Source organism: Enterococcus sp. LJL99 (assembly GCF_054871725.1).
The window spans coordinates 57672-115342 of the sequence record NZ_JBTXLT010000012.1; the positions used below are offsets into that span (position 1 = coordinate 57672).

Below are 57671 nucleotides of genomic sequence, written 5' to 3' on the forward strand. Positions count from 1 at the left end.
CTCAGGAGCTATCAGGAATATTCGAGTATCTCAATCAACCGTTTATTGTAATTTGAAGGATTAAGTTGTACGATTATAGATCAAGTAAGCTTTATTTGCTTATTTGATTTTTTTTTCTTTTAAAAAAATAATCAAAGCCAAACTAAATGATAAAATAAAGTAAAGAAAAATTAATCCTTCAATCAAGACAATAATTAGTTCAATCATTTTTATATTCAACCACTTAATAGGGATAACGTATTTTAGTAAAATATCGATTATTATAAGCAAAACAGAAAACAGTAAAAGATTTTTGTGACGAAGACTCATAAATTAGTAACAACCTTACTTAGAATTTTTAATATTCTTTGATAGAGAAATTCTTTAAACGAAAGTGCTTGGTATTTTGAGAACAAATCATTTTTTTGATAGGTGTATATATTATATATAGTCAGAAACGTTTCTTTGAATCTGAAAAAGAGAACAGTAGATAGTGAAAAAATAAGTAACTTAAATAAAAAATAGGGAAATAAATAACCATTATTTTGCATTTCGTTTCCTTTTTTTATTAAATATATCCTTAAATGGAAGCTTTGTCAATGGTTTGTGATTTTTTTGTTTTTCGTTAAAATAACTAAATTAAATAAATATTATATTCGATTTAAGTTGTAAAAAAAACTTATGATAAAAAAATAAATGAAAAAAACTGTAATACAACAATTGATTTATTGTATTACAGTTAAAATATAAAAATGATTTGAAGTAACTACTTGCCTCGGTAATTGAAGATTTTATATAAGCATCATTCAAAGAAGTAAAATAGATAGAGCAAATAAAAATATGGTATAATCAGTTGTATTGTTAGTTGTATTGTTGACTAGACCAGAAGGGTAAATATATAAATAGTATAAAAACGCGTCCTGAGGGAATCGAACCCCCGTCTCAAGAACCGGAATCTTACGTGATATCCACTACACTAAGGACGCAAGCACGTTTAATAGTTTAGCTGATATTCAAAGAAATTACAAGAGGGAGGATGAAATTTTTAATGAAATTTGGGCAACATTTATCCCAACAACAAAAGCAAGTGCAAAAACTTGCCATGACACAACAATTGCAACAATCTATTCAAATCTTACAATATAATTCTGAAGAGTTATATTCCTATATTGAATCTAAAGTATTAGAGAATCCTTTGATTGATAATCAAACAGAAACTTCGTACAGTGATCTTTCTTTTTCTGGCAGTAAAGGTATTTCTGGGGATGAAGAGCTTAACTATATTAATCAAATACCAGATACACAAGTTTCTTTATTTGAATATTTAATCGATCAAATACATTTGAACTATCGGGCGACCTATCTTCGAAGTCTGGTCTTATTTTTAGTTGAATCGATTGATGTAAATGGTTATTTGACGATAAGCTTAGAAGAGGCAGAAAATCAAACTGGGGCAACGGCTATTCAAATGTTAGATGCTTTGACCTTAATTCAACAGTTAGACCCTGCTGGTGTTGGAGCAAGAGATTTGCGTGAGTGCTTGCTATTGCAAGTAGAACGTGATGAACAGGCACCAGATTTGGCCTATATTGTATTAGAAGAAGAATTTGACCATTTTGTTGATCGAAAGTGGTCATTGATTGCCAAAAAGTTTAAGGTAGAACTTTCAGAGATCCAAGCTATTTTTGATTATGTACAAGTTTTGACGCCGACACCGGGCAATGTCTTTGATCGAACAACGGATCTTTACATTCGACCAGATTTACTTGTAACTATCAAAGACGAACAAATTTATCTAGAATCCAATAAAAAAGGACGGCCGAATATTCAATTTCAGCAAGCTTATTTTGATAAAATGCAAGCAACTGAAGATCAAGAGGTGCAAGCCTACATTAAAGAGAAGAAAAATGAATTTGAATGGTTACAAAAAACGATTCAACAAAGAGGCGACACTATTTTGAAGATTGGGCTAGAAATTGTGAAAAGACAACAAGAGTTCTTTTTAGATGTTGAGCGGACCTTAAAACCAATGACTTTAAAAGAGGTTGCTGAAGTGATTGATGTCCACGAATCGACTGTGAGCCGAGCAGTAAATGGAAAATATCTACAGACAGAATTTGGCGTGTTTGAATTACGTTCGTTCTTTTCACATGGATTATCGACAGGAGAAAATTCAGTAGAAATCTCTACCAGTGGTGTAAAAAAACAATTGCAGGCATTAATTGATCTTGAAGATAAAGCTAAGCCATTATCAGATCAAAAACTAGTTGATTTACTTCAGAAAAAAGGGATTAAAATCTCAAGGCGCACGGTTACTAAATACAGAGAAGCGCTTGGTATTGCTAGTTCAGCTAAACGAAAAAGATATGATAAGTAAAAAGAAGAGCAGGGCTAAGAATCAAGTAGGTATGACACCTTCTCGTAGCCCTGCTCTTCTTTTTCGACGTTGTTGCAATAAGTGACAAATAATTAAAAAATGACAAAAAATACGAAAGGTTTCTATTCGATGTTGAATGATTTCTATTAGGTATTTGTCCATTTCTTGTTCTTTTTCGCTTATTTTCGTAGGAGTGACTCATCGTTAACCTAGGTCATAAAAAATCATTTAGAATCGAGCGATTAGAGGAGGTTGGAACAAAAGTGTTTTCTACTCTACTATCTCCGCCACATTTAATTGATTCTAATCGTTTTATGGTGTTTGTTTGATTTTAGAAGATAAAACAAAAGTGATTATTATTTTATCTTCTCCTTTTTTAGCAAGTCCTTATATTCTAGCTGTTTATCTGATTGAAAAAATGATTTTTGGTTCGGGAATTATTTTGCTCGCCAATAAAGATGTTCTGATGGTAGGCCTTCTTCAATTCCTTTCCAGACAGAAGTAAACCCATTTTTTAGTAATATTTTTTTGGAAGCTAAATTATTTGGATCAATAATTGCTAAAACTGGTACTTTCTCAAGTTGGGGAGAAGTTTGAATTTTGTGCAGCTGATCTCTAACAAATTTTGATGCGTATCCGTTTCCCCAATAGTTTGGCAGAATCATATAACCGATTTCGATTTCTTTTTTATCCGTCCATGAAAGTTTGCCAAAACCGATATAAGTTTCGCCAGCCATGATTTTGTAATAACCAGTTACGTCATGATTGATTTGATTGTAGTGGATAATTTTTTCAAAGTTATCTTTTGCTTCACTAGGTGTTTCAGCTCGCTCAGTGATGTAACGCATCACATTGATGTCAAATACCAGTTCATTGTAAAGTGATTGATCTTCGGTGCAATAAGGGATAAAACTAATTTTTTTATTTTGGTTTAACAAAGAAAGACCTCCTTGGTTATTAAGTTGATTTAGTGTTTAAATGAATTATTTCGATACTTTATTTTTGAAAAAACTAAAATGAATAATGAAAAGCTAGAAATAAAAAAAGCTATTTTTGATAATAAAGTATACGAATAGGAAACTTCAATCTCATTATTTCCATTATCAGATTCTAAAGTAATTAAAATATCTTTAGAATTGTTTCTGTCTACTTTTTTTCCATTTAGTTTAACCTTAAGTCCTTTATAACTGTATATTGGTAAAGTGATTTCTTGATTTTGCTCAGTAGTAATTTCAACAAAGTATTTATCAGAAGTTATTTTTTTGTTGTAATTGACGATTTGATTGTTTACTCTTACTTCATGATTTTTAACTTGATCTAAGTAATTTTCGAATTCTTTAGGCCTGTAGTCAAGGGATTCAGAATTTGTAGCTAAAGAAATGATTTGATTATTGTTTATAAAAGGGTCATTTTTTGAAAAAAGTCCTTCATAATTTAACATACTGTGTATTGATTGAGAATTGAGTAAAATCGATAAAATAGTAATAGTTATAAAAATAGCTGTCTTATGTGATGTTTTGAAAGAAAGTATAGAAATATATTTGCAGGCAAGAAAACACAAAATTAATGTTGCTATTCCAAGTATTCGCCAAGGAAACTGGATAATATTTATGGGATTTTTTTGAAGTAATTGCCAAGGAAAAAGCTTTGTAGATAGAAAAAGAGAAATAAATCCTACGATAGCCAAGTATTTATCAATTTTATTCATTTTAAAAAAAATGATAAGAATAAATAGTATGAATACAATCGGTATTAAACCAATAGAGTATGAATAAAGTTGATGTTTCATACCACCTTCAAAAAGATTATATACATTTAAAGCTCTATCTTTCAAAATGATTTCATGCGGAGGATTTATAGGTTTAAATAGCGATTGTTCTATCATCGGTAATATAAATGCAAGAGAAAGAAATAGAGAACATAAACCAGCTTTTGACATGTTTAGAGTAATAGATTGTTTAAAGCTATTTTTTGATAGCATAGCACTTATGTAGAAAAAAAGTATAAAAATAAAAACAATTAAACTTGAAAGTACATGAGTATAAATCAATAAGCTAAAGCTGATAGATAGCAACAACCAAGAATTCTTATTTTGTACAATAATTTGATAAGTAGCTAAGAATGCTAAAGGTAAGATGGTTAATCCGATGCTCTCACCAAGTGCTCCTCTATAAAAAATACATACAGCTCGATACATCGAAAAAGTATACGAAATCGAAAAGAGAAGGCTAGCGAATTTGTTAGAACAAATCGAATAAAAAGAAGAATGAGATATCAAAAAAGTTGCTAAAGTCAATAAAAATAGGAATAAATTATATGACAAAACAAGGTTTTTGGATAGAAAGTAAAAAAAATAAATAGGATAGATAGTCAACCAGCCGTAAAATAGATTAACTGGTAATCCAACAGAACAGTAAGAAGAAAAACTTATTGGGGAAGTCCAAATAGTTGATAATCCCATGATTCTGTTTAGATGGAATTCTGTATCATAATTTCTTAGAAGAATGTTATTGTTTATTTGATAATATAGATAAAAATAACTTAATAAAGAATATAACAGTAACAAAAAAATAATGGCAGTACTGTTATATGCTCTTTTTTTAGTATAATATTTTTTGTAATGTTTTCTTTTCACAAAAGCACCTCAGTTATTAGGAAATTTAATCAAAAATATATAAATTCTTAATCATTTAGCCTGTATCATATAATAAGATTAAGTATAAAACGGATTGTTTCTCGATTCAAGACTTAAAAAACTCTTATCTCTGTCGTGAGAAATAAGTGTTTCGATTGAGTTTATGTTTTAGGAAACAATATGGTCTTCTGCATAGAAAAAAGCTGAATTCTTTAAAAAAAGAACTCAGCCTTTTTTACTTTAAGCCACTTGACGGGCTTGAACCGTCGACCTCAGCCTTACCATGGCTGCGCTCTACCAACTGAGCTAAAGCGGCAATATGTTTAACACAAATAATAGAATACCCAATAGAAAGGGATTTGTCAATCATTCGTAGTATAATTTCTCGAATTAGATTGTTTTTCTTACGTAATTTTTCGGCGTTTTACTTTTTGCCTGTTTAGTGTCAAAATAAAGAGAAGATAGTGGACTATTTTATAGTCTAATCATCAATTTTAAGCTTAAATAATCTACTTCTAGATTATGATAATTGAAAGAGGAGTTAATAAATGGAAGTTAAGGAACTAGGACCATTTTAAAAACGAATCAAGAAATGATGTGTCTTTTAAAAATCATTCAGGAATTAAATTTAAAAGATTCTTGGTTATGTGCTGGGACGATTAGAAATTTTATTTGGAACTATCTTGAGGGGAAAATGAAACTAGATCGTATGACAGATATTGATATCATTTTTTTCGATCCATTGATTTCTTACTCAAATACACTTGAAATACAAACAAAACTAAGTGAAAAGGATCCTGAATATGATTGGGAAATCAAAAACCAAGTATTTATGCATAATCATAATCCAGATACAGAGCCTTATAAAAATTCTAGAGATGCAATTTCAAAATTTCCCGAAAAATGTACGGCTATTGGTACAAGATTATTGGGGGATGAACTTGAGCTTTTTTGTCCATATGGCATTGAAGAAATTGTTGAGTTCATAGTTAGCCCAACACCTTATTTTCAAAAAAATGAACAACGGATGATGGCTTATAAAGAAAGAGTGAACGGGAAAAATTGGTCTGACAAATGGCCTAATTTAAAAATAGTGGTTGATTGAATTAAAAAGTTAAATAAAAAAAGTAGTTGACAATCGAAAAAAAGTAACGTATTATCTTAATCACAAAGTAAATAGCACATCTGTTGAAGAGAAGAGTAAATGTGGAAGAACTTTTAAGAGAGTCTCGTTTGGTGAAAAGAGACAAGTGAAGAAGCATTGAATATGGCCTCGGAAGATAAGTTGTTGAAAGACAACTTCGGGAAGCACCCGTTATCAATGCAGCAAGTTCATATCGTTGGACTTGGCTTAAGATAAACAAATTGATTGTTATCAATTGTTTAAAAAAAGGTGGTACCGCGAATTTTCGCCCTTTACTAGATTAGTCTAGTAGAGGGCTTTTTTTGTCCAAAAAAATTAAATAATTAAAGCGACGAGATGGAAAGTACAATCGGAAATTTATTTGAAAGAGAGCTTGGGTAGCTGAAAACAAGCAATAAATGATAATTGGAAAATGGCCATTGAGCAGCGCTCCGAATGAATGTTTCATAAGGCAGCGACGGTTGCACCCGTTAATGTGCTAGAGTATCCTAAGCTGAAATTAAGGCTTGGCGTACTTGATAAGGATACCTATAAGAGTAGGTATTAAATAGAGGTGGTAACACGCGAAGTCGTCCTCAAGTGTATAGATACAATACACTTGGGGACTTTTTTTATCTAAAAAAATGGAGGAAAACAAATGAAAAAGAAAATTATTTTGGGAAGTATTTTACTTGGATTGGTTGTGTTTTCGGCTTGTGGGAATAAGAGTAGTGAATCTGAAGATAAAGAAGAACAGAAAAAGGAAATTCGAGTAGGTACTTCTCCAGGACCTTATAGTGAATTATTTACTGATGCGATAAAACCGATTTTAGAAAAAGAAGGATATGAAATAAAGGAAACTGAATTTACAGAATTGATTCAAGCAGATGTCGCATTAAGTGAAGGTAGTATTGATTTAAATGTAGATCAACATACCGCCTATCTAAATAATTTCAACGAAAATAAAGGAACTGATTTAGTCGGTATCACGTCGATTCCAACAGTTCCAGCAGGATTATTTCCAGGACGTAAACAGTCATTGGAAGAGGTGAAAACTGGAGATAAAATTGGGATTCCAGATGATGCTTCTAACACAGCGCGAGCACTTAATTTATTACAAAAGGCTGGTTGGATTGAATTAGATGGTGATACAGAATCAGTAAAAGTAACAACAAGTGACATTAAAAAGAATCTTAAAGGAGTGGAACTAGTTGAAATGAATTCTGCTCAAATCCCAAGAAGTTTGGCAGATTTAGATTATGCGGTAATCCCTGGTAGTATTGTTTACAGTGCAGAACTCAATCCAGAATCTAGTTTGCTCTCAGAAGATGTACTAAAACAATATGAATTGGTTGCTACTGTCGATGGAAAAAATAAAGAGACAGACTGGTCAAAAGCAGTTGTCGATGCCTACCATTCCGATGAGTTCAAAAAATATATCCAAGAACATAATAAAAATAATTATTGGTTTATACCCGAAGAATTGAAGGAGGAAAAATAAATGATTGAGCTAAAAAATATAGATGTTACCTTCTATCAAAAAAAGAAAAAAATCGAGGCAGTAAAACAGGTTTCTTTAACCATTAATCAAGGTGATGTTTATGGAATCGTTGGTTATTCTGGAGCAGGGAAAAGTACTTTAGTTCGGGTAATCAATTTATTGCAACGACCTAATGAAGGAGAAGTAATCATAAAAGGGAAAAACATTCTCCATTTTTCAGCTAAAGAATTACGCGCGCAACGAAAAAAAATCGGAATGATCTTCCAACATTTTAATCTAATGAAAGAACGGACAATCTTTGAAAACATCGATTTTTCTTTAAAGTATTCCGGTTTGAACAAAAAACAACGAACGGAAAAAATTGATCAATTACTTGAATTAGTTGGATTATCAGAAAAAAAAGAAGCCTATCCTAGTCAATTATCGGGAGGACAAAAACAACGAGTTGCCATCGCTAGAGCTTTAGCTAATGATCCAGAAATTCTATTGTGTGATGAAGCGACCAGTGCCCTTGATCCCAAAACGACGATTCAAATTCTAGACTTATTGAAAAGGTTAAATAAAGAACTTGGATTGACCATTGTTTTGATTACTCATGAAATGCAAGTGGTAAAAGAAATTTGTAATAAAGTTGCTGTGATGGAAAATGGGGAAGTGATTGAAAAAAATGATATTGTTTCAATTTTTAGTCAACCAAAACAAGCTTTGACAAAAGACTTTATTCGTACCGCAACTCATATTGATCAAGCATTTGAAACAATTGTTCAGCATCCAAGTTTGACGAAGTTGAAATCAAATGAAGAATTAGTTGAATTTTCTTATGTGGGAGAACAAACTAGTGAGCCATTAATCGCTCATTTATATAGTAAATTCCATGTAGTGACCAATATTTTATATGGAAACGTTGAAATCATCCAACAAGTACCGATTGGTAATCTGATTGTTATTCTATCAGGTGAGGAGAATCAGCGGAAAAAAGCGTTAGCCTATTTAAAAGGAAAAGAAGTTAAAGTGAAAATACTAAAGCTTGGTGAGAGTATCGACAATATCGTTCCTCTCCATGTTGTTTAAAAAAATAAAAAAGGAAGTGAAAAAATGCAAAACTTTATTGAAAAAAATTTCCCTCATGTGCTTGAACTAAAACAAGAATTTATTACTAGTACCATCGAAACTTTATATATGGTCTTTTGGACTGCATTAATAGCGGGAATTTTAGGGACGTTATTAGGGGTTATTCTAGTTGCTACTGGACCGAAAGGCGTATTGGAAAATCGGTTCGTTTACAATATTTTAGAAAAAATTATCAATGTTTGTCGCTCGATTCCGTTTATTATCATGTTGGCATTGATTCAGCCAATCACTCGTTTTTTAACAGGAACAACGATTGGAACAACGGCTGCATTAGTGCCTTTGGTAGTTGGCGTGATTCCCTTTTTTGCTAGGCAAATTGAAAATGCGCTATTAGAAGTCGATCCAGGTGTAGTAGAAGCAGCTGAATCTATGGGAACTAGCCCAGTCGGGATTATTTTTAGAGTATATTTGATCGAAGGTTTGCCAAGTATTATTCGTGTTTCGGCAGTAACAATCATCAATTTGATTGGCTTGACTACAATGGCAGGTGCAATCGGAGCTGGTGGCTTAGGTAATTTAGCGATTACTAGAGGATATAATCGATTTCAATCGGATGTGACAATCGTAGCGACGTTGATTATTTTGGTTTTAGTTTTTGCCAGTCAATTTATTAGTAATGTATTAATTAAAAAAACATCTCATTAGGAAAGAGGAATAAAAATGAAAAAATTAGGGAAATTATTTATCGGAATTATAGCATTAGGAGTCGTTTTAGTAGGATGTTCTACAGGTAACGCTAAGAATAATGAAAAACAAGTGGTAAAACTAGGAGTTGTGGGAGCCAATAATGAAGTTTGGGAATCAGTAAAAGATCGCTTGAAGGATCAAAATATCGATTTAGAATTAGTTGAATTCTCAGACTATACACAACCAAATGCAGCATTAGCTGAAAAAGAAATCGATTTAAATTCATTCCAACACCAAATTTTCCTTGATAACTACAATACTGAACATAAAACAGATTTAGTTTCTATCGGTAACACAGTTAGTGCACCACTTGGTATTTACGCAGATAAAATTAAGGACGTCAAAGAACTGAAAGACGGGGCAGAAATCGCTATCCCGAATGATGCAACCAATGGCGGACGTGCATTATTATTATTACAAAGTGCTGGGTTGATCAAAGTAAATCCAAGTAAAAAACAAACACCAACTGTAAATGATATTACTGAAAATAAATTAAATTTAAAAATTAGTGAACTAGATGCTGCGCAAACAGCCAGAGCCTTGAAAGATGTTGACGCTTCAGTGATCAATAGTGGAATGGCTGTGGATGCAGGCTTTGTTCCTTCAAAAGATGCAATTTTCTTAGAACCGGTCAATGATACATCAAAACCTTATGTGAATATTATTGTTGCTCGTAAAGAAGATGAAAACAATGAAACGTATAAAAAAATCGTTGAAGCTTATCAAAATGATGACACGGTTAAAGTAATCGAAGAAACATCAAAAGGATCAAGTATTCCTGCATGGGAAACATTTGGTAAAAAATAGGAGGAAAGCCGATGACTGTATCAATAAAAACATCGATTAAAGAAGATATTGCTCAAGGGAAAGAAGAAGTCATTCATTTAAGACGTCATTTTCATCAATATCCAGAAGCAAGTTTAAAAGAATACGAAACAATCAAAAAAATCAAACAAGAGTTAGATAAAATAGATATTCCTTATGTTTCAGTAGGAGAAACAGGTGTTTTAGGAACTCTTCAAGGGAAAAAAGGTAGCGGCAAAACGATTGTTTTACGTGCTGATATCGACGCATTAGAGTTAAATGACGAAACGGACAAGCCTTACCAATCTAAAAATCCTGGCTTGAATCATGCGTGTGGACATGATGGGCATGCTGCTGCTTTACTTGGTGCGGCAAAAGTTTTGAAAAATCATGAAGCCGATTTTGCTGGCACGATTCATTTTGCTTTTCAACCAGCGGAAGAAATTGGCGCAGGTGCTAGACAATTTGTTCAAGGAGGCTATCTTGATGAAGTAGATCAAGTTTTCGGGATTCATTTAGACTCTAGCGTTCCAGTTGGAAAATTAGTTGCGACTAAAGGGGCAACCAATGCTTCATGTGATATTTTTAAAATCGAAGTTGAAGGATTCAGTAGCCATGTGGCTCAACCCAATGTCGGTAGAGATGCTGTTTTAGCTGCCGCAAGTATTGTTGTTGAATTACAAAAAATCGTGGCTAGAGAAGTCAGTCCCTTAGATCCAGTTGTTGTCGGTATTGGTGTCTTGGATGCTGGGACACGCTACAACATTGTCGCTAATCATGCAAAAATCGAAGGAACCGTACGTGCCTTTAGTCATGAAACACGCGCATTTGTTTTACAACGAGTAGAAGAAATAGCGAATCAAGTAGCTGAAGCGCATCGAACGAAAATTGCTTCATTTCATGTTCATGATGCAGCAGCTCCACTAATCAACAATAATGAAGCAACAGATTTAGCACAACAAATTGCTTCTGAAATCGTTGGTAGCGAAAATGTAGTGACCGATCATCCTAAAAGTTTAGGGGCAGATGATTTTGCTGACTTTCTAGCTAAAGCGCCTGGTGTATATGGGCGTGTAGGAACAAGAAATTTGGAAAATACAGATACCCATTACGGGCACCACCATGAAAAATTTGACATTGATGAAGCCGGATTAGCATTAGCTACAGAATACCATGTTCGATATGCATTGACTTATTTAGATTCCATATAGTAGGATAGATAGAGCATAAGTGAAGAAGAAGACATTTCTTTCACTTATGCTTTTTTTGTTCATTTTAATTAAGGAGGCAGAAAAATGGATTGTACATTTCAAACGGAAAAAGGGCGGTTCAATTATCGCGTAGGCGCAATTATTACGAGTGAGATAGGACGGTTATTTGTCAAGAATTCTAAAGAGCCTTATTTTTATTCTATTGGGGGTGGGGTAAAATTACAAGAAACAATGGATGAAGCAATCGAAAGAGAAGTTTATGAAGAAACAGGTGTATTAATTAAACACAAAACATTAGGGTTTATCCATGAAAATTTTTTTACTTTAGATTTAACGGGAGAAGATTACCATGAAATTTCTTTCTATTATTATATCGAACTTATGGAAGATACTATTTTAAAGGCTTCAGATGAGTTGGAACATTTGTCATGGATTCCTTTTGAAAAGCTTCCTCAAACAGATATAAGACCCGCATTTCTAAAAAAATTAACAAAAGATCAAAAAATGAACATCCAACATCTGGTAGAGAGAGGGTAGGGAGTTATTGCTTTTCAAAATAAATATGGTAAAATATCTGGTATAAAGAAAGGTGATTAAGAATGTTTTTTCTTTCAGATAAATTTACCAAAAGAATCAGCTCCCAACAAATGAATGTGATGAAGCATTGTTGTGGAGCCTAATAAAATGAATTCTTCATCGTTTAAAAACGAATCCTAAATTTTTTGAGACTAAAAGCTAGTCTTATTTAGTGTTGTTTTTTTACGGTTAAGTTTGATTTTACTAGTGTTGCTAAAAGGACAACGTGTTTCGCGCGTTGTCCTTTGTTTATAGAAAGCAAGGGAGAAAATAGGTTGACCTATTTGATTCCTTGCTTTTTTGCAATTATCTGATTTTTTAAATAATTTAATCATGAAATGAGGAAATAAAATGAATTTATTAACGATAGAAGCATTAACACAAAATTTCGGTGAAAAAATACTCTATGAGAATGCCACACTAAGAGTCAATAAAGGTGAACATTTAGGTGTGACAGGACAAAATGGTGCAGGGAAATCTACTTTGATTAAACTTCTAACAGGCGAAATTTTAGCAGATGAAGGAGCGATTACTTGGCAAAAAAATATCAAGCTAGGTTATCTAAGTCAATATGCAGAAATCAGTGAGAACAGCACCATCAATGAATTTTTACATCAAGCATATCGCTTGCTTTATGAAATGGAAAAGAAAATTAGTGAGCTATACGTTGAATTTGGTGAAACTGGAGACATGAAGTTACTTGAAAAAGCAGGGAATCTGCAAACACAATTAGATGAGAGTGAGTTTTATCAAGTTGATACGATTATCAATGATCTTTCAAATGGACTAGGAATTGAAGGGATTGGATTAAATCGACCATTGAAAGAATTAAGTGGTGGACAGCGTTCAAAAGTTATTTTGGCTAAACTGCTTTTGGAAAAGCCGGATGTGTTACTGTTAGATGAACCAACAAATTATTTAGATGATACACATATTCAATGGTTGATTAATTATTTGAATGAATTTACTGGAACGTTTATTTTAGTTTCGCATGATTTTCATTTTTTGAATGCCGTGACCAACTGTATTTGTGATATTGAATTTGGAAAATTAACGAAATACACAGGGAATGTAACAAAATCGTTTGTGCAAAAAGAAAAAAATAAAGAAAGTTACTTAAAACAATATTATGCTCAACAAGCGAAAATTGAAAGAAATGAAGCCTTTATTCGAAAGTTTAAAGCCGGAACGCGTGCCACGATGGCAAAAAGTCGTCAAAGACAATTAGATCGTATCGAACGACTTACGCCACCCAGTAATTTACGAAAGCCACAAATTCTATTTCCATATCAACCAATTGTTGCAAATCTTGCTTTGTCGACTGATCGATTAGTGATTGGTTACAATGAACCACTTTTAGCTCCCATAGATTTATCCATTCATTGTGGTGAAAAAATTGCCATCAAAGGCTTTAATGGGATTGGAAAATCAACGTTGGTAAAAACATTAACAGGAAAAATCAAACCAATCAATGGGGAGTATCAATATCCTGTAAATACTAAAATTACTTACTTTTCGCAGGATTTGATTTGGGAAAATGACTGGGAAACACCATTAGCTTATTTGAGTAATCAATTTCCTAAAAAGACGGTTAAGGAAATTCGAACGTATTTGGCAAAATGTGGTTTGCCCGATAAATTAGTAAATCAACCAGTCCGCTTATTAAGTGGAGGAGAGAAGACAAAGGTAAAACTTTGCGAATTGACAATGGCTTCAAGCAATTTTATTTTTCTTGATGAACCAACGAATCATATTGATGTTTTAGCAAAAGAAAGCTTACGTCAGGCAATTCAAAAATTTCAAGGAACAATCGTAATCGTCTCACATGAAGAATCATTTTATAAGGATATTACTGATCGAATAATCGATATAGAAAATCTGGTTAAAGAAAAAAATAGATAAAAAAATTTGAACCAAAAAACGGTGCAAGTAACTTATTTAAAAGGAACTTACACCGTTTTACTGTTTTTATTTTGACAATCCTTCATGGATTTTTTCGAGATTCCATTCCATCATTGAATAATAACTATCACCATCTTCGCCTTTTTTAGCGACTGAATCAGTGAAAATGGTACTAGCGATTGGTAAATCAGTTTCCTTAGAGACACGTTCCATGCTACGTTTATCGACACTCGTTTCAACAAACAAACACGGAACTTCAGTAGCTTCAATCTTATCGATTACTTGCTTCATTTGATCAGGTGTTCCTTGACTTTCAGTATTGATTTCCCAAATATAAGCAGCAGTTAGGCCGTAAGCTTTTGAAAAATACTTAAACGCTCCTTCACTTGTCACAAGTAATTTTTTGTTTTCTGGAATATCAGCAAATTTTTCTTTAGCTTCTTTATCCAAAGTATTTAATTTATCTATATACTCAGTAGCATTTTTTTCGTAATCAGATTTATGTTCAGGATCTTTTTCAATCAGGGTTTCTTTGATAACTTCTACGTAAGAAATTCCGTTTTGAATATCTAACCAAGCATGAGGATCTTCTTCGTTTTCACTACCTTTGCTAGTCAGATAGAGCGGTGTAACATTTTGACTGACAGAAAAATAATCCACATTTTCTTTTTTCTTAGCGGTTTCCATTAATTTTTTAAACCAACCATTTCCGCCAGTTTCTAAATTTAAGCCATTAAAAAATAGTACATCGGCTTCTGTTGCTTTGGCGATATCTTCAGGCAATGGTTCATATTCATGTGGATCAGTACCAACAGGAACAATACTATGCATATCGATATGCTCCTTACCGACATTTTCGACCATATCCGCTAAAATCGAATTTGTTGCAACGACATTTACTTTCTTTTCTTTTGAATTATCTGTTTCTTTTGTCTGGCAAGCGGCTAATAAAAAAGTAGCAGCAAGTGCCAATACGATTAAAAGTTTCTTTTTCATTCAGTTTCCCCCTCTGTCTTTTTTTTATTTGCAAATAGAAGCCCTTTTTTCGGTGAAAAGAGAAACGCGATAATGAAAAAAAAGGCTGCGGTCAAAACAATAGTTGCTCCAGAAGCTAAATTATAAGAGTAACTAAAGAATAGACCAATAATTGAACTTAAAACACCAAATGTTGAGGCTAAACAAATCATAGTTGGTAAGTGATTTGTAAGTAAATACGCGGTTGCTGCGGGCGTAATCAACATGGCAATCACTAAAATCGTTCCGACCGTTTGTAAAGAAGAAACGGCAACTAAAGTCAGTAAAAACATCAATGCATAATGGAAAAATTGAACATTCAGTCCGTACGCTTGTGCCATCGTAGGGTCAAATGAAGTGATCTGAAGTTCTTTGTAGAAAATCAAAACGAATAGAATTACTAAGACACCAACGATTGCTGTAATCAAAATATCTGAATCACGAACAGCAAGTACATTTCCGAATAAAATATGGTACAAATCGGTCGAGCTTTTAGCAAAGGAAATCATGATGATTCCTAAAGCAAAAAAGGAGCTAAAGACAACACCAATTGCGGTATCATTTTTCAATTGACTTTTTTGTGTAATAAAGCCAATCAGTAAAGCCGCTAAAACACCAAAAACAGAAGCACCAATAATATAGTTCATGCCAAGCATATAAGAAGCTGCAACGCCAGGTAATACAGCATGAGAAATGGCATCGCCCATCAAGGACATTCCGCGTAATACAATAAATGAACCAATAATGCCAGAAACCAATCCAACAATAATCGATGTGATTAAGGCATTTTGTAAAAACTGATAACGGACTAATCCGTCAATAAAATTTGTAATCATTCGTCAGCCACTCCTTTGATCATAATATCACCCATGGTCTCTCCATAAGCTGCTTGAATATTTTTATTTGTAAAAGTTAATTTTACAGGGCCTGCAGCGACTAAGTGATTTTTTAAAATAATTACTTCATCAAAATACTCTGTTACTTTGTGTAAATCATGGTGAACGATAATAATTGTTTTACCTGCATTCTTTAATTCTTTTAAAATCGTCATAATAACTTTCTCGCTAGTCATATCAATTCCTACAAACGGTTCATCTAAAACAATGATATCGGCATTTTGAGCTAAAACTCGAGCCATAAAAACACGTTGTAATTGTCCGCCAGATAGTTCGCCAATTTGTCTTAGCGCAAAGTTTTCCAATTGAACAGTTTTAAGGGCAGATAAAGCTATTTCACGTTCTGCTTTTTTAGGGCGATGAAAGAGTCCTAGTTTTGGGTAAGTTCCCAATAACACAACATCGAGTACGCTAATTGGAAAACTTAAATCTAAAGCACTTCGTTGTTCCACGTAAGCGATCCGTTTTTTTTGCAGATCGATGGGTTGTTCATCCAGTAAAACATTTCGTTCATCTGTTTTGATAAGACCTAACATTCCTTTTAAAAAGGTTGATTTCCCAGCACCATTAGGTCCGATGATTCCAGTAATTTTTCCTGGATTTATAGTTAGTGAGAGATTATTTAGGACTTTTTTTCCTGAATAACTCACGGTTAATTGATGGATTGTTACTTGATTTTTCAAAAGAAAAACCTCCTTTTTAGGTTAGCCTTAAAATTATTATAGTATAAAACTAAAATAATAGCAATTCTAAGTTAGGCGCACCTAAATTTTACAGATTAAATGAAAACTAAAATAAAAAGAGCAAGAAATGATTAGTCGAAGTTATCATTTCTTGCTCTTTTTATTTTAGTTTAAAATTCTTCAATTATGATTCAGTAATCAATTGAAACAGATTTGTTCCCAAAGTTTGATAAGTAGAATTTTTAGGATACTGATTGGTAAATAAAATTACTGCATTTTGGCAATCTTTTGACATATAGACGACTGTTTCAAATCCGTCTTCAACACCATGTCCTTTAAAAGAGTCAGGAAAATTATAGATGCCACCCATATATGAGCCATCTCCATTAGGAGACCAAACACTATTAAAAGTATCAGATGTGAGTAATTTTCCATTTAACCAAGAAGAATAGTACCAATATAAATCACCAACCGTCATTCCAACACTGCCAGTACCGACTTCTTGTTTAAAAGTCAATGGAGCATCTGGAATTGTCGTCGCGTAATTTACCTTATCATTTGCAGCATAGGTGTATGTTCTGTTTGGAGCAGAAATAAAATCATTATAAAACATCGTGTGACTTAGCGATAGCGGCTTAATATATGTATTATTAAATAAAGTTCTGTATTTTTCTCCAGTAATTTTTTCAAGTATTCCAACTAACAGATAATAATTAATCGCATCGTAATTGTATTTTCCGTATGTTCCCATAGATGAATTAGAAATCGCAAAGGAAAGAAAAGCATCATCAGACATATCGATTGTTGGTTTTTCTCCATGCTTAAGTCCAGAAGTCATTGACAATAGTTGCTGGATTGTAATTTGATTACTTAATGGTACATTTGGATAAAATTTGTCTAAAGTATCTTCTAAAGAAAGTTTGCCTGCTTGAATTTGTTGAGCGATAAGCGTTGCAGTCATTCCTTTTTGAATTGAACCGATTTGGTAAATTGAATGATAAGTATTAAGTGTCTCATTTTGAGCATTACTGTAGCCATAACCTTTTTGTAAAATGATTATTCCTTCATGAACAACCAAAGCAGTTCCGATAAAATTCCCATTTTGAAGATCTTGATCTATTTGAGTAGATAGATCTGAAGTTGGTAATACCTCTTGATTGAAATTATCAATTTGATCAGCACTAGTCGTTAATATTTTTTCTTTTTTAGGCTGTTCAACTATTGTTTTCTCTTTTGTTGTTTCAATGGTTTCTGTTGTTTTTTTAGTAGTAAAATCAAATATCTTCTTTGGGTTATCAATAATAAGATAACATTCTGCAGCTAATAATAAAATCAGAAAAATAATGATTAGGAACGGTAAAAATTTCCTGCTTTTTTTACGATGTTTTCTTCGATGTGGCATAGCGTGACCTCCTAATATCTCTTTCATTTTACGTTTTATCTTTAAAAAAGCAATTACTTATTAAGATATAGGTAGTTAATTCAACGAAGTTTAATCTTTATTTAAACAATAAAAGAAACATTGCAGAAGAAGGTAAAAAGGAAAATTAGATTTTATACCATAGCGATTTTGGCTAAACATTAGCATGAGTTAGTAATTTTGATAAGTCAGTTAGAATGAGAGATAATTTAATGAGCAAAATGTTAGTGGATTTTTTATCGAAAAGAGATGAATCAACAATAAAAGATTCAAGCTTTTTTTATGAAAAAATGCTAAAATAGATGTAATGCTTTTGAAGCTGAAAATTATTTAATTTTGGAGGAAACCATGACCCATACATATCAAGATGAAACATTACGAATATTTAGCCTAAATGCTAATCGTCCTTTAGCAGAAAAAATCGCTAAAGTAATCGGAACTGAATTAGGAAAAAGTACTTCACGACAATTCAGTGATGGAGAAATTCAAGTAAATATTGACGAAAGCATTCGTGGTGACCATGTTTATCTTGTACAATCAACCAACTTACCTGTTAACGACCATTTGATGGAATTATTAATCATGATTGATGCTTTAAAACGTGCGAGTGCGAAAACAATCAATGTTGTTTTACCGTACTATGGCTATGCGCGTCAAGATCGAACAGCAAAACCTAGAGAACCAATTACGGCAAAATTAGTAGCAAATATGTTAGAAGAAGCAGGCGCAACTCGTGTGTTGACTTTGGATTTACATACAGTACAAGTACAAGGCTTTTTCGATATTCCTGTTGACAATTTATTTACAATGCCTTTATTTGCTCATCATTATCGAAAAGCAGAGTTAGTTGGAGAAGATATCGTGGTTGTTTCTCCTAAAAATAGTGGCGTCCAACGAGCGAGAAGTTTATCAGAATATTTGGATGCAACCTTAGCGATTGTCGATCAAGAAGAAGTAGACGGTGTACGTAGCGGCTATGTGATTGGTGATATCGAAGGGAAAACTTGTATTTTAGTGGATGATATTTTGAATACAGCTGAAACAATAGTGACAGCTGCAAAAATCTTGCAAGAAAATGGTGCAAAACGTATTTTCGCATGTGCTTCTCATGGTTTGTTGACAAAAAATGCCAAAGAATTGCTGGATCAGTCTCCTATTGAACAAATTTGTATAACAGATTCAGTATTTTTAGCAGAGGATAATAAACCAAATGCTTTACAGGTTGTTTCATGTGCAGAATTGATGGGAGAAGCGGTTAAACGAATTCATGAAAATACACCAATGAGTCCATTGTTTAGTTTGGAAAAGAAAAAGTAATTTGTATGTTTGCTTCAAATTTATATACTAAGAGTTTAGTCTCATTTCACATTAAATATTCTAATTTATATTTTTAATAGCTTTTAGAACGTAGCCTGGCTTTATTTAAGAGAGTAGTAGACGATATATTAATGTCGTCTGACACTCTTTTTCTTTATAAAACAATGCCATGATTATTCGAAGTGTTTATATTATTTCTGAACAAAAAGTTCAGATGGACGGGGGTTAAGTGTGGAAGGTCAGAAAAAAGGAATTTTGTTAGGCTTTTGTGCGTATATTCTTTGGGGAATTATTCCACTATATTGGAAATTATTACCGGATGTCACAGCCATTGATATTTTATGTTATCGAATCATTTGGTCATTTATATTTATGTTACTCTATCTTCTTTTTACTAAAAAATGGACAAGTTTTTTAGTAGAGGTCAAAGCAGTTTTTAAAGACAAAAAGAAACTATTTGCTATAAGTTGTGCTTCAATTTTGATTTCAATCAACTGGTTTACGTTTATTTATTCTGTTAGTCATGGGCATGTGACACAGGCAAGTTTAGGTTATTACATGAATCCTTTAGTAAATGTACTTTTAGCTACGTTTGTTTTAAAGGAAAGATTAAGTCGTTTTGGCTTAATTGCTTGTTTGCTTGCTTTTACAGGCGTTATTTTACTAGCGATACAAACAGGTGAAATACCTTATGCTTCATTGATTATGGCGTTTTCTTTTAGTATTTATGGTTTAATCAAAAAAAGAGTTGCAATTAGCTCTTATACAGGGTTAACTATTGAAACCTTTATTATTTTACCGATTGCTATGATTTATCTTTTCTTTTTTTCAGATCAAGGATTTATGACGTATTCTGTATCAACTAATTTATTATTAATGGGGGCAGGTGTGGTCACGGCGATTCCATTACTATTGTTTGCGGAAGCAGCGAAAAGAATTTCTTATATTATTTTAGGCTTTATTCAATATGTAAACCCAACAATCATGCTTTTATTTGCGGTCTTTTTATTCCATGAACCGTATTCTCAGGCGCAATTTTTCTCATTTAGCTTTATCTGGGCTGGAATTGCAATTTTCACTTACGGAAATATTTACCTTTATCAAAAAGAACAAAGCTTGAAAAAAATTCAGTAACTGATTTTGAGGAACAAGTAGTTTTATGCTAAAATAATTTCAGTAAAAATGGATCAGAAAGGATGAGCAAATTGGAACGAATTTATTTAGATCATGCAGCTACAACACCGATCCATCCCGATGTTGTTCAAACGATCCTAACCGAAATGAATGAAAATTATGGGAATCCTTCTAGTATTCATTCATTTGGTAGACAAGCACATAAGACATTGGAAGAAGCACGTCAAGTGATTGCTACAAATTTAAACGTAAAACCGCACGAAATTATTTTTAATAGTGGTGGAACGGAAGGGGATAATACAGCAATTATTCAAACGGCTCTTTCTAGAGCAGAGCAAGGGAAACACATTATTACGACTGCAATTGAACATCCAGCGGTACTTCAGTCAATGGGATACTTAAGCCATTTAGGTTATGAAGTGACTTATCTTAGTGTGAATAAGCAAGGTCAAATTTCTTTAGCTGAATTAAAAGAAGTCTTAAGAGAAGATACGACCTTGGTATCTATTATGTATGGGAATAATGAGATTGGAAATATCTTACCGATTCAGGAAATTGGTGCGTTACTAAAAGAACATTCAGCGGTATTTCATACGGATGCTGTTCAAGCTTTTGGTTCTGAGCTAATTAATCCTTATGACTTAGGAATTGATTTATTGAGTATTTCCGCTCATAAAATCAATGGACCTAAAGGAATCGGCTTTCTATATAAAAATGATGCGATTAATTTCCCACCATTTATGCGTGGAGGAGAACAAGAAGAAAAGCGTCGTGCGGGAACAGAAAATGTAGCGGGAATTGCTGGTATGGCAACTGCCGTTAAACTATTGACGGATGAAAAAAAACAGCAACAAAAAGAACGATACAGCTATTTCCAAGAGTTGATTCTTCGTGAATTGAATGAAGCGGAAATTGATTTTGAAGTCAATGGAGATCGTGAACATAATTTAGCTCATATTTTGAACTTGTGGATCAAAGGTTTCCCTAGTGAATTATTGCTAATGCAACTTGATTTACAAGGACTTGCGATTTCAACAGGATCTGCTTGTACAGCAGGTACGATTGAACCTTCTCATGTCTTAGAAGCAATGTATGGCAAAGATCATCCTGCGGTCAAAGAATCGGTTCGCATTAGTTTTGGACTAGGTAATAAGGAAGACGAAATTCTTCGTTTTAGCGAAACATTGATTAAAATAATAAAAAGATAACGTTCTAAAAAAGTAGTAGAAAACAAGATTTTCCCTAGTCAAAGTGATGAAGAAACACTATAATAAAAGTAGATAAGAAAAAAAGAGGTGGAAGAATGGCATTTAAAGAAACAGCAACGGTTGAAGGTGCAGCGGTTGTCTACAAAGTCAATGCGAATGCAAAAAAATATACATTAAAAGATAATGGTTTTTCTGAAACTAATTCGGGGAATTTCCAATTGATTCGTCCATTGGATGCAACACCACAAAGTAAAGAAGGCTTCAAATTAAAAATCACAATTGCTGGTGATTTAAAAACATTGAAAATGTCAATCACAACAGCAAATGGCTTAAAATCAATGAATATTTTTAAAGGAACACAACATGATATGAGCCAAGAAAAATTTTACTTTTTGATGGATGGTATGATCAGTCGTGGCGTTTTAGAAAAAGTTTAGTATTTTTAGAAATGAATAAAGGGCAGTGGTGGATGAAAGTTCATTGCTGTTTTTTTGTTTAAAGATGTTAGTAAATTTTTGAAAATATGAAAGTTCTTTTTTTATGAAAGAAGCAAGAACGGTCTTTTAAAAGGATTTAGTAAATATAAATTTTACAAGTATCCATTTTTTTTAAATCGTAGTATAATAAAATTTACTGAAAAGTTGCGACCTTCAAATCGTAGATGATTTCAGAATCTAAATTGAAATGATGGTGATCAAATGACAGATAACAGCAAAACGCGTGTCGTTGTCGGCATGAGCGGTGGCGTTGATTCTTCTGTTACAGCATTGCTTTTAAAAGAGCAAGGCTACGATGTAGTTGGTATCTTTATGAAAAATTGGGATGATACCGATGAAAATGGTGTGTGTACAGCAACCGAGGATTATAAGGATGTGGCAAAAGTTGCCGATCAAATCGGAATTCCCTATTATTCTGTAAATTTTGAAAAAGAGTATTGGGATCGTGTCTTTGAATATTTTCTTGAAGAATACCGTACGGGTAGAACCCCAAATCCTGACGTTATGTGTAATAAAGAAATTAAATTTAAAGCTTTCTTGGATTATGCGATGCAATTAGGTGCCGATTATGTTGCGACAGGACATTATGCGCAAGTTGAACGCCAAGCAAATGGTGAAGTCAAAATGTTGCGCGGTGTGGATAATAATAAAGATCAAACGTATTTTTTAAGTCAACTATCACAAGAACAATTAGCGAAAACAATGTTTCCTTTAGGTGGGATGGAAAAATCAGAAGTTCGTGCTATTGCTGAACGAGCAAATCTAGCGACCGCGAAGAAAAAAGATTCCACTGGTATTTGTTTTATTGGCGAAAAGAATTTCAAACAATTTTTAAGTAACTATTTGCCTGCTCAAAAAGGGAATATGGTTACTGAAGATGGCGAAATCAAAGGGCAACATGATGGGTTGATGTACTATACAATCGGGCAACGTCAAGGACTAGGGATTGGTGGTAGTAAAGGATCTCAAGAACCTTGGTTTGTAATTGGCAAAGATTTAGCGTCGAATACTTTATATGTGGGGCAAGGATTCCATCATGAAAAATTATATGCAACACACTTAGATGCCAGTCAAATCCATTTTACAGTTGATAAAGAAATGCCACGGGAATTTACTTGTACCGCTAAATTCCGTTATCGTCAACAAGATGTTCCGGTTAAGGTATTTTTGAATGAAGATCAAACAAAAGCAAAGGTCATTTTTTCAGAACCTGTTCGTGCGATTACACCAGGACAAGCGGTTGTTTTCTACGATGGAATGGAATGCTTAGGTGGCGGCTTGATTGATTTCGCGTATCAAGATGAAAAGACGTTACAATATATTTAAACTAAAAAAGTGGTCTGGACAGTTTTTCTTTGTGTCCAACCACTTTTTCAATTAAAGGCATTAACAATTTTTTAAATACTCTCTAGATTTTGGTGAAAGCACTAGATAAATAAAAGCCACTAACTCAACCAAACGAAACGGCTGCATGATGATTTTTGGAAACATGCTGACCATTAATGGTGGGTAAAAATAAAGAAAAACGATAAAAGGAATAAATAAAACGGCTAGGACATATCCAATCTTACCGCCCATAAATAAACCAGCAACTACGAGTAAATAAATAATGAAAACAAGAATCTGGTACCAAACTGCAGATGAAAAAGTTGCTGTTCCTTCGATTAAAGCTTTCATAGACAAAATCAGTGAAATGATCAATAAAATATTATTATATAATAGAAGATAAATTCCGATAGAATTCCAAAAAACTGGTTTATTCATATGTAAAAAAAATCCTTTCCTTGTTTTAGTTAGTGTAGCAAAAGCGGGCGATTTTCGCAATCACAGTGTTGCTTAGGAAAGTCGATTTTTATGTCATAAAAATGATAGAGAATAAAAAACAGCCTTTTTTTATTAAATGAGCTTTTCACAAGCGCGTGAGTTGCATAAAAAGACAGCACTGCTTAAAATAGTGAGTGTAATCAAGAATTGGAGGAGAAACTATGTATCAAGTTATTATCATGTATGGTGATAACGAGCCATGGTGGTTTTTTGAAGAATGGCAAGAAGATATTGTTGAAGAAGAAGAATTTGATTCTTTAGCTCAAGCAGAATGCTATTATGTAAAAAAATGGCAAGAGTTATCCTCATCATATACATATATAAATACCAAAGCAAATTACTTAGCGGCCTTTTGGAATGAAGGGGATGAACGTTGGTGTGATGAATGTGATGAAGATTTACAGCAATATAAAGGATTGGCCTTACTAAAAGACTATCAGGCAGTAACTTTTGAAAGTGGCAATGATTTTACGAAAAGAACAAATGATTGCTGTAAACCCAAAAGTTGTCAACGAGTAAACAACTAACTGGAAAAGCAAAGGTGCGCAGAATCAAAATAAAAAAGCAACGGACAGGGAAATATTCATTTTGGTAAGAGAACCAAAGTGAAATAAATTGCTGAAACGATTGCTTTTTTTGTGCATAAAGTAGTTTTTAATTCAAAATAAAGGTTTAGTTAGAAGATTTAAATTTAAAGGCAGGAATGATATACTAAATAAATCAAAAGAAATGAGGCAAAGTTTGAAACCGATAAAAATTCGAATGTTCAGATTAACCGTAAACAAGGAGTCTAAAGATGGTAAAACAATTAATCATTGCTGAAAAACCAAGCGTAGCAAAAGATTTGAGTAAGGTTTTAGGAGCAAATAAAAAAAATAAAAACTACTATGAAGGATCCAATGTAATTGTAACTTGGGCGCTAGGTCATTTATTAGGACTGAAAATGCCTGAGGATATTAATAAAGAATGGCAATCCTGGCAAATGGAAACTTTGCCAATGATTCCGAAAAATCTTGGAATCAAACCTTTACCAAAAACAGGGCATCAATTAAAAGCCATTAAACAATTGGCCAATCGTAAAGATGTCAGCGAAGCAGTAATTGCGACTGATGCAGGTCGTGAAGGGGAACTGGTTGCTCGCTGGATTTTGGAATACGTTCATTTTTCTAAACCAGTGAAACGTCTTTGGATTTCATCACAAACAGATCGAGCAATCAAAGATGGATTTAAAAAATTGCGACCAGCAAAAGAGTACGATAATTTGTACTATTCTGCAATTGCCAGAGCTAAAGCAGACTGGTTAGTTGGCTTAAATGTGACCCGTGCTTTAACGGTTAAATATCAAGATAGTTTATCAGCAGGACGTGTTCAAACGCCAACGTTAGCATTAGTTCGCCAACAAGAGAAAAAGATCGAAGTCTTTCGTCCACAAACTTATTTTTCTGTAGAATTACAAGTTGAAAAAGAAACAGGAAAATTGGTGCAAAAAAATCCTTATGCTTTTAAAGAGCGCAATCAAGTCGAAGCTTTTGTTAAAAAATTAAGCCAAACCAAAGGAAAAGTTACGGCAATTGATGAAAAAACAAAGACAGAGCAAGCGCCATTACCCTATGATTTAACTGAAATTCAGCGTGAAGCAAACCAACGATATCAATTTTCAGCAAAGAAAACTTTGTCATTGGTTCAAAGTTTGTACGAATTTCATAAAATCGTGACCTATCCAAGAACGGATAGTAAATATTTAACCACCGATATGCGAGTAACAATGAAAGAACGTCTGCAAGCCATTAGTGATTTTGCTCCAGAAGTGAAAAACTATTTAAAAAATGGTGCCCAAGTCAAATTAACTAAGGTTTTTCAAAATGACAAAGTGACAGATCACCATGCGCTGATCCCGACTGAACAAAAACCACGTTATGAAAAATTAAGTAATGATGAGCAAAAAATATATTCAATGATTGTTACTCGTTTTTTGGGTTTATTTGCAGAACCTCATAAAACGAAACAAACAAAAGTAACAGTTGAATTTGACCAAGAAAAATTTACATTCCAGCAGAGCAAAGTGGAACAAATTGGTTGGAAAACAGAAAAAGAAGCGGTACTTTCTTCGGTGGATTGGGTTAAAGGGAAAATAATCCCACCTAATTTTACGATTAAGAAAGAATTGACTTCACCACCAAAACCTTTAACAGAAGGAACTTTGCTTGGTTTGATGGAAAAACATAGTTTGGGAACTCCAGCTACGCGAGCAGAAATCATTGAAAAACTGATTAAATCAGAGTTAATGGAGCGTTCGCCGAAAGGTTTGCTCGTATCACCAAAAGGAAAACAATTATTAGAATTGGTTAATCCATCTTTAGTAACGCCAGAATTGACTGAAAAATGGGAAAAAACCTTAGAAGCCATTGCTAAAGGGCAAAAGAATAGCCAACAATTTCTAAAAGAAATTGAACAAGACACGAAAAAATTGGTCAGTGAAATCAAGCAAAGCGAAAGTAAGTACCAAGACTTTTCATTAACACAAAAGAAATGCCCAGAATGTGGTGCCAATTTACGTGAAAAAAATACGAAAGACGGTAAAATCTATGTTTGTTCGAGCCAAGAGTGTAGTTATCGTCGTAGAAAAGACCCTAAACTTTCTAATCACCGCTGTCCTCAATGCCACAAAAAAATGGAAATCATTGAAGGGAAAAATGGCGCATATTTCAAATGTAAGTTCTGTTCGATTACAGAAAAAATGCACGATAAAAAAGAACGTAGCAAAAAATTATCGAAGCATGAAGAACGCAAGCTTATGAAGAAATACGCACAAAAAGAAGAACCCGCAGAAAGTGCTTTAGCACAAGCTTTAAAAGCAGCAATGGAAAAAGATTGATGAATTACTGAGAGAGAAGTAAGAAAACCACTAAAAATCATTTCTTAGATCCTATATTCTAAGCGATGATTTTAGTGGTTTTTAAAATTTATCAATCGTAATTTTATCAGTTCGATTTATGAATGTTAAGAATAAATATTTTTTGTTAGCTCTTGTTTTAACAAAATTCTATCTTCCAGACCTAATTTCACTTGTTATTTATCAAAACTTACACTTATTAAAAAAAAATACGAATAAATGATTGGAAATTTGTCAATAAAGGAGTATACTCTAATTTGTAATTATTCTAATATTAATAGAAAGTTTTCACAAGCTCTAGTTGGAAAAGTTGATTTGATTTTTGACCTGGTTTTCATCATTTGATGAACTTAAGAGGATTGAAAGTCAAATAGGCTTCTTTCTTTATGTGAAAACAAAAAAGGGAGGATTTATTTTTATGTTAGATATTGTTTCATTAGCAAGATTCCAATTTGCAATGACAACTGTCTTTCACTTTTTCTTTGTTCCGTTTTCGATTGGACTAGCGTTAGTCGTAGCGATTATGGAAACCATGTATGTGGTAAAAAAAGATGAGCGTTATCGTAAAATGGCAAAATTCTGGGGGAATATCTTTTTATTAAGTTTTGCTGTGGGAGTTGTGACAGGAATCATTCAAGAATTTCAATTTGGGATGAATTGGTCAGATTATTCGCGTTTTGTTGGTGATATTTTTGGAGCACCATTAGCCGTTGAAGCATTACTTGCATTCTTTTTAGAATCAACATTCTTAGGCTTATGGATTTTTACTTGGACAAAAGTAAAACCAAAAGTACATGTTACATTTATGTGGTTAGTGGTTTTTGGTTCTTTGATGTCAGCATTATGGATTATCATTGCCAATAGTTTTATGCAACATCCTTCAGGCTATGTGATCAATAATGGGCGTGCTGAAATGGTTGATTTCGCAGCCTTGATTAAAAATCCTCAAGTTTGGTATGAGTTCTCTCATGTTATTGCAGGCGCAGTGACAATGGGTGGAATGATTGTAGCAGGTCTGGCTGCATTCCAAATTTTGAAAAAACGTGATGTTTCATTTCATAAAGTTTCAATGCGTGTTGGATTATGGGTGGCACTAGTTGGTTCTTTAAGTGTTCTTTTCGCGGGAGACCTTCAAATGAAAGCATTGATTGAAGATCAACCAATGAAATTTGCGGCAATGGAAGGTGCTTACGAAGATTCAGGCGATCCAGCTGCATGGACCTTGATTGCTTGGGCGAATGAAAAAGAGCATAAGCAAGTCTTTGGGATTCAAATTCCATATGTATTAAGTATTTTATCTTACGGTAAACCATCTGGCGCTGTTGCTGGAATGGATTCAATCAATAAAGAATTAGTAGAAAAATATGGAGATAAGAACTATTACCCACCAGTTAATACACTATTTTGGAGTTTTAGAGTGATGGCTGGTTTCGGAGTATTAATGTTCTTAGTCTCACTATTCGGTTTAATCTTTACACGAAAGAAAAAAGCTTCTTTATTCGAAAAACGATGGATGCTTTGGATTATGGCGTTATGTACGTTTGTTCCATTTATCGCGAATACAACAGGCTGGTTGATTACTGAATTAGGTCGTTATCCATGGACTGTTTACGGATTATTCACAATCGAAGAAAGTGTTTCACCAAATGTTTCAGTGAATTCTTTATTATTCTCTAATATCGTTTACTTCTTATTATTTGCTGGATTAGGAGCTGTCATGGTTTACTTAATCACTGTTGAATTGAAAAAAGGGCCTGATTACGAAGAAAAACAGTTAGCCAAAAATCAATCAGCAAATACAGATCCATTTGATAAGGAGGTCTTTGAAAAATGAGTTCATTACAATTATTATGGTTTGTTTTGATCGGTGTGTTGTTCTCAGGTTTCTTCTTTTTAGAAGGATTTGACTTTGGCGTTGGAATGTCTGTTGAGACATTAGCTCATAACGAAAAAGAAAAAGATCAAATCGTTGAAACAATTGGACCTGTTTGGGATGGCAATGAAGTTTGGTTATTAACAGCTGGGGGCGCAATGTTTGCTTCTTTTCCTTATTGGTATGCGTCTTTATTTAGTGGCTATTACTTGATTTTATTTATTATCTTAGTTGGTTTAATCATCCGTGGCGTATCGTTTGAATTCCGTCATCGGATGCCTGCTGGTAAAAAGCAACGCTTTTGGAACTGGACCTTAGCGATTGGTAGTTTTATTGTACCGTTTTTCTTTGGTATTTTATTTATCAGCTTGGTTCAAGGAATGCCATTAGATGCAAAAGGAAATATGGTTGCAACGTTTACTGACTATATTAATCCATTCTCTGTAGTTGGTGGAGTGGCATTGACATTATTATGTTATTTACATGGATTAAATTACATTGCATTAAAAACAGATGGTCCAATCAGAGCTCGAGCTAAAAATTATGCAAAATTATTGTACTGGGTTCTTTATGTCGGTTTAGTTGTTTTTGCACTGTTAATGTATTTCGATACAGATTTCTTTGAAAAGAACTTTTTAGTTACATTATTGCTAGTTGTCGCAATCGTTATTTTAACGGTTATCGCAAATGTGAGTGTCTTCAAAGGCAAAGAAATGGCTGCTTTTATTGCAAGTGGTTTAACAATGGTTGTTTTAGTGGCGCTATTATTTAGCGGGCTATTCCCACGTGTTATGATTGGAACAGAAGGATTTGATATCTTGATTAAAGATGCATCAAGTACACCTTATACGTTGAAAATCATGTCATGGGTATCGTTAACGATCTTACCATTTGTTTTAGGTTATACTGCTTGGTCTTACTATATCTTTAGAAAACGAATTACTACAGAAACCGTATCAGAGGGGTATTAAACAAATGATGGATAAGGCGATTTTCAAAATGCCTAAAATCAAAAAAATTCTTGTCTTGCTTGCAGGTTGTTCTTTCCTGCAAGCAGTCTTTATAATTGGGCAAGCAATTTATCTTTCTAAAGCAATTACTGGCTTATGGAATGGTGGGCATTTTACACAACAATGGGGCAATGTATTGTCTTTTTTTATTTTTTTTACAGCGCGCCATTTAATTACTTATTTGCGTGAAAAAATGGTTGATCGCTTTAGTTATGATTCTGCTAAAGAACTTCGAGAAGAATTATTGCAAAAGATTTTCCGTTTAGGTCCGACTGTTGTTCAGAAAAAGGGAACAGGGAATATGGTCACAATGGCATTGGAAGGAATCCAACAAACGGAAACCTATTTAAACTTGATTTTAGTGAAAATGATGAACATGATGATCATTCCTTGGTTGATTTTGATTGTTGTCTTCTTTCTAGATATTCGTTCTGGAATTATTTTGTTAGTCGTTTTTCCCGTGATTATTCTTTTTATGATTGTCTTAGGCTATGCGGCTCAGAGCAAGGCGGATAAGCAATACAAAGCGTTTCAAGTGTTGTCTAATCATTTTATTGATTCATTACGTGGATTGGATACCTTAAAATTGTTTGGTTTAAGTAAAAAATATGCACGCAGTATTTATGCTACTAGTGAGCGCTTTAGAGAAGCGACAATGAGTACGTTGAAAATCGCGATTTTATCCACCTTTGCGTTAGATTTTTTTACCACTTTATCTGTTGCCGTGGTAGCAGTATTTTTAGGGTTAAGTTTATTGAATGGGAACATGCTATTATTTCCAGCGTTAGCGACGTTGATTTTAGCACCAGAATTCTTTTTACCAATTCGTGATTTTGCCGGCGACTATCATGCAACTTTAGATGGTAAAAATGCCTTTCAAGCGATTCAAGCCGTTCTAACTATTCCTGAAATGACGAATACAGACGCTTTAACTTTAAATGAGTGGACGGAGGAAGACACATTATCTGTTAATCATTTATCTATTCAATATGAGGAAGCAACACAGTTGGCATTAAAAGAGGTTGCCTTTTTAGCTAAAGGGTATCAAAAGATAGGAATTATTGGTGCAAGTGGTTCAGGGAAATCGACATTGATTAATGTATTGAGTGGTTTTTTAGAACCGATACAAGAACCAATCGATATCCAAATAGAGCAACAAAAAATCCCTCATTTTCTACAAAAGGATTGGCAAAAGCAAATTATATATATTCCTCAATCACCGTATATTTTTCAAGAAACCTTGGCAAATAATATTCGTTTTTATACACCTCAAGCAACAGATGAGCAAATTATTGAAGCGATTCAGTTAGTTGGTTTAGAGCCGTTACTGCATGAATTAGAAGATGGAATCGAAACCGTCATTGGAGAAAGTGGCCGAATGCTTAGTGGTGGACAGGCGCAAAGAGTTGCTTTAGCACGAGCATTTGTGGATCAAGAACGACGCGTGTTGTTATTTGATGAGCCAACTGCACATTTAGATATTGAAACAGAAGTTGAAATTAAGGCAAGAATGTTACCATTGATGGATAATCACCTCGTTTTCTTTGCTACACATCGTCTACATTGGATGGCAGAAATGGATTTTATTTTGGTGATGGATAAAGGACAAGTGGTTGAAATGGGTACGCTAGAAGAATTACTTGCCAAAGATGGCTATTACGTAAATCTAATGAATAAAATGAGGGGGACGAATTAATGGAAAAAGCCCCAATTAATAGAAAAATGCTTAAAAACGATCAATGGGTTAAACCTTTTTTGAAGAGATATCGAGGGATGCTTTATCTTGCTCTTTTCCTAGGTTTCTTAACTTTTTTTAGTGCAGGAGCCTTGATGTTCAACTCAGGTTATTTGATCAGTCGCGCAGCTTCTATGCCAGAAAATATTCTACTTATCTATATCCCAATTGTTTTGACACGAGCATTCGGGATCAGTCGACCAGTCTTTCGTTATGTGGAGCGATTAGTCAGTCACAATTGGGTATTGAAAATGACTTCAGAATTACGGCTGAAACTTTATTTAGTGTTAGAAAAAGATGCTATTTTTTTAAAATCAAAATACCAAACTGGTGACATTTTAGGTCTTCTATCAGAAGATATCAATCATATCCAAAACTTATACTTACGTACGATTTTTCCAACAGTGATTGCATGGATTCTTTACGTGTTTATTGTAATCGGACTAGGTTTCTTCTCTTGGTGGTTTGCCTTATGCATGTTATTGATGCTCGGCATCGTGATTTTCTTATTACCGTTGATTTCAGTTTTAGTCAATGGCGCACGCCAAGAAAAACAAAAAGTTTCAAAAAATGATTTATATAAAGTACTGACCGATAATATTTTAGGTGTTTCAGATTGGGTATTTAGTCAAAGAGGAACTGAATTTGTTCATTCTTATGAAGCGAAAGAGGCGAAGGTACGAGAAATTGATGATAAAATCAAGCGCTTTGATCGTTTTCGTGATTTAGTCTTACAAATTTTATTTGGCGTGATTACTGTTGCAATTTTGGCTTGGACAAGTGTCAGATTTCAAGGAAATCATGGAGGAGCAGCCAATTGGATTGCCGCTTTCACCTTAACTGTTTTTCCATTGATTGATGCCTTTGCTCCATTACCTGCAGCAGCGCAAGAAACAACGATTTATAATGATTCTATCAAACGTTTAAATGCTTTGCCTGATGAACAGCAGGTAGAAAATGAAAAAAATGTTCAAACAATCTCTAATTTTGATTTGAAGATTGAAAATGTTTCATTTACTTATCAAGGATCTAGCAAGAAAGTACTAGATCAATTGAATTTAACTATTGCTCCGAAAGAAAAATTAGCTATTTTAGGTCGTAGTGGTTCTGGAAAAAGTACACTAGCAACACTGATTCGCGGTGATTTAAAACCAACAAGTGGTATGATTCAATTGGATCATACATTAACGTCTGATCTTGGTGATAAAATCAGTGAGTATATTGGTGTGATTCATCAATCGCCTTACTTATTCCATACAACAATCCTAAATAATGTTCGTTTGGGAAAAGAATCAGCGACAGAGGAAGAAGTTTGGGCTGTGTTGGAGAGTGTTGGACTGAAAGAAATGGTGATGGCCTTGCCAGACACGATTTATACCATGGTGGATGAGGCTGGTTTACGGTTTTCAGGAGGCGAACGTCATCGCTTATCCTTAGCACGAATTTTACTGCAAGACACACCAATCGTTTTATTAGATGAACCAACAACAGGTTTAGACCCAATTACAGAGCAACGATTACTAGAGACGTTCTTTAATACGTTGCAAGATAAAACAATTATTTGGATTACCCATCATCTACAAGGCGTGCAAATGATGGATCGCGTGATTTTTATTGAAGATGGTAAATTGGAAATGAGTGGTTCACCAGAACAGCTATTAAAGGAAAATAGCCATTACCAAGAACTTTATGCAATCGATCGTGGGACCAATTCGATTTAGGATGTTAAAAGGGACTGAATAAAAAACAGCAAAGCATGTTTTTTCCCAGTCCTTTTTTATTTTTGATAGCTAATGAATTAGAAGGTACGCAGTAATAATAGCTCTGTCAATTGTGTTAGCTGTTCTTTTGCAAGACAATCTGGTAACTTATTAATATCGGTTAGTGCTTTTTGAGTGACTCTAGTAGCAAATTTTTTCGCTTCTTCAACACCATCTAAACGATGGACAAGTGAGGCTACTGCTCGAGCTTCATCTGATGTAATTTGAGCTTTTTTATCTAGATACAGTGAAAAAAGATCAGGTGCTTTTTCAATCGCAAACAATAGAGGTAAGGTGTAAACGCCTTGAGATAAATCTTCTAATACTGGTTTTTTTAAGGTATCCACTGTCGCAGAATAATCTAAAATATCATCATAAATTTGAAAAGCGATTCCTATATGACGCCCGATTCGTTTAGCTAAGCGTTGCGTTTCTTTTGAGGAATGACCAAAATGGGCTCCCTCTAAGCAACTTAGCGAAAAGAGTTCAGCAGTTTTTCCAACGACACTTCTTAAATAATCAGAGAGTCTCATTTTTTGATTATAGCGAGTGTGCATTTGATCCAATTCGCCTAGTAATAAACGTTTCATTGCTTTAGCATTGATTTGCAAAAAGCTTGAACCATTCATTGCCTCAGCTAGTAATTCAAAAAATTCAGTAAATAGTAGATCACCAGTATAGACAGCAATATCTTTTCCATACTGTGACTGTACCGTAATCGTGCCACGGCGCAAAGGTGAGTCGTCAATGATATCATCATGAATCAAGGTAGCCATATGCAAAATTTCTAGTGAGGCAGCAATTTTGATTAGCTGTTCTTTATCTTGTTTCGCTTCGTTTCCTAATTGTGAAAATAAAAAGAAGAAGGCGGGACGAAGTAATTTTCCACCAGAATATGTAAGTTTAATCAGCGCACCTTCGATTTCTTTATTTCTAACTTTCATTTTCTTTTCAATTAATAAACAGGTTTCAGTCAGCGGCTGCTGAATATTTGGAAAGTCATTCCAGTAGTCATTCATAAAACATTTGTCCTTTCGATTCGTCAATACTATATGATTGTATACGAAGTTCCGCTAGAAATACAGTAAATCATTCTGAAAGCATAAAATGACCTAAAAAAAGCAAGGAGGAGTATAATTTGAATAGAGAAATATTTTTTGAATTAGTAGAGTTAAAAGCGAAAACGGCCAGCGTATTTCCCTTTCTTTTAGGGATTTGTTATAGCTGGTATAATTACCACTCGCTGAATATCCTTTACGTATTCATTTATTTTGTTGCGATGTTTATCTTTAATATGGCAGTTGATATTTTAGATAACTATAACGACTACCACCATGCCAAAGAAGGACATGATTATAAGGAAAAAACCAATATTATTGGACGGGAGAATCTATCCTTAAAAATGATTCGAAAAATGATTTTTTGGATGGTCTTGCTTTCTGCTTTAATTGGGATTGGCCTTTCCTTTGTTGTCGGGTGGCCATTATTGTGGATGGGTTTGTATTGTTATTTGATCGGTATTTTTTATTCTTCAGGACCTAAGCCATTATCTAGCTTACCATTGGGGGAGTTTTTTTCAGGCTTTACAATGGGATTTATGATCACATTAATTTGTGTTTACATCAATACTTTCCAAACGTTTGAATGGACACCTATTGCTATTCTACAAGTATTTATCATTTCACTACCGAATACTTGTTTGATTGCTAATTTAATGTTAGCGAATAATATTTGTGATTTAGAGGAAGATGAAATGAATCATCGATATACACTCGTTCATTATCTTAAAAAGCCAGCAGCGATGGTTTTATATGTTGCGTTAATCATCATTGCTTTTTTGGCAATTGCTTTAAGTGTATTACTGAAATTAGCGCCGATTACGTTATTAGGTACTTTTTTAATCCTTCCGTTTGTCTGGAAACAGACAAAGCTATTTTTTAAAGAGCAAATCAAAACGAAAACGTTTATTTGTTCGGTTAAAACATTGGCGGTCGCAGCCATCGCACAAGTAATATTTTTCGCTATTGGTTTATGGATAAAATAAGAGTATAGAGGAGAAGTGTAAAATGAGTAAACATGTTGTTATTTTAGGTGCAGGCTATGCAGGTTTGAGAACGTTACATGAATTGCAAAAAGGAAATCATGAACTAAAGATCACCTTAATCGATCAGAACGATTATCATTTTGAAGCAACTGATATTCATGAAGTTGCGGCAGGGATTCAAACATCAGAAAGAATTACCTATCCTATCGAGGATGTTGTAAAAGACTCATGTACGACATTCTTACAAACGACAGTTGAAAAAATCGATAAAGGAAACCAACAGGTTCATTTAAAAGACCAAGAGCCTATTTCCTATGATTATTTAGTTGTTGCGCTAGGTTATGAATCTGAATCATTTGGGATTCCAGGAGTTGAAGAATTTTCATTAAAAATGGTTGATATTCCAACTTCAGAAAAAGTTTACCAACACCTTACCGAACAAATGAACGTTTATCGGGAAACAAAAGACGAAACAGCTTTAAAAATCGTGGTTTGTGGTGCTGGTTTTACTGGAATCGAATTATTAGGTTCGTTAGTAGAAGGAAAGAAAAAATTAGCTGAAATCGCTGGTGTTGATCCAGAAAAAATTCAAATCTATTGTGTTGAAGCGGTGACTCGCTTACTACCAATGTTTAGTGAAAAATTAGGTGCTTACGGGATTGATCATTTGAAAAAATGGGGCGTACAATTTTTAGTTGGTAAACCAATCAAAGAAATCAAAGAAAATACAGTTGTCTATTTAGATGATCAAGAAACGAATCAATTAACCGAATTAGAGGCGAAAACAATTATTTGGACAACGGGTGTCAGCGGTAGCCATGTCGTTGGCGATTCAGGTTTTGCTGCTAAACGTGGTCGTGTCATGGTTCGTCCCGATTTAACGGATACTGATAATGATAACGTACATATTATCGGTGATTGTTCAGCTGTGATGGATCAAGAAACCAACCGTCCATATCCAACAACAGCGCAAATTGCGTTAAAAATGGGTGAACATACAGGAAAAAATATCAAGGCCCAAATCAAAGGCGAGCCAACTAAAGAATTTACGTTCAAATCCCTTGGTTCCGTTGCGTCGATAGGTAATAGCCATGCGTTCGGTGAAGTTGGTAAAGTCGAAGTTAAAGGCTACCCAGCTTCATTTATCAAAAAAGCGATCATGGACCGTTCGTTGTTAGAAACAGGCGGTATTAAGGAAATGATGGCTAAAGGTCGCTTTGATTTTTACCGTTAAATAAAGTTTTGCCAAAAGTAGTTGCACCATTATTATTGAGAAATACAAATTTCGAAAGTTACTTTTTTCCATTTTTAGTTTATAAATAGAATTTTGGACAACGTTTTTAATTTATTTTTATTTGTCTTCTTTGTGTGTCATTTATCAAGAGCCAAATACTATAGTATCTCTACACTTTCTAAAAATTTAAATAGAAAGTATAGGGGTACTTTTGTTCGTCTCTACTTTTATGTATAATAGAGAATGATAGAGAGAGGGATGTTTAATGGCACAAAAAAGAAAAACTGCGAAAAAAAAGAAAACAAAAAAACAGCAACAACAACAAGAGCATCTTAATTTCATTATAATCGGCCTCTTTTTTGTTTTTTTTGGCTTATTTGGACTTTTAAAATTAGGTTTTTTAGGCACCTTGATTGCCAATAGTTTACGAATGGTCGTTGGAAATACCTATTCGTTTGCAGCGATTTTATTAATGATTTATGGGTTCTTAATTATCATTTATGGAAAAAACTTCCCAATAAAGAAAAAAAGACCAATTATCGGTGGCTTTATTTTTTATTTAGGTGTTTTACTATTTCTGCAAGCACAAATGTTTCGCAATCTTGTCGGTCAAGCACCTGATATTATTGGGATGACTTGGGATTTATTGTTTGTTGATTTAAAAGGAAATATGGTTTCTCAAAATGTTGGTGGGGGAATGATTGGTGCAGTTTTATACCGTGGCACGTACTTTTTAATTTCTCAATTGGGTAGCTATATGGTGGCTGTGATTTTAATGTTGCTAGGCGTTTATTTAATCAGTATGCTTGATTTCCAACAAGTAACCAATGGTTTGCAGCAAGTGCGCGAAAAGCTTAACAGTCTTTTAGCTCAAAGCGAAGAAAAGCAGGCACAAAAAGAAGCGAAAAAAGCACAGAAAAAAGCTGAAAAGCAAGCGAAGATTGAAAAGCAAGCACAAGAAAAAATGAAAAATGATGTACGTGAATTGACACCAGGAGAAAAATTAGCACAAGAACAAAAAGAGCTTGTTCCACAATCCGAAGCTGATGAGCCTGAACAACTTACGTTAGTACCAATCGACACGTTTCAACAGCAACCAACTGAAACAGTTAAAACAAAAAGTGAACCTCAGTTGGCACCAGAAGTTGAAGAAAGTGGCGAGCTTGATTTTGAAATTTCAGCTGAGGCAGAAGATCGTGATTATCAATTGCCACCATCTACACTATTGGATTCGATCCCATCTGCCGATCAAAGCGGAGAATATAAAAAAATTGAACAAAATATTGGCGTATTAGAGCAAACCTTCCAAAGTTTTGGTGTCGATGCGAAAGTCGTTAAAGCTAGTTTAGGACCTGCTGTCACTAAGTTTGAAATTCAACCTGCTGTCGGTGTAAAAGTTAGTAAAGTAGTTAGTTTAACTGATGATATTGCGCTAGCTTTAGCCGCAAAAGATGTTCGGATGGAAGCACCGATTCCAGGAAAATCATTGATTGGGATTGAAGTACCAAATACGTCGGTGAGTACCGTATCGTTTCGAGATATTATTGAATCACAGCCAAGCCATCCAGATAAGTTGTTAGAAGTACCTTTAGGTCGTGATATTTCTGGAATGGTTCAATCAGCAGACTTGACTAAAATGCCGCATTTACTGATTGCAGGATCAACAGGTAGTGGGAAATCAGTCGCAATCAATGGCATCATCGCAAGTATCTTGATGCGTGCGAAGCCACACGAAGTAAAATTGATGATGATTGATCCAAAAATGGTTGAGCTGAATGTCTATAATGGTATTCCTCATCTTTTGACTCCTGTAGTGACTAATCCCAGAAAAGCGGCTCAAGCCTTGCAAAAAGTAGTGCAAGAAATGGAATTTCGTTATGAAAAATTTGCAGCGACAGGGGTTCGAAACATCACGGGTTATAATGAATTCATTACGCAAAGAAATTTGGAAATGGGTGAAAATCATCCCTCTTTACCGTTTATTGTGGTTATCGTTGACGAGTTGGCTGATTTGATGATGGTAGCTAGTAATGAAGTAGAAGATGCTATTATTCGTCTAGCTCAAATGGCTCGAGCAGCAGGAATTCATATGATTTTAGCAACCCAACGACCAAGTGTGGATGTTATCACAGGGATTATCAAAGCCAATGTACCTTCACGAATTGCCTTCGCCGTTTCTAGTGGAACGGATTCAAGAACGATTATCGATAGTAATGGCGCTGAAAAACTGTTAGGCCGTGGAGATATGCTCTTTTTACCAATGGGAGAAAATAAACCAATTCGGGTACAAGGGGCCTTTATCTCTGATCAAGAAGTAGAACGCATTGTTTCATTTGTTACAGATCAACAAGAAGCGGATTATCAAGAAAATATGATGCCAACGGAAGAAGTCGCTTCAGAAAGTGGCAATCAAGCTTCACAAGATGAACTCTATGAAGAAGCCAAAAACTTAGTAGTAGAAATGCAAACCGCTAGTATTTCGCTCTTACAACGTCGCTTTAGAATCGGCTATAATCGAGCAGCGAGATTAGTTGATGAGTTAGAAGAACACGGAGTGATTGGTCCTTCTGAAGGCAGTAAACCAAGAAAAGTATTTCTTGAGCCTGAACCAGAGGATTTGTTACCAAATGAACCTTTAGAATAACCCAACAGGTTGCTTACAATTTTGTAAGCAACCTGTTATTTTTTTCGATGGTAGATAGTTTTAAATTCATTTACACTATGAATGAGAAAAAAAAGCCAGTTAGAAAAGGGGAATAAAAAATGTTACAAGTAGAAAAATTAACCAAAACATACGGAACTGAAATTAAATATCAAGCCTTGAAAGGAATCAATTTAACTGTAGATGATAGTGAATTTATTGGAATTATGGGACCTTCAGGTAGTGGGAAAAGTACCTTTTTAAATTTATTAGCCACTATCGATCAACCAACCTCAGGTAAAATTTTATTGAATGGTAGTAATCCAAATGAATTAAACCAAGAAGAAATTGCTAAATTTAGAAGAAGAGAATTAGGCTTTGTTTTTCAAAGTTTTAATCTGATGCCTACGTTGACCGTTGAAGAAAATATTGTTTTGCCATTAACCTTAGATGGTGAAAAAATTTCAGTAATGGAAAAGAAATTACATGTTTTAGCAGAGCGCTTAGGTATTTCTGCATTATTGAAAAAAAGAACAGCGGAAATTTCTGGTGGACAAGCACAACGAGTAGCAGTAGCTAGAGCGATGATTCATCAACCAGAATTATTATTAGCTGATGAACCCACTGGAAATTTAGATACTAAATCATCCAAAGATGTGATGGAGTTATTACAACAATTAAATGAACAAGAAGCAGCAACGATTCTAATGGTGACTCATGATCCTTTAGCGGCAAGTTACTGTAAACGAATCGTATTTATCAAAGATGGTGAATTAGTAGACGAAATCCATCAATTAGGCGACCAAAAACGATTTTATGAAGAGATCATGGTGAAATTAGCTGAGATTGAGGGTGTAGATCATGAATTTTAATCAATTTGTTATTCGAAATACAATAAGAAATAAGCATTTATACATGGCCTATTTCTTAAGTACATTGTTTTCAGTGATGGTCTTTTTCACGTTTACCGTTTTTGCTTTTCATCCTGCTTTAGCAAGTGGTTTGAATGAGAATGCTCGCATTGGGATGCTGACAGCCGCCGTAATCATTTATGCGTTTGCCTTTTTCTTTGTTTTATATTCAATGGATGTCTTTATCCAATCCCGAAAAAAAGAATTTGGGACATTGATGATTCAAGGGATGAGTCCTAAACAATTGAAAAAAATGGTTTTTATAGAGAATTTGGTGATTGGTTTCTTTGCAACCATCATTGGAAGTATTGCAGGTATTTTATTTTCTCAAATCATTTTATGGTTGAGTAATCAATTAATCCATGTCAATTTTTCTTTTTATTTACCTGTTAAAGCATTTGGCGTGACGTTATTGTCTTTTGCAGTTTTATTTTTAGCGATTTCTTTTTTTATTCAATTAAAGTTACCGAAACTAAAATTACAAGAACTATTAAAAGCGGGTGATTTAGGTAAAGGAACCATTAAAAGCTCTAAAATCAAAACAGTTTTAGCGGTTGTTTTAATCGCTTTAGGTTATGCAATTGCTTTAGTAACTAAAGGAACAATGATTATTTTTGTAATGATTCCAGTCATTCTCCTTGTGGTAGTCGGAACGAGATTTTTATTCAATCAATTAAGTGTTTCAATTATTGAAGGTTTGAAGAAAAAGAAATCGATTTTTTGGAAAAAAACCAATATGGTGGTCTTCTCTGATTTAGCTTTTCGGATGAAAGATAATGCACGTTCATTTTTCTTAGTTTCAATTATTTCGACCGTTGCATTTGCCGCAATTGGGACATTGTATGGTTTTAATAATATGATTTTAGGATCAGTCAATGAAATTCCTTATGAATTTGAAGTTTCTGGTAAGACAGAGGATATTGCCAGTTCAGATCAGGAATTCAGCAAATATCTAGCAGATCATGATATTCAAGCGGAGAAAATTTCGATTTCATCATTTACGAATCCAACAGAAAATGTAACTTTCGTGAAGGCTTCAGAATATAATCAATTAGCAAAACTAATCAATCAAAAAGAACTTGATCCAACAAAATCGGCCATTCAAATTGAATCAGGTAATTCTTTTAACATGAATAATGAAAATAAATTAACCACCATAACGTTACCAAATCAATCAACGTTATCTGTTGAAGCTATTGAAAAAAGTACGGTTTTATCTGTCTATAACCCAACGGTTGTTGTTCCAGATGAAACAGACTTAAATGGACTCGATGTATCAACAACAACCGTTTGGCAACCCAAAGACGTTAGTTACGATCAATTGGTAGCAATCGGTAAATCACAAGAAAACAATCATTTATTGTGGGCTAAAACATATATGAAACAATCGATTACCGATAGTTTTGCCCCTATTCTTTTTGTGGGAATTTTCATCGGCATTGTCTTTTTCGTCTCTGCAGGAAGTTTCCTTTACTTCAGATTGTATAGTGATTTAGATGTGGATGTAGAAAAATTCAAAATGATTTATAAAATGGGCCTATCAAAACATGAACTTAAAAAAATGATTAATCAACAAGTAGGGATTCTATTCTTTACCCCAATCATTGTTTCTGTCATTCATGGAGCAGTGGCCTTAACCGCGATGTATCATATTTTCAATCAAGGAATGCAATTAGCCGGTTGGCAAGTTTTAGGGACCTTTATCTTGATTCAAGTTGTTTATTACTTGATTGCTCGAATTTTCTACTTCAAAAAAGTTTATCGTTTAGTTCAAGGATAAATCTAAAGCAAACAATTAAGAGGAAGCGCACAAAAATAGTTCCAAATTTTTGTGAAGCTTCTTCATTTTTTTTATGAGAAAATACTAGAGCTACTTGCATTCAAGTATAGAATAAGTTATAGTATGAAGCGAATCTTTTATCGTAAGAAATGAGGAGAAATAGTGGAAAAACAATCCATTTTTGGTTTAACGAAAGAACAACTTATTGAGTGGTTTATTGAGCATGGTGAACGTAAATTTAGAGCGACACAAGTTTGGGAATGGCTTTATATTAAACGTGTGACTGCTTTTTCTGAAATGACGAATATTTCTAATGAGTTGATTGAATTATTGGAAGAAAATTTTGTGATTAATCCTTTACGTCAAATAATTGTACAAGAAGCAAAAGATGGAACAGTCAAATATTTATTTGAACTACCAGATAAAAATATGATTGAAACGGTATTGATGCGTCAAGAATACGGGATGTCTGTTTGTGTAACGACTCAAGTAGGATGTAATATTGGCTGTACTTTTTGTGCCAGTGGCTTGCTGAAAAAACAACGAGATTTGACAGCGGGAGAAATCGTGGCTCAAATCATGGCCGTTCAACATTATTTCGATCAACGTAAACAAGAAGAACGTGTGAGTCACATCGTTGTAATGGGCATTGGGGAACCTTTTGATAACTATGAGAATTTATTGAACTTTTTATCGATTATCAATGATCAAAAAGGCTTAGCTATCGGGGCTCGTCATATTACTGTTTCAACTAGTGGTATAGTTCCTAAAATCAAAGACTTTTCTGAAAATGGCTTGCAAGTCAATTTGGCAATTTCTTTACATGCTTCAAATAATGAAGTTAGGACTTCAATTATGCGTATTAACCGTAGTTTCCCAATCGAAAAGTTGATGGAAGCAGTCGATGGTTATTTAGAAAAAACCAATCGACGCATTACGTTTGAATACATCATGCTAAAAGGAATCAATGACCGTCCAGAACACGCAAAAGAATTAGCTGATTTACTGCAAAACAAGAAAAAATTATCCTTTGTCAATTTAATTCCTTATAATCCGGTTAGTGAACATGATCAATATAGCCGTAGTGACAAAGAAGATGTATTGAAATTTTATGACATTTTGAAAAAGAATAAGATTAATTGCGTAATCAGAAAAGAATACGGGACAGACATTGATGCAGCGTGTGGTCAATTAAGAAGTAAGCAAATCAAAAAGACCGATAAAGCTCTTGCTGAAAAATGAGGTTGGGACAAAAGTGGTTAGCTCTGAGAAATAAGAAGGAATTTCCGAAAATTGCTCTTCAAATTTTTGGTAAATTTCGGCTTATTTCCGAAAGAGCTACTTTTGCACCACCGTTTGTTCGGTTTTAAAAGATAAAACAAAAGTGTTTTTTACTTTTGTCTCACCCACTTTCAAGATTATTTAATAGTAAAAGCAGCTCTGAAAAAGAGCTGCTTTTTTGTACTTATTTAATGAATTTACAAGTTACACACTTTACCTTGAAACTAAAACACTACAAGGAGCATTATTTACGACATAGCTAGCTACGGAGCCAATAGAAGTATTCATTAGAAAATGTTTACCATTAGCACCAATAACAATTAAATCAGCTGCAACTGCTTCAGGAATCGTCGTTGTTAAAAGATGTTTAGGACTACCGACTTCAACAACTGCTTTGATTGGTGTCGTTAGACCTAAATCTGCTGATCGTTCGATATACTCATCGATATGTTCATAAGCTAATTCTTTTTGAGAAGCAACCGTATCTTTAGGCATAGAAGAATGCAAATTATCAACGATTTCTGTTACGTGAAGAGTCGCATTTGATCTCTTAGCAATTTCAACCGCTTCTGTAAATGCAATGGAAGAACTATCTGAGCCATCTACTGCTACTAAAATATTTTTATACGTACCTTTTATTGCCATTATTTTTCCTCCTAGAAATCTTCTTAATAAAATAAATTGAGATAGTTGAGAAATCAGAAAAAAATTAATTGAGTTCATGACTATTCATATATCAATAATAGCTAACTATTTATTTTTCGTCAAAAATCTTAGAAGAAAATAGCAGTTAATTTCTTTAAAAAGCATGAATAATTAATAAAATGTTAATAAAAAAAAGTAGCTTTAGGAGATAATTCTAGTAAGTTATTCTTATTTTTGTGATTTATCGCTTATTTTATATTCACTTTATGATTTCTGTTCGATCAGGATTACTAGATCACTGTCAAATTTCATAATATAAGCTTACTAACTTAAGATAGAGATAACCCAATAGTAAACCAACATTTTTCAACGTTTTATCCCTTCTATAAAAAAGAGTAGGTTCATATCTATAAGCTCTTTTTAGTCATTAATCGGATTTGTAGGCTGGTTCATTCTCTCAGTTAATTGATAAAAATTGCTATTAGAGTTTGTAGTAGCTGCTATATCAAAAATATCTCAAATAAACTGTTTACTTTTTACTGTAATTAAGATATAATTAATTTACATTATGATAATAGATACAAAAAGACACCAACGAATGCAATCTTCCCCAAGATTTAAGCAGAAAACGTTGGTGTTTTTCATTATTTTTTTTAAAATTTGTCTTTGACTACTTGTTTTGACTAAGAATTTGATCTGATTTATTGGCTGTACTAGAGACATCTTGACGAGCTTTTTCTAATTTATTAATATATTCCTTAAGTCCAGTGATTTGGTTAGCGGCATCAGCTAATTGTCTTTGAGACTCATCGTATTGAGTTTGTAATTGATTTTTTTGATTTGTTAATTCATTAATATTTTGATTTAAAGAATTGATTTCTTGATTTTTACTATCAACTTCACGTTGTTTTTCAGATACTTTTTGGTTTCCTTCTTCAATTTTTTGCTGAATTTCTATGTCTTTTTGTTGTAATTCAGCAATTTTTTGTTGGATTTCTCCTGCTTTTTGCTGAATTTCTTGTTGTTTATTATTCACTTCTTGCTGTTTGTTATTTAATTCAGCCTTTTTGTTATCTAACTCTGATTGTAAAGAATTGATTGTTCCTTGTAACTGGCTTTTTTCATTTGTTAAATTATTAACTTGGGTCTTTAAGTTAGTCAGCTCTGAATCATTTTGAGAGAGTTGATTTTTCTTATTTGTAACTTCTGTATTTAAATCAGCAATTTTTTGGCTTTTCGCACCCAGTAATCCATTTAGTTCATCTAAGTTATTATTTATCTTTTCAATATTTGCTTCTCCGCCCCAAGAAAGAATACTTTCTGCAGCTGTTTTTAGACCAAATAATGTTAGGGGAGCAATAAACAAAATACTTACAATAATAAACGATAATCTACTTTTTAGTTTCTTTTCCAATAATAGCACTTCTTTCTTTTTTTTTAAATTCAATTTATCCTAATACTTTTCGATTCAATAGTCAACTCGTTTGCAAGTGAGGTTTACAAAGAAGTTGGATATTTATTTATTTTATAAAAGTAGCTAGTGTTTTAAAGGAATCACTTGTTATAAGGGAATATTGAAGAAAAATTTAGAATAATAAGCGTATTTATTATGGATATTCATGTAGAATTAAAAAGTAAAAGAGAAAAAAATCACTAATTTACTACTAATTTACTTATGTTATCCTATTTGACTTGTGTGAAGATGCACAGTTATTTTTATTTTTTTTATAAAATGTGGGATAAAATACAAAGATATTTTCCCGCTAAAAACAAATGTAATTTTTTTTATTATATAAAAAAAAAAAAATAAAATAGAAAAAATGAGAACTTTTGACTAGTTAAACGAGTTTTAAAAAAAATAGTGTGTTTTTTTATTTTGCTTAAAGTTCAGTACGTAGTAAATAAAATGTATTTACTAGGTTGTTTTTTTCTTTCTTTAAATAATGTAAAGAACTCTTTTTTCTTGTGAATAAATATTTATTTTAAATTATACTATTTATACTATTTTAACAAGTCTATTTGTAAGAAATATCATTAAATTCAATTTTGAAAAGTGCTACTAAATGCGAAGAATAGAAGATTGATCTTTGACGAAAGTGTTTAGTTTCAATTATTAAGCGACCAATTGTGAAAAGTTTTTTTTAATTTTAAATTATTGAATAGTGTTGTTTAAAGTTACATTTTTTTTTTACAATAGAAAAAAGTCAAAACAAAATGAAAAAATGTTGTTTTGACTTTAATAATTAATGAATATTTTGAAAATAATTTAAAATATTGAACTTTTAACAAGTGGTAGTAACAACGTTTCTTGAGGTTAGCAATAGTTTTTAACTAGTTAATAAAGTCTAAAATCCGCGACTTCCGCCACCAAAAGTCCCACCACCGGTACTGTGTGTTGTACTTCCACCACCACCAGAACCACCACCGCCAGATTTGTTTCGAGGGATTCGGCGCGTTGTGACAAAGGAATTAATCAAACGATCTTCCTTGGTCGAGAGGGATAAAGAAGATTTCTCTCTAAATGGATATTTGTAACTACCAAATTTCAATTGATATTTTGAAACACTGATTGCAAAGAAAGCGCCACTAATAATAATTGCAACAACCAATGCTACAATAATTTTTGTTGTTGTTAACGTACGATAGCGAGTGATTTTACCAGTTTCACTATCAATTCGATAATGACCACCAGGAACGCCTTTTTCAAAGTTTTGATCAACACTTGTTAAAAAAGAGTTAGCTGCGCTAAGATAATTTCCTGCTCGCATACTTGGCTCGATACCATCTAACGCAGTATCAACTCGACTATCAGTAAAATAATCAATCATATTCCCAGAGGTTGAGATTGCAAAGTTGTGTTGATTCATATCAATATAGAAGGTGATACCATTTTCATCTTTCCCGATTTTATCAAGCATAAAATAATCTGCTGCTCGCTGTGAATCAATATCATTTGAATCATCCGTTAGAATAAAAATACTCGCTTTTGTCTTTTCTTCTAAGCTCGTTATCTTTTGCTGTAGTTGAGTAATTTCTTCTGTAGAAAATAATCCTGCTTGATCATCAATCGAGTCACTTTGAGCCTTAGAAATTAAAGGAAAAGAGCAGAAGAAAAATAAAATCATAAATAGTGAGAAACTTAATTTTTTCATAGTAAGTAACCTCCAATTAAAAAGAGGATTAGTACAATCGCGAATACCCCAAAGGTAAATAACCCTAAACGTTTATAACTTACAGGTAAAACCCCGCTCACTTTACCTGTTTGACCATTCATTGCATAATAATAAACCTTTTTGGATTGTTCATTACTACGATAAGTGACTAACCAAACTGGTAATAGCATATAATGATTTTTCTCATCTTGAATAGTGACCGAACTTCGTACCTTGGAAAGTGTGGTATAACCTGAAGCAGTGTCTTGTAGTAAAGATTGTGCATAATCTTTCAATTCATCTTGAACAGAATCTTTTAGCTCGATATATTCAATATCACGTTTTTCAGCTTGAAAACCGGCCAAATACTGACTCTTGAATGGAATCGCCTTATCTAGCAAAAAGGGTTGCACGCCTTCAACCATTTTTTGTTGAACATTTTTAGAAAGAGCATTTTTAATCAATTCTTTAAATGATAATTTACCCGCTCGAGTAACATCGTATTGCTTAGTCTCTGTATATTCAATATCTCCAATTTGCCAAATTCGAATCGAGGTTCCCATTGCTTGCAACTCACCAGTCATTTTTGCATCCACGACCCAATAGGGGAAATAAACGCCAGTTAGTTTTTCAATTTGTTGTTTATCGAAGAAGTTTTTAGGAACAAACCATTTTTTCTTTGTCCATGATAAAAATTTTTCGATAGCTTCTTCTTTTTCAATCGCAAAAGGGAGTACACTCTCAGGAGAAAAGTCGCCGCTTAAACGACCTGACAAAACAACTGGATTATGACAATAGTAACAATAAGTTGCTGCAGTCGTCGCATCAGTTACGATTTCGGCACCGCAACTTGGACATAAGAAAAGCTCCATTGCTCCTTCTAAGGTATCTTCTGTTGCAGTATCTGTTCCAGTCGCTTCTTTAAAAACGGATTCGTCTGCACTAGACATCGTTTCTTTTTGTTGTTCGGCTGTATAGGTATCTGTTTCGTTTGAAGCTGTCGCTTGCTCATCTAGACGAGCTTCTCTTTGAGCTTTTTCATAGGACGTAACTTCATCTTCCGTATAGATACTAAGACAGTAGTTACAATGAAATTTCTGATCTTTAGGATCAAAGACTAAGGGCCCATCACAATTAGGGCATTTATGAGTAAGTGTGTCCATCCATTGAATTCCTTTCTATTCTATTAGTTGGTGCATAAAAAATAGTGGCATAAATGAAATCATTAAAATAAGAAATAAATAAAGAAAAAGTTTAACTATTGCAAAAAATTCGTTTAACAAAAAAATGATTTCTCTGTCCACTATTTGATTTAAAAATTAGAGGCTGAAACAATCATCAACTGACTTTGTTTCAACCTCTCCGATTTTAATAAAACGTTATTTGATTTAGATTGGGATTCCTTGGAAAGGTTTGCCGCAATGCGGACAGAATTTTGGAATGCCATTTGATAAATCAACCACTTCGCTACATTCGCTACATTTCATCTCTAATTTTGGTTTATCATTAGTTGGTTTTGGTGTTCCACAATTTGAGCAGAATTTACCTGTATTTTCAGTTCCACATTGTGGGCAAGTCCAAGTATCCGCAGCGCCTTGAGCGGCTTGTTGGTTTTGTTTTTCCTGCATTTGTTGTTGATTGTTTTGTGAAGATTGAGCAAAATAATTACCACCTGTATTCATGCCCATGTTCATACCCATAAATCCGTTCATAGCACCGCCTTCATTGCTTCCAGCAGCCTCCATTCCACGAGCCATCGCGCCTTGAACATATCCTTCACGAACACCAGGATCACTTAACATTACTCCTTGATTTCGCATATTGATTAATTTTGTTGAATCATCAGTGTATGAAATACTTGCGACAGCGACAGCCACGACTTCCATACCGCGAAGTTCACGCCAGCTATCATCTAAAACAGTTGACATATACTTACTTAATTCTAGACTTTTAGAAGGAACATAAGAGATACGTTCGCCATTGGCTGACATTTGACTAATTGCTGATTGTAATGCAGTCAAAAACTCTGCCAAGTATTGCTCATTGATATCATTGATATCTACTTGTGTTTTATTTCGAGGAATCGCATTTGTGAAAAATAACAATGGATCCGTAATTTTGATTGAATAATTACCATGAGCACGTAAAAATAATTCAGCATTGTAAAAATTATCGAAATAGTTTAAAGGTGAAGAGGTACCAAATTTAATGCCTTTAATTTCTTGTAAATTAATATAGAATACTTCTTGTTTTTGAGGAGTTACGCCGCCAAATTTAAAGCGATCGAAAGATTCAGAAATTGCATCTTTTAACGAACCATTAAGGGCAGATGGTGCAGAATCATTTTTAATTGTATAGTAGCCTTCCTCAGCAGTGTAATCAATGATTTTCCCACCATCGACTAAAATCATCATCATATTTGGATAAACATGAACAACAGAACCATCCGTTAAAACGTCCTGCGTTCCTTTTCGATTTGAATTTCGTTTATCATTTTTTCGAACTGTAACCCCTTTAGTCATTACAGTTGTATCACTCATATTATCTGGTTCAATAATCTCTAACCATTGATCAGCTAAACCGCCGCCAACAGAACTTGCTGCTGCTTTTATCAATCCCATCTAACTCATACCTCCTAATTGATTATTAAAATAATTATACCATAGATGATTCAAATGAAAACAAGACTAAAGTAGTATTGTAATAATATTCTTAGTGTTTTTTGAAAAAATTTGTAAGCTAAAAATAAGTTAGTGTAGAAATTTATGATAGAGACGGTTCTATTTTCGTTTTTGCGTTTCGCAATTATCATCCACCTCTTTTACCAAAGAGTAAAATATGCTACAATAAATCGGACTCTACAATGGAAGGAACGAGACTTTGTGCGACTTTTAGCCATCGATACATCTAACCAAACATTAACACTTGCCGTTTCTGAAGATCAACAATTACTAGGCGAGTATACAATAACCGTAAAAAAAAACCATAGCTTATCCTTGATGCCGGCGATTTCTAATTTGGTTTCAGCTGTGGGCTTATCCCCACGCGATTTAGACCGCATCGTAGTAGCAAAAGGACCTGGTTCATATACAGGCTTAAGGATTGGCGTTACAACTGCTAAAACATTAGCCTACACAATGAAGAAAGAATTAGTCGGAATTTCTAGTTTAAAAACACTTGCGGCTAATTGTATGTTAGTAAAAGGACCAATTGTTCCTCTGTTCGATGCCAGAAGAAATAATGTTTATACTGGCTGTTACGAATATCAAGATGGTATTTGTGCCAACACCATCGCAGACCAACACATTTCTCTTGAAAAATGGTTAGAGCAGTTGAAAGAATTGCCTTCTGTTTATTTTGTTGGAGAAGATGTGGGAAAATTTCGAGATATTATTCAAACTACATTACCAAATGCGACATTTAACGAGGTTCCTGCTTGGCAAATTCCATCTGGACGAGTACTTGCTGAATTAGGCAGATTAGCGGAGCCTGTTTCGATTCATGATTTTTTACCAGACTATTTAAAACGTGTGGAAGCAGAAGAAAATTGGTTGAAAGATCATACAGATGAGGGCCAAAATTATGTTGAAAAAATTTAATCCTTTTGAACGAATCTTAGCAATGTTTACTTCTGAAGAACAAGAAACGGTAGAAAAAACCGTAACAATTTTAAACGAGAACTATACGATAAGAAAAATCACTTTAAATGACATCAAAGATTTATTGGCTATTGAACGAGAAGTTTATTCTGGCGAGATGCCTTGGACAAAAAGCGCTTTTGTCTCCGAATTGAAAACCGCTAAACCAAATCTCTATCTATTGATTGAAAAAGAGGGGAAAGTCATTGGTTTTATTGGTTCTCGCATCATCAAAAACGATGGACACATCACAAATTTAGCTGTACATACCACTTATCAAGGCAGAGGAATTGCAACACTATTAATTAAAGAAGTCAAAAAATTTGCCAAACAACACGAGTGTGAAACTATGTCATTAGAAGTTCGTTTAAGTAACAAAAATGCGCAACGACTTTATCGTAAAATGGGTTTTGTGTCGCGAGCTATCCATCGAAATTATTATGATGGGGATAAAGAAGATGCTTTGGAAATGGTTTTAGATTTATAATGGAAAACGAAATGAAAATATACCGAAAAGAAGAGATTGAGGGAATTGATTTACCGTTAATTTTATGGGAACTTTGTCAAAATGCTTATAAAGATGGTTCACCTTGGTCAAAAGAGCAATTTTTAGCGGATTTAAAACTTGAATATAGTCATTACCTTATAATAATGAAAGAAAATCAGTATGTGGGTTTTGTTAGTTGTCATCTTATTTTAGATGAAGCCGAAATAACGCATGTGGCTATAAAGCAAGTATTTCAATCCCAAGGCTATGGCAAACAACTAATAAAAGAACTCAGCGAATCGTTAAAACAAAAAGAAATTCAACAATTATTCTTAGAGGTTCGCTGCTCGAATAGAGTGGCACAAAAATTGTATCAAAAACAAGGGTTTGAAGAAATAGCCATACGTAAAAATTATTATTCGCATCCAAAAGAAGATGCACTAATTATGTGTTTAAAATTAAGGAAGTGAAACCAGTTTATGTCTTTTTTTAAAAAGGAACGAAAATTGATCCTAGCAATCGAAAGTAGCTGTGATGAAACCAGTGTTGCTGTAGTGGAAGATGGCAATAAAATTTGTTCTAATATTGTGGCTTCTCAAGTCAAAAGTCATCGTCGCTTTGGTGGTGTGGTCCCTGAAGTTGCAAGTCGGCATCACGTAGAAGAAATCACGTTATGTATTGAGGAAGCATTAGAACAAGCAAATGTAACAACGACTGATTTAAGTGCTGTTGCAGTGACTTATGGACCAGGTTTAGTTGGCGCGTTGTTGATTGGAATTTCTGCTGCCAAAGCGTTTGCTTGGGCCAATGACTTACCGTTGATTCCCGTCAATCATATGGCAGGACATATCTATGCGGCAAATTTTGTCGAACCTTTAAAGTTTCCTTTACTAGCGTTGCTTGTAAGTGGCGGACACACCGAGTTAGTGTACCTAAAAGAATCAGGTTCGTTTGAAATTATTGGTGAAACGAGAGATGATGCTGCTGGAGAAGCTTACGATAAAGTAGGGCGTGTCTTAGGACTTTCTTATCCAAGTGGGAAAGAAATTGATCAACTCGCTCATCAAGGGCAGGATACCTACCATTTTCCGCGAGCAATGCTGAAAGAAGATAATTATGATTTTAGTTTTAGTGGGTTGAAAAGTTCCTTTATCAATTTAGTTCATAATGCGGAACAAAGAGGAGAAACACTGTCTGTTGAAGATTTAGCTGCCAGTTTCCAAGCTAGTGTTATTGAAGTGTTAGTCACGAAAACAATTCGCGCATGTAAAGAGTATCCCGTCAAACAACTGATTTTAGCGGGAGGGGTTGCAGCTAACCAAGGATTAAGAACGACTTTGAAGGAAGCATTAGCGAAAGAACTACCAGAAATCACATTTATCGTTCCACCATTAAATCTTTGTGGTGATAATGCAGCGATGATTGGTAGTGCTGCTTTTATGGAAGTAGAACAACAACACGTTGCCGATTACACGCTAAATGCCAATCCTAGTTTGACCTTTTAAGGAATAAAAATCGTTAAATATTCTTAGTATCACTAGGCAGTTACTAAAAAATTTGCTATAATAAACCCAGTTTCATACTGATTTGATGAAAAAGAGAGTACTTCGTTTTTAGTCAGCCAAGCGATTTCGGGAAGGTGAAAGCCGAAAATGACGAAACTTAGGAAACGCACTTAAGAGAATTTGCATTAGCAGACGGTTATCTGCCGTTATCAGATAAAGTGGGCCCATTTTTTCTGGGCAAATAGAGTGGTACCGCGGGAAATCTCGTCTCTGATGTTTATTGACATCAGAGACTTTTATTTTGTCCTATTATTTGTTCCATTCTGATACTATTAAGCCAAAGAAAAAACAATTTATTGAAAATTGATAACTAATCATTGATTCAGTTCTATTTAAATATTCTAGGAGGAAACCACGTGAACAACAAAGAAATCGTAACAAAAGCCATTTATGAAGTAGTGAAAGATGATTTAACACTAGAAGAAGTCTTTCAGTTACTAGAAAATCCAAAATCGGTTGATCATGGAGATGTAGCTTTTCCCGCTTTCTCTTTAGCGAAAGTCTATCGTAAAGCACCACAACAAATTGCTGCTGATTTAGCAGAAAAAATTGATCGCAAAGACTTTGAAAAAATCGAAGTCGTTGGTCCTTATTTGAACTTTTTCATGAATAAAGCAGCAGTTAGCCAAGCGGTTATTGGTCAAGTTTTGAAAGAACAAAATCATTATGGCGATAGCTCAATTGGTGAAAATGGTGAAGTGCCGATTGATATGTCTTCACCTAATATTGCAAAACCAATTTCAATGGGACACTTACGTTCTACAGTTATTGGAAACTCAATTGCGTTTATTTTAGAAAAAATTGGTTACGCACCTGTTCGAATCAATCATTTAGGCGATTGGGGGACGCAATTTGGGAAACTAATTGTTGCCTATAAAAAATGGGGTTCTGAAGAAGCGGTTAAAAATGCACCAATCAATGAATTATTGCGATTATATGTTCAATTCCATGAAGAAGCTGAAACGCAACCAGAGTTGGAAGATGAAGCACGTGCGTGGTTTAAAAAATTAGAAGAAGGGGATCAAGAAGCCTACGATTTATGGCAATGGTTCCGTACAGAGTCATTAAAAGAATTCGATAAAATTTATTCTATGTTAGAAGTATCATTTGATTCTTATAATGGTGAAGCCTTCTACAACGATAAGATGGATGAAATTGTAACGATGCTTGAGGAAAAACATCTGTTGCAAGAAAATGATGGGGCAGAAATCGTTGATTTATCTGCTTACGATTTAAATCCAGCCTTAATCAAAAAATCAGATGGTGCAACATTATATATCACTCGTGATTTAGCAGCAGCTCTTTATCGTAAACGTACGTATAATTTTGCTAAAGCATTATATGTTGTAGGGAATGAGCAATCAAATCACTTCAAACAATTAAAAGCTGTTTTAAAAGAAATGGGCTTTGATTGGTCAGATGATATGACACATGTTCCATTTGGCTTGATTACACAAGGCGGGAAAAAATTATCGACTCGTAAAGGGAAAATCGTTTTATTAGAAGAAGTGCTTAATGAAGCGGTTCAGCTAGCAAGTAATCAAATTACCGAAAAAAATCCTGATTTAGCGGATCGTGAAACCGTTGCGAAACAAGTTGGGATTGGCGCGGTTATTTTCCATGATTTGAAAAACGATCGTTTGAATAATTTTGATTTTGTGTTAGAAGAAGTCGTTCGTTTTGAAGGTGAAACTGGTCCGTATGTTCAGTATACACATGCGCGTGCAATGAGTATTTTGAGAAAAGCTGATTTTGTTCCAGATAAAACAAAAGCTTATGCGTTGAATGACAAAGATAGTTGGGAAGTCATCAAATTAATCCAAAAATTCCCTGAAACAGTGGTACAAGCAGCTGAAAAATATGAACCATCAGTGATTGCTAAACATGCGATTCAATTAGCGCAAGCGTTTAATAAGTATTATGCGCATGTCAAAATTCTTTTAGATGATGAGCAAAAAGAAGCTCGTTTAGCTTTAGTTTATTCTGTAGCAACAAACCTAAAAGAAGACCTAAGACTTCTTGGGTTACATGCTCCGAATGAAATGTAATCAGAATGATTCGTTTTCCGTTCTTACTTTTAGTTAAACTATTTTAGTCGTAAAGATTACGTTATTATGACAATTGCCAGTGAGTTATAAAGCAATTATTAAACTTTCTTTACGTAATTCTAAAAACATAGTAATTCTAAATTAAAGGTGCTATACTTTCATCAAGTTATCGTAGATGTCGCTTAAAGAAAAGGTGGAACCAGAATTAATGACTGAAAAATGGCGTGAAGATCAAGAATATATGTCGTATGTAGAAGATTTACTAGCAACCGAAGAAGTACAACGCTTAGGTGATTATACACAGCATGTTCATTCAACTCGTTTAGAACATTCAATCAGTGTTTCCTACCATAGTTATAAATTAGCCAAAAAATGGAACGGCGATGCTAGAGCAACCGCTCGTGCAGGTTTATTACATGACTTATTTTACTATGATTGGCGTACAACCAAGTTTGATGAAGGCTCGCATGCCTATATGCACCCAAGAATTGCCGTGAAAAATGCAGAAAAATTAACAGAGCTTTCTGATTTAGAGCGTGATATTATTCTTAAACATATGTGGGGAGCAACGATTGCCCCGCCGAAATATAAAGAAAGCTATATCGTTACAATGGTAGACAAATATTGTGCGATTAAAGAAGCTTCAGAACCAATGACTCAAAACTTAAAAACAAAGTGGAAACAATATTTTGGCCGTGAACAATCGGTTTAATTCCTAAGAATTGAATAAAAATGAAACGTAAGCAAATGAGACGCTACTCTTGCTTACGTTTTTTTATGCGTTTCTATACTGAAATTTTTCTTCTTTGCATCATCTGTCTCACAATTATTTCACTTTTGGTTAGTACGTCTTCAAAGTCATTTGAAAAAATCTGATGCAACTGCGCGTAAGAATAATACCTCATTCGTATATCTTTCTTATTTTTCGTTGTTTTCTCATCAAAAAATTCATCTAAATAGACTAACGATTTCTGCCATGACCTTAACTTAATCAATTCACTTTGCACATCCAAAATATCTTGATAGGGGACCACCTTCAAATGCTGTTCTTTACTCATTTTGCTACTTCCTTCCCATTTTTTTGTTGAGCCAAACAGGAAAATAAAAAAAGATCAGACCTATTTGTGCCTCATCATGTGCAATAGTTCGCCAAAGAAAACGTAAAATCGTCAAAAAGAAGAAATAATTTGCCAAATGTACTAGTCAAATTCCTCAAAATTAAGTACAATAAAACATGCGGGTACTTCGGTACGCGCTATCGGCAACTCGGATAAGCAGTGGTTGCTGCGTATTCGGGGCCTTGCAACATGATTCTAGTCAGGTTGTAAGGTGCCGTTTTTTATTTTGCTATTTTTAATAAACATTTATAGAATAGAAATAAAAAAAGGTATTGGCGTGGTGTCCAATACCTAAATCAGTCAATAATAGTAGCTTGAAGAAACCTAGCTTCTTCTTGTGTTGTGTGTCAAAAAAAGGTACAACGAAAAAAGCTAATGCTACGCTATTGTTGGCATCCTTGGATAGACAGTGGTTGCTGTTTTCAAGTCGTTTTCAGTTCGGTTCTAGCCAAATTGAAAAAGTGCCAAATGATTAAATTGTCTGAAGGTTAAGTGTGCATTCTAATGAAAAAGCTTACTCAATCGTTTATTTCTATTCTATACACTAAGTGGAAATAACATTAGTTTAAGGATCAAGGGAAATAAGAGATGAAACGAACAAAAAGTCATTTAATTCTGCTTCAAGAAATTCTTACTTATTTACCCTTAATAAAAGTAAGGTCAAGTATCGTTAGATAAATAATTAAAACTGCGTAGTAAATGTTGAATTAAATCAATCGACATTTTCACTACACAGTTTGAACGAATATTATTTTTCAGAACATTTACGAGCCTTAATTATTCTGTTGCTTGAAAAGTTAGTTAACATCTAAGAAATCAGTGACAGTCATCACTTCGGAAAAACTGCTCAAAGCGCTAAAAAATGCTGTTTGTACATCATTCATTGAGACCATTTTTGAATTGAAATTCAAGCTTCTTGTAGTACAACCATCACTGATTAAAATGGGTTCGTAGCCCAATTCTTTTGCAGCTCTGGTTGTTGAATCTACGCACATATGCGTCATCATTCCGACGATAACCACTTTGTCAACGTTCTCTTGTTTAAGCTTATTTTCTAAATCAGTATTCAAAAAACTGTTTGGAAATTGCTTAACAATTAAATGATTGCTAGTTGCAATGGGAAAAAGATCCGCATGTATTTCTGCTCCAAAACTTCCTTTTCTAAAAAAAGCACTTTCTGCATCATTTATATGTTGAACAAGATAGATTGGTAAAAGATTTCTTTCAAAGAACTCTTTTATAGTTATAATATTTGCTAGTGTTTGAGACGTGTTTTCAAGAGCCATTTGTCCCCCTTCAAAATAATCGTTTTGAATATCGATAATAATTAATCCTAATTTCATATTATTTCACCTCGTATAATTGATGAGTTTATTTTATTATATTTACAGAAGATAAGTAATTGATGAATGAAAAAATAGACCAAAAAAACTTAAAGATTGAAAAATAATAGACAAGATTATTTTCAAGATGAAAGGAATGAATTTTAGATGGACCATTTAGATAAAAAAATAATAAAAATGCTTAAAGAGAATTCAAGAGAATCCCATAAATCAATTGGTGAAAAAATTCATTTAACAGGACAAGCAGTGGGGGTAAGAATAAAAAATTTAGAAGAGTCAGGAGTGATTCAAGGCTATACAATAAAAGAAAAAATAAGCAGAGTTCAATTAATCACGGTATATATGAATTCGACGAATTTTGAACAGTTCGAAAATTTTATTAAGCAGTCTGACAAAGTTGAGGAATTCCATAAAATCAGTGGGGATGGTTGTTACTTTATTAAAACTAGTTTTAGCGAAGAGGAGTTAGATCCTTTTTTAACTAAATTAGCCAATTATGCTCGGTACAAAATTAATACCTCAATAAAAACAATACGATAAAAAATAAGCAACGAAACATTAAGATTCTTCCCAGAATTTTTATGCTTTGTCGCT

General features: G+C 33.7%; 48 protein-coding genes, 2 tRNA genes and 3 other annotated features. Of the genes, 33 read left to right on the forward strand and 17 right to left on the reverse strand.

Annotated elements, in window-relative coordinates; genetic code table 11:
* Positions 1 to 893: 893 nt before the first annotated feature.
* Positions 894 to 965, reverse strand: a tRNA-Arg gene (locus ACYSNW_RS15255).
* A 62-nt stretch (positions 966 to 1027) separates the two neighbouring features.
* Between ACYSNW_RS15255 and rpoN the strand changes: the two genes are divergently transcribed.
* Positions 1028 to 2356 (forward strand): RNA polymerase factor sigma-54, encoded by a 1329-nt coding sequence (gene rpoN / locus ACYSNW_RS15260; RefSeq protein WP_461745928.1) that lies wholly within the window; start codon positions 1028 to 1030, stop codon positions 2354 to 2356.
* Between the two features lie 437 nt (positions 2357 to 2793).
* On the opposite strand, the gene ACYSNW_RS15265 is transcribed toward rpoN, so the two are convergent.
* The 3 genes from ACYSNW_RS15265 to ACYSNW_RS15275 form a co-directional block, all read right to left on the reverse strand.
* Entirely contained in the window at positions 2794 to 3294 is a 501-nt protein-coding gene (locus tag ACYSNW_RS15265) for a GNAT family N-acetyltransferase (protein ID WP_461745930.1), read from the reverse strand.
* A gap of 29 nt (positions 3295 to 3323) precedes the next feature.
* Positions 3324 to 4553 carry a hypothetical protein gene (locus ACYSNW_RS15270; RefSeq protein ID WP_461745932.1) on the reverse strand — a complete coding sequence of 410 codons (1230 nt, stop codon included), beginning with the start codon at positions 4551 to 4553 and terminating at the stop codon, positions 3324 to 3326.
* Between the two features lie 681 nt (positions 4554 to 5234).
* Positions 5235 to 5307: transfer RNA gene (locus tag ACYSNW_RS15275), tRNA-Thr, on the reverse strand.
* A gap of 276 nt (positions 5308 to 5583) precedes the next feature.
* Between ACYSNW_RS15275 and ACYSNW_RS15280 the strand changes: the two genes are divergently transcribed.
* The 8 genes from ACYSNW_RS15280 to ACYSNW_RS15315 all read left to right on the forward strand — a co-directional run bounded on the left by ACYSNW_RS15280 (position 5584) and on the right by ACYSNW_RS15315 (position 13926).
* Entirely contained in the window at positions 5584 to 6096 is a 513-nt protein-coding gene (locus ACYSNW_RS15280; RefSeq protein ID WP_461745934.1) for a nucleotidyltransferase family protein, read from the forward strand.
* Positions 6097 to 6170: 74 nt separating this feature from the next.
* Positions 6171 to 6411, forward strand: a binding site (T-box leader).
* Positions 6412 to 6457: 46 nt separating this feature from the next.
* Positions 6458 to 6715 (forward strand) — a binding site (T-box leader).
* 57 nt (positions 6716 to 6772) lie between these two features.
* Positions 6773 to 7615 (forward strand): MetQ/NlpA family ABC transporter substrate-binding protein, encoded by an 843-nt coding sequence (locus tag ACYSNW_RS15285; RefSeq protein ID WP_461745936.1) that lies wholly within the window; start codon positions 6773 to 6775, stop codon positions 7613 to 7615.
* A complete protein-coding gene (locus ACYSNW_RS15290; RefSeq protein ID WP_461745938.1) occupies positions 7616 to 8686 on the forward strand; it encodes a methionine ABC transporter ATP-binding protein in 1071 nt (356 codons plus the stop codon).
* A 24-nt stretch (positions 8687 to 8710) separates the two neighbouring features.
* Complete coding sequence (locus tag ACYSNW_RS15295; RefSeq protein WP_461745940.1) at positions 8711 to 9391, forward strand: methionine ABC transporter permease; 681 nt, start codon at positions 8711 to 8713, stop codon at positions 9389 to 9391.
* Positions 9392 to 9406: 15 nt separating this feature from the next.
* Complete coding sequence (locus ACYSNW_RS15300) at positions 9407 to 10240, forward strand: MetQ/NlpA family ABC transporter substrate-binding protein (protein WP_461745942.1); 834 nt, start codon at positions 9407 to 9409, stop codon at positions 10238 to 10240.
* 11 nt (positions 10241 to 10251) lie between these two features.
* Positions 10252 to 11448 carry an amidohydrolase gene (locus ACYSNW_RS15305; RefSeq protein ID WP_461745943.1) on the forward strand — a complete coding sequence of 399 codons (1197 nt, stop codon included), beginning with the start codon at positions 10252 to 10254 and terminating at the stop codon, positions 11446 to 11448.
* A gap of 84 nt (positions 11449 to 11532) precedes the next feature.
* Positions 11533 to 11985: an NUDIX hydrolase gene (locus tag ACYSNW_RS15310; protein ID WP_461745945.1), complete on the forward strand. Its 453-nt coding sequence runs from the start codon at positions 11533 to 11535 to the stop codon at positions 11983 to 11985.
* A gap of 390 nt (positions 11986 to 12375) precedes the next feature.
* Entirely contained in the window at positions 12376 to 13926 is a 1551-nt protein-coding gene (locus ACYSNW_RS15315; protein WP_461745947.1) for an ABC-F family ATP-binding cassette domain-containing protein, read from the forward strand.
* A 66-nt stretch (positions 13927 to 13992) separates the two neighbouring features.
* On the opposite strand, the gene ACYSNW_RS15320 is transcribed toward ACYSNW_RS15315, so the two are convergent.
* The 4 genes from ACYSNW_RS15320 to ACYSNW_RS15335 form a co-directional block, all read right to left on the reverse strand.
* Complete coding sequence (locus ACYSNW_RS15320; protein WP_461745949.1) at positions 13993 to 14922, reverse strand: metal ABC transporter substrate-binding protein; 930 nt, start codon at positions 14920 to 14922, stop codon at positions 13993 to 13995.
* On the reverse strand, positions 14919 to 15776 hold the full coding sequence (locus ACYSNW_RS15325) for a metal ABC transporter permease (protein ID WP_461745951.1): 858 nt from the start codon (positions 15774 to 15776) through the stop codon (positions 14919 to 14921). Before ACYSNW_RS15325 ends, ACYSNW_RS15320 begins: the two co-directional genes overlap by 4 nt.
* Positions 15773 to 16519, reverse strand: a complete 747-nt coding sequence (locus ACYSNW_RS15330) for a metal ABC transporter ATP-binding protein (RefSeq protein WP_461745953.1) — start codon at positions 16517 to 16519, stop codon at positions 15773 to 15775. The genes ACYSNW_RS15325 and ACYSNW_RS15330 overlap by 4 nt, the downstream gene beginning before the upstream one ends.
* 184 nt (positions 16520 to 16703) lie before the next feature.
* A complete protein-coding gene (locus tag ACYSNW_RS15335) occupies positions 16704 to 17921 on the reverse strand; it encodes a serine hydrolase domain-containing protein (RefSeq protein ID WP_461745955.1) in 1218 nt (405 codons plus the stop codon).
* A 366-nt stretch (positions 17922 to 18287) separates the two neighbouring features.
* Here ACYSNW_RS15335 and ACYSNW_RS15340 point away from each other — a divergent pair, with 366 nt between their 5' ends.
* The 5 genes from ACYSNW_RS15340 (at position 18288) to mnmA (ending at position 23421) form a co-directional block, all read left to right on the forward strand.
* Positions 18288 to 19256 carry a ribose-phosphate diphosphokinase gene (locus ACYSNW_RS15340; protein ID WP_461745957.1) on the forward strand — a complete coding sequence of 323 codons (969 nt, stop codon included), beginning with the start codon at positions 18288 to 18290 and terminating at the stop codon, positions 19254 to 19256.
* A 231-nt stretch (positions 19257 to 19487) separates the two neighbouring features.
* The gene (gene rarD / locus ACYSNW_RS15345; RefSeq protein WP_461745959.1) at positions 19488 to 20390 is read left to right on the forward strand and encodes an EamA family transporter RarD; all 903 of its coding nucleotides are present in this window, start codon (positions 19488 to 19490) and stop codon (positions 20388 to 20390) included.
* 71 nt (positions 20391 to 20461) lie between these two features.
* Positions 20462 to 21598 (forward strand): cysteine desulfurase family protein, encoded by a 1137-nt coding sequence (locus ACYSNW_RS15350; protein ID WP_461745961.1) that lies wholly within the window; start codon positions 20462 to 20464, stop codon positions 21596 to 21598.
* A 95-nt stretch (positions 21599 to 21693) separates the two neighbouring features.
* A complete protein-coding gene (locus ACYSNW_RS15355) occupies positions 21694 to 22035 on the forward strand; it encodes a DUF1831 domain-containing protein (protein WP_461745963.1) in 342 nt (113 codons plus the stop codon).
* Positions 22036 to 22296: 261 nt separating this feature from the next.
* On the forward strand, positions 22297 to 23421 hold the full coding sequence (mnmA, locus tag ACYSNW_RS15360; protein ID WP_461745965.1) for a tRNA 2-thiouridine(34) synthase MnmA: 1125 nt from the start codon (positions 22297 to 22299) through the stop codon (positions 23419 to 23421).
* Positions 23422 to 23481: 60 nt separating this feature from the next.
* Here the strand turns inward: mnmA and ACYSNW_RS15365 are convergent, their stop codons facing one another.
* A complete protein-coding gene (locus ACYSNW_RS15365) occupies positions 23482 to 23859 on the reverse strand; it encodes a hypothetical protein (protein ID WP_461745967.1) in 378 nt (125 codons plus the stop codon).
* Between the two features lie 221 nt (positions 23860 to 24080).
* Here ACYSNW_RS15365 and ACYSNW_RS15370 point away from each other — a divergent pair, with 221 nt between their 5' ends.
* The 6 genes from ACYSNW_RS15370 to cydC all read left to right on the forward strand — a co-directional run bounded on the left by ACYSNW_RS15370 (position 24081) and on the right by cydC (position 33151).
* Positions 24081 to 24446 (forward strand): DUF1033 family protein, encoded by a 366-nt coding sequence (locus ACYSNW_RS15370; protein ID WP_461745969.1) that lies wholly within the window; start codon positions 24081 to 24083, stop codon positions 24444 to 24446.
* A 269-nt stretch (positions 24447 to 24715) separates the two neighbouring features.
* Positions 24716 to 26794, forward strand: a complete 2079-nt coding sequence (locus tag ACYSNW_RS15375; RefSeq protein WP_461745971.1) for a DNA topoisomerase III — start codon at positions 24716 to 24718, stop codon at positions 26792 to 26794.
* 436 nt (positions 26795 to 27230) lie between these two features.
* The gene (locus ACYSNW_RS15380) at positions 27231 to 28646 is read left to right on the forward strand and encodes a cytochrome ubiquinol oxidase subunit I (protein ID WP_461745973.1); all 1416 of its coding nucleotides are present in this window, start codon (positions 27231 to 27233) and stop codon (positions 28644 to 28646) included.
* Positions 28643 to 29656 (forward strand): cytochrome d ubiquinol oxidase subunit II, encoded by a 1014-nt coding sequence (gene cydB / locus ACYSNW_RS15385; protein ID WP_461745974.1) that lies wholly within the window; start codon positions 28643 to 28645, stop codon positions 29654 to 29656. The genes ACYSNW_RS15380 and cydB overlap by 4 nt, the downstream gene beginning before the upstream one ends.
* A 4-nt stretch (positions 29657 to 29660) precedes the next feature.
* Positions 29661 to 31391, forward strand: coding sequence for a thiol reductant ABC exporter subunit CydD (cydD, locus tag ACYSNW_RS15390; RefSeq protein WP_461745976.1), 1731 nt, complete (start codon positions 29661 to 29663; stop codon positions 31389 to 31391).
* Positions 31391 to 33151 (forward strand): thiol reductant ABC exporter subunit CydC, encoded by a 1761-nt coding sequence (gene cydC / locus ACYSNW_RS15395; protein ID WP_461745978.1) that lies wholly within the window; start codon positions 31391 to 31393, stop codon positions 33149 to 33151. The genes cydD and cydC overlap by 1 nt, the downstream gene beginning before the upstream one ends.
* 77 nt (positions 33152 to 33228) lie before the next feature.
* Here the strand turns inward: cydC and ACYSNW_RS15400 are convergent, their stop codons facing one another.
* Positions 33229 to 34209: a polyprenyl synthetase family protein gene (locus ACYSNW_RS15400; protein WP_461745980.1), complete on the reverse strand. Its 981-nt coding sequence runs from the start codon at positions 34207 to 34209 to the stop codon at positions 33229 to 33231.
* A 119-nt stretch (positions 34210 to 34328) separates the two neighbouring features.
* Between ACYSNW_RS15400 and ACYSNW_RS15405 the strand changes: the two genes are divergently transcribed.
* The 6 genes from ACYSNW_RS15405 to rlmN all read left to right on the forward strand — a co-directional run bounded on the left by ACYSNW_RS15405 (position 34329) and on the right by rlmN (position 43042).
* Positions 34329 to 35234 (forward strand): 1,4-dihydroxy-2-naphthoate polyprenyltransferase, encoded by a 906-nt coding sequence (locus ACYSNW_RS15405; RefSeq protein ID WP_461745982.1) that lies wholly within the window; start codon positions 34329 to 34331, stop codon positions 35232 to 35234.
* A 22-nt stretch (positions 35235 to 35256) separates the two neighbouring features.
* Positions 35257 to 36468 carry an NAD(P)/FAD-dependent oxidoreductase gene (locus ACYSNW_RS15410; RefSeq protein ID WP_461745984.1) on the forward strand — a complete coding sequence of 404 codons (1212 nt, stop codon included), beginning with the start codon at positions 35257 to 35259 and terminating at the stop codon, positions 36466 to 36468.
* Between the two features lie 265 nt (positions 36469 to 36733).
* Complete coding sequence (locus ACYSNW_RS15415) at positions 36734 to 39112, forward strand: DNA translocase FtsK (RefSeq protein ID WP_461745985.1); 2379 nt, start codon at positions 36734 to 36736, stop codon at positions 39110 to 39112.
* A 119-nt stretch (positions 39113 to 39231) separates the two neighbouring features.
* A complete protein-coding gene (locus tag ACYSNW_RS15420) occupies positions 39232 to 39981 on the forward strand; it encodes an ABC transporter ATP-binding protein (protein ID WP_461745987.1) in 750 nt (249 codons plus the stop codon).
* Positions 39971 to 41800 carry an ABC transporter permease gene (locus tag ACYSNW_RS15425; RefSeq protein WP_461745989.1) on the forward strand — a complete coding sequence of 610 codons (1830 nt, stop codon included), beginning with the start codon at positions 39971 to 39973 and terminating at the stop codon, positions 41798 to 41800. Before ACYSNW_RS15420 ends, ACYSNW_RS15425 begins: the two co-directional genes overlap by 11 nt.
* A 162-nt stretch (positions 41801 to 41962) precedes the next feature.
* Complete coding sequence (gene rlmN / locus ACYSNW_RS15430) at positions 41963 to 43042, forward strand: dual-specificity RNA methyltransferase RlmN (RefSeq protein WP_461745991.1); 1080 nt, start codon at positions 41963 to 41965, stop codon at positions 43040 to 43042.
* Positions 43043 to 43294: 252 nt separating this feature from the next.
* Here the strand turns inward: rlmN and ACYSNW_RS15435 are convergent, their stop codons facing one another.
* The 5 genes from ACYSNW_RS15435 to ACYSNW_RS15455 all read right to left on the reverse strand — a co-directional run bounded on the left by ACYSNW_RS15435 (position 43295) and on the right by ACYSNW_RS15455 (position 49499).
* Positions 43295 to 43726, reverse strand: a complete 432-nt coding sequence (locus tag ACYSNW_RS15435; RefSeq protein ID WP_461745993.1) for a universal stress protein — start codon at positions 43724 to 43726, stop codon at positions 43295 to 43297.
* Positions 43727 to 44396: 670 nt separating this feature from the next.
* Complete coding sequence (locus ACYSNW_RS15440; protein WP_461745995.1) at positions 44397 to 45140, reverse strand: DNA-directed RNA polymerase subunit omega; 744 nt, start codon at positions 45138 to 45140, stop codon at positions 44397 to 44399.
* Positions 45141 to 46071: 931 nt separating this feature from the next.
* Positions 46072 to 46878, reverse strand: a complete 807-nt coding sequence (locus tag ACYSNW_RS15445; RefSeq protein WP_461745997.1) for a TPM domain-containing protein — start codon at positions 46876 to 46878, stop codon at positions 46072 to 46074.
* On the reverse strand, positions 46875 to 48041 hold the full coding sequence (locus tag ACYSNW_RS15450) for a TFIIB-type zinc ribbon-containing protein (RefSeq protein ID WP_461745999.1): 1167 nt from the start codon (positions 48039 to 48041) through the stop codon (positions 46875 to 46877). Before ACYSNW_RS15450 ends, ACYSNW_RS15445 begins: the two co-directional genes overlap by 4 nt.
* A gap of 225 nt (positions 48042 to 48266) precedes the next feature.
* Positions 48267 to 49499 carry an SPFH domain-containing protein gene (locus ACYSNW_RS15455; protein ID WP_461746001.1) on the reverse strand — a complete coding sequence of 411 codons (1233 nt, stop codon included), beginning with the start codon at positions 49497 to 49499 and terminating at the stop codon, positions 48267 to 48269.
* A 261-nt stretch (positions 49500 to 49760) separates the two neighbouring features.
* Between ACYSNW_RS15455 and tsaB the strand changes: the two genes are divergently transcribed.
* From tsaB to ACYSNW_RS15485, 6 genes are all read left to right on the forward strand, one after another.
* Positions 49761 to 50477: a tRNA (adenosine(37)-N6)-threonylcarbamoyltransferase complex dimerization subunit type 1 TsaB gene (gene tsaB, locus ACYSNW_RS15460; protein WP_461746003.1), complete on the forward strand. Its 717-nt coding sequence runs from the start codon at positions 49761 to 49763 to the stop codon at positions 50475 to 50477.
* Positions 50461 to 51003: a ribosomal protein S18-alanine N-acetyltransferase gene (gene rimI / locus ACYSNW_RS15465; RefSeq protein ID WP_461746004.1), complete on the forward strand. Its 543-nt coding sequence runs from the start codon at positions 50461 to 50463 to the stop codon at positions 51001 to 51003. The genes tsaB and rimI (ACYSNW_RS15465) overlap by 17 nt, the downstream gene beginning before the upstream one ends.
* A gap of 11 nt (positions 51004 to 51014) precedes the next feature.
* Positions 51015 to 51473 carry a ribosomal protein S18-alanine N-acetyltransferase gene (rimI, locus tag ACYSNW_RS15470; RefSeq protein WP_461746005.1) on the forward strand — a complete coding sequence of 153 codons (459 nt, stop codon included), beginning with the start codon at positions 51015 to 51017 and terminating at the stop codon, positions 51471 to 51473.
* A 9-nt stretch (positions 51474 to 51482) separates the two neighbouring features.
* On the forward strand, positions 51483 to 52508 hold the full coding sequence (gene tsaD / locus ACYSNW_RS15475; protein WP_461746007.1) for a tRNA (adenosine(37)-N6)-threonylcarbamoyltransferase complex transferase subunit TsaD: 1026 nt from the start codon (positions 51483 to 51485) through the stop codon (positions 52506 to 52508).
* A gap of 76 nt (positions 52509 to 52584) precedes the next feature.
* Positions 52585 to 52783 (forward strand) — a binding site (T-box leader).
* 141 nt (positions 52784 to 52924) lie between these two features.
* Positions 52925 to 54616, forward strand: a complete 1692-nt coding sequence (argS, locus tag ACYSNW_RS15480; protein ID WP_461746009.1) for an arginine--tRNA ligase — start codon at positions 52925 to 52927, stop codon at positions 54614 to 54616.
* 208 nt (positions 54617 to 54824) lie between these two features.
* Complete coding sequence (locus ACYSNW_RS15485) at positions 54825 to 55328, forward strand: HD domain-containing protein (RefSeq protein ID WP_461746011.1); 504 nt, start codon at positions 54825 to 54827, stop codon at positions 55326 to 55328.
* A gap of 73 nt (positions 55329 to 55401) precedes the next feature.
* On the opposite strand, the gene ACYSNW_RS15490 is transcribed toward ACYSNW_RS15485, so the two are convergent.
* A complete protein-coding gene (locus ACYSNW_RS15490) occupies positions 55402 to 55674 on the reverse strand; it encodes a hypothetical protein (protein WP_461746012.1) in 273 nt (90 codons plus the stop codon).
* A gap of 857 nt (positions 55675 to 56531) precedes the next feature.
* A complete protein-coding gene (locus ACYSNW_RS15495) occupies positions 56532 to 57077 on the reverse strand; it encodes a cysteine hydrolase family protein (protein ID WP_461746014.1) in 546 nt (181 codons plus the stop codon).
* 147 nt (positions 57078 to 57224) lie between these two features.
* On the opposite strand from ACYSNW_RS15495, the gene ACYSNW_RS15500 reads away from it, so the two are divergent.
* Positions 57225 to 57617 (forward strand): Lrp/AsnC family transcriptional regulator, encoded by a 393-nt coding sequence (locus ACYSNW_RS15500; RefSeq protein ID WP_461746016.1) that lies wholly within the window; start codon positions 57225 to 57227, stop codon positions 57615 to 57617.
* Positions 57618 to 57671 lie beyond the last annotated feature (54 nt).

What these genes read in the sequence shown, in the direction of transcription:
- rpoN (WP_461745928.1), top strand. Translation starts at nt 1,028, where the DNA reads ATGAAATTTGGGCAACATTTATCCCAACAACAAAAGCAAGTGCAAAAA.
- ACYSNW_RS15285 (WP_461745936.1), top strand. Translation starts at nt 6,773, where the DNA reads ATGAAAAAGAAAATTATTTTGGGAAGTATTTTACTTGGATTGGTTGTG.
- ACYSNW_RS15370 (WP_461745969.1), top strand. Translation starts at nt 24,081, where the DNA reads ATGTATCAAGTTATTATCATGTATGGTGATAACGAGCCATGGTGGTTT.
- ACYSNW_RS15355 (WP_461745963.1), top strand. Translation starts at nt 21,694, where the DNA reads ATGGCATTTAAAGAAACAGCAACGGTTGAAGGTGCAGCGGTTGTCTAC.
- ACYSNW_RS15270 (WP_461745932.1), bottom strand. Translation starts at nt 4,553, where the DNA reads ATGTATCGAGCTGTATGTATTTTTTATAGAGGAGCACTTGGTGAGAGC.
- ACYSNW_RS15415 (WP_461745985.1), top strand. Translation starts at nt 36,734, where the DNA reads ATGGCACAAAAAAGAAAAACTGCGAAAAAAAAGAAAACAAAAAAACAG.
- ACYSNW_RS15305 (WP_461745943.1), top strand. Translation starts at nt 10,252, where the DNA reads ATGACTGTATCAATAAAAACATCGATTAAAGAAGATATTGCTCAAGGG.
- ACYSNW_RS15420 (WP_461745987.1), top strand. Translation starts at nt 39,232, where the DNA reads ATGTTACAAGTAGAAAAATTAACCAAAACATACGGAACTGAAATTAAA.
- ACYSNW_RS15315 (WP_461745947.1), top strand. Translation starts at nt 12,376, where the DNA reads ATGAATTTATTAACGATAGAAGCATTAACACAAAATTTCGGTGAAAAA.
- rimI (WP_461746005.1), top strand. Translation starts at nt 51,015, where the DNA reads ATGAAAATATACCGAAAAGAAGAGATTGAGGGAATTGATTTACCGTTA.
- ACYSNW_RS15290 (WP_461745938.1), top strand. Translation starts at nt 7,616, where the DNA reads ATGATTGAGCTAAAAAATATAGATGTTACCTTCTATCAAAAAAAGAAA.
- ACYSNW_RS15425 (WP_461745989.1), top strand. Translation starts at nt 39,971, where the DNA reads ATGAATTTTAATCAATTTGTTATTCGAAATACAATAAGAAATAAGCAT.
- ACYSNW_RS15310 (WP_461745945.1), top strand. Translation starts at nt 11,533, where the DNA reads ATGGATTGTACATTTCAAACGGAAAAAGGGCGGTTCAATTATCGCGTA.
- ACYSNW_RS15340 (WP_461745957.1), top strand. Translation starts at nt 18,288, where the DNA reads ATGACCCATACATATCAAGATGAAACATTACGAATATTTAGCCTAAAT.
- mnmA (WP_461745965.1), top strand. Translation starts at nt 22,297, where the DNA reads ATGACAGATAACAGCAAAACGCGTGTCGTTGTCGGCATGAGCGGTGGC.
- ACYSNW_RS15490 (WP_461746012.1), bottom strand. Translation starts at nt 55,674, where the DNA reads ATGAGTAAAGAACAGCATTTGAAGGTGGTCCCCTATCAAGATATTTTG.
- ACYSNW_RS15380 (WP_461745973.1), top strand. Translation starts at nt 27,231, where the DNA reads ATGTTAGATATTGTTTCATTAGCAAGATTCCAATTTGCAATGACAACT.
- cydC (WP_461745978.1), top strand. Translation starts at nt 31,391, where the DNA reads ATGGAAAAAGCCCCAATTAATAGAAAAATGCTTAAAAACGATCAATGG.
- ACYSNW_RS15280 (WP_461745934.1), top strand. Translation starts at nt 5,584, where the DNA reads ATGATGTGTCTTTTAAAAATCATTCAGGAATTAAATTTAAAAGATTCT.
- ACYSNW_RS15435 (WP_461745993.1), bottom strand. Translation starts at nt 43,726, where the DNA reads ATGGCAATAAAAGGTACGTATAAAAATATTTTAGTAGCAGTAGATGGC.
- ACYSNW_RS15450 (WP_461745999.1), bottom strand. Translation starts at nt 48,041, where the DNA reads ATGGACACACTTACTCATAAATGCCCTAATTGTGATGGGCCCTTAGTC.
- cydB (WP_461745974.1), top strand. Translation starts at nt 28,643, where the DNA reads ATGAGTTCATTACAATTATTATGGTTTGTTTTGATCGGTGTGTTGTTC.
- ACYSNW_RS15320 (WP_461745949.1), bottom strand. Translation starts at nt 14,922, where the DNA reads ATGAAAAAGAAACTTTTAATCGTATTGGCACTTGCTGCTACTTTTTTA.
- ACYSNW_RS15485 (WP_461746011.1), top strand. Translation starts at nt 54,825, where the DNA reads ATGACTGAAAAATGGCGTGAAGATCAAGAATATATGTCGTATGTAGAA.
- ACYSNW_RS15325 (WP_461745951.1), bottom strand. Translation starts at nt 15,776, where the DNA reads ATGATTACAAATTTTATTGACGGATTAGTCCGTTATCAGTTTTTACAA.
- ACYSNW_RS15335 (WP_461745955.1), bottom strand. Translation starts at nt 17,921, where the DNA reads ATGCCACATCGAAGAAAACATCGTAAAAAAAGCAGGAAATTTTTACCG.
- ACYSNW_RS15500 (WP_461746016.1), top strand. Translation starts at nt 57,225, where the DNA reads ATGGACCATTTAGATAAAAAAATAATAAAAATGCTTAAAGAGAATTCA.
- ACYSNW_RS15445 (WP_461745997.1), bottom strand. Translation starts at nt 46,878, where the DNA reads ATGAAAAAATTAAGTTTCTCACTATTTATGATTTTATTTTTCTTCTGC.
- ACYSNW_RS15375 (WP_461745971.1), top strand. Translation starts at nt 24,716, where the DNA reads ATGGTAAAACAATTAATCATTGCTGAAAAACCAAGCGTAGCAAAAGAT.
- ACYSNW_RS15400 (WP_461745980.1), bottom strand. Translation starts at nt 34,209, where the DNA reads ATGAATGACTACTGGAATGACTTTCCAAATATTCAGCAGCCGCTGACT.
- cydD (WP_461745976.1), top strand. Translation starts at nt 29,661, where the DNA reads ATGATGGATAAGGCGATTTTCAAAATGCCTAAAATCAAAAAAATTCTT.
- ACYSNW_RS15455 (WP_461746001.1), bottom strand. Translation starts at nt 49,499, where the DNA reads ATGGGATTGATAAAAGCAGCAGCAAGTTCTGTTGGCGGCGGTTTAGCT.
- ACYSNW_RS15365 (WP_461745967.1), bottom strand. Translation starts at nt 23,859, where the DNA reads ATGAATAAACCAGTTTTTTGGAATTCTATCGGAATTTATCTTCTATTA.
- ACYSNW_RS15495 (WP_461746014.1), bottom strand. Translation starts at nt 57,077, where the DNA reads ATGAAATTAGGATTAATTATTATCGATATTCAAAACGATTATTTTGAA.
- rimI (WP_461746004.1), top strand. Translation starts at nt 50,461, where the DNA reads ATGTTGAAAAAATTTAATCCTTTTGAACGAATCTTAGCAATGTTTACT.
- ACYSNW_RS15300 (WP_461745942.1), top strand. Translation starts at nt 9,407, where the DNA reads ATGAAAAAATTAGGGAAATTATTTATCGGAATTATAGCATTAGGAGTC.
- ACYSNW_RS15410 (WP_461745984.1), top strand. Translation starts at nt 35,257, where the DNA reads ATGAGTAAACATGTTGTTATTTTAGGTGCAGGCTATGCAGGTTTGAGA.
- tsaD (WP_461746007.1), top strand. Translation starts at nt 51,483, where the DNA reads ATGTCTTTTTTTAAAAAGGAACGAAAATTGATCCTAGCAATCGAAAGT.
- ACYSNW_RS15295 (WP_461745940.1), top strand. Translation starts at nt 8,711, where the DNA reads ATGCAAAACTTTATTGAAAAAAATTTCCCTCATGTGCTTGAACTAAAA.